The sequence below is a fragment of the uncultured Luteimonas sp. genome, from assembly GCF_947492465.1.
GTDB lineage: Bacteria > Pseudomonadota > Gammaproteobacteria > Xanthomonadales > Xanthomonadaceae > Luteimonas.
The window spans coordinates 1-53,874 of record NZ_CANLNF010000003.1 but is presented as its reverse complement, the minus strand read 5'-3'; the positions used below and the strand labels follow the sequence as shown (position 1 = coordinate 53,874).

60 protein-coding genes and 1 pseudogene (1 of these 61 only partly in view) are annotated in these 53,874 nt (G+C 72.0%); 19 read left to right on the top strand and 42 right to left on the bottom strand.

Annotated elements, in window-relative coordinates; all coding sequences use genetic code 11:
• The 4 genes from purH to prmA form a co-directional block, all read right to left on the bottom strand.
• Window positions 1-532, bottom strand: partial view of a bifunctional phosphoribosylaminoimidazolecarboxamide formyltransferase/IMP cyclohydrolase gene (gene purH, locus Q0863_RS08395; RefSeq protein WP_298577201.1) — the 5' portion only. It extends 1,055 nt beyond the left edge of the window; the window shows 532 of its 1,587 coding nt (coding positions 1-532); it begins with the start codon at window positions 530-532; the stop codon falls past the left edge of the window.
• Between the two features lie 57 nt (window positions 533-589).
• Entirely contained in the window at window positions 590-862 is a 273-nt protein-coding gene (gene fis / locus Q0863_RS08390; protein ID WP_298577200.1) for a DNA-binding transcriptional regulator Fis, read from the bottom strand.
• A 114-nt stretch (window positions 863-976) separates the two neighbouring features.
• The gene (locus tag Q0863_RS08385) at window positions 977-1,750 is read right to left on the bottom strand and encodes a DUF3426 domain-containing protein (RefSeq protein WP_298577198.1); all 774 of its coding nucleotides are present in this window, start codon (window positions 1,748-1,750) and stop codon (window positions 977-979) included.
• A gap of 478 nt (window positions 1,751-2,228) precedes the next feature.
• Entirely contained in the window at window positions 2,229-3,146 is a 918-nt protein-coding gene (gene prmA, locus Q0863_RS08380; protein WP_298577197.1) for a 50S ribosomal protein L11 methyltransferase, read from the bottom strand.
• Between the two features lie 137 nt (window positions 3,147-3,283).
• On the opposite strand from prmA, the gene Q0863_RS08375 reads away from it, so the two are divergent.
• A complete protein-coding gene (locus tag Q0863_RS08375; protein ID WP_298577196.1) occupies window positions 3,284-3,910 on the top strand; it encodes a superoxide dismutase in 627 nt (208 codons plus the stop codon).
• A 72-nt stretch (window positions 3,911-3,982) separates the two neighbouring features.
• Here the strand turns inward: Q0863_RS08375 and Q0863_RS08370 are convergent, their stop codons facing one another.
• Window positions 3,983-4,528: a DNA-3-methyladenine glycosylase I gene (locus Q0863_RS08370; RefSeq protein ID WP_298577195.1), complete on the bottom strand. Its 546-nt coding sequence runs from the start codon at window positions 4,526-4,528 to the stop codon at window positions 3,983-3,985.
• A 102-nt stretch (window positions 4,529-4,630) separates the two neighbouring features.
• Here Q0863_RS08370 and Q0863_RS08365 point away from each other — a divergent pair, with 102 nt between their 5' ends.
• From Q0863_RS08365 to Q0863_RS08350, 4 genes are all read left to right on the top strand, one after another.
• Window positions 4,631-5,089 carry a peptidylprolyl isomerase gene (locus Q0863_RS08365; RefSeq protein WP_298577193.1) on the top strand — a complete coding sequence of 153 codons (459 nt, stop codon included), beginning with the start codon at window positions 4,631-4,633 and terminating at the stop codon, window positions 5,087-5,089.
• 83 nt (window positions 5,090-5,172) lie between these two features.
• The gene (locus tag Q0863_RS08360; protein WP_298577192.1) at window positions 5,173-5,739 is read left to right on the top strand and encodes a YqgE/AlgH family protein; all 567 of its coding nucleotides are present in this window, start codon (window positions 5,173-5,175) and stop codon (window positions 5,737-5,739) included.
• Entirely contained in the window at window positions 5,736-6,194 is a 459-nt protein-coding gene (gene ruvX, locus Q0863_RS08355) for a Holliday junction resolvase RuvX (RefSeq protein WP_298577190.1), read from the top strand. The genes Q0863_RS08360 and ruvX overlap by 4 nt, the downstream gene beginning before the upstream one ends.
• A gap of 147 nt (window positions 6,195-6,341) precedes the next feature.
• The gene (locus tag Q0863_RS08350) at window positions 6,342-7,280 is read left to right on the top strand and encodes an aspartate carbamoyltransferase catalytic subunit (protein ID WP_298577189.1); all 939 of its coding nucleotides are present in this window, start codon (window positions 6,342-6,344) and stop codon (window positions 7,278-7,280) included.
• A gap of 21 nt (window positions 7,281-7,301) precedes the next feature.
• Here Q0863_RS08350 and Q0863_RS08345 read toward each other — a convergent pair whose 3' ends face one another.
• The 16 genes from Q0863_RS08345 to Q0863_RS08270 all read right to left on the bottom strand — a co-directional run bounded on the left by Q0863_RS08345 (window position 7,302) and on the right by Q0863_RS08270 (window position 20,690).
• On the bottom strand, window positions 7,302-7,787 hold the full coding sequence (locus tag Q0863_RS08345) for a hypothetical protein (protein ID WP_298577188.1): 486 nt from the start codon (window positions 7,785-7,787) through the stop codon (window positions 7,302-7,304).
• Between the two features lie 73 nt (window positions 7,788-7,860).
• Window positions 7,861-8,667 (bottom strand): phospholipase, encoded by an 807-nt coding sequence (locus Q0863_RS08340; RefSeq protein ID WP_298577186.1) that lies wholly within the window; start codon window positions 8,665-8,667, stop codon window positions 7,861-7,863.
• Between the two features lie 22 nt (window positions 8,668-8,689).
• On the bottom strand, window positions 8,690-10,051 hold the full coding sequence (mgtE, locus tag Q0863_RS08335; protein WP_298577185.1) for a magnesium transporter: 1,362 nt from the start codon (window positions 10,049-10,051) through the stop codon (window positions 8,690-8,692).
• 278 nt (window positions 10,052-10,329) lie between these two features.
• Window positions 10,330-12,051: a phosphoenolpyruvate--protein phosphotransferase gene (gene ptsP, locus Q0863_RS08330; protein ID WP_298577183.1), complete on the bottom strand. Its 1,722-nt coding sequence runs from the start codon at window positions 12,049-12,051 to the stop codon at window positions 10,330-10,332.
• A gap of 159 nt (window positions 12,052-12,210) precedes the next feature.
• On the bottom strand, window positions 12,211-12,480 hold the full coding sequence (locus tag Q0863_RS08325) for an HPr family phosphocarrier protein (RefSeq protein ID WP_298577182.1): 270 nt from the start codon (window positions 12,478-12,480) through the stop codon (window positions 12,211-12,213).
• Window positions 12,481-12,488: 8 nt separating this feature from the next.
• Window positions 12,489-12,884, bottom strand: coding sequence for a PTS sugar transporter subunit IIA (locus Q0863_RS08320; protein ID WP_298577180.1), 396 nt, complete (start codon window positions 12,882-12,884; stop codon window positions 12,489-12,491).
• A gap of 89 nt (window positions 12,885-12,973) precedes the next feature.
• The gene (rapZ, locus tag Q0863_RS08315; protein ID WP_298577179.1) at window positions 12,974-13,882 is read right to left on the bottom strand and encodes an RNase adapter RapZ; all 909 of its coding nucleotides are present in this window, start codon (window positions 13,880-13,882) and stop codon (window positions 12,974-12,976) included.
• Window positions 13,879-14,847, bottom strand: coding sequence for an HPr(Ser) kinase/phosphatase (gene hprK, locus Q0863_RS08310; RefSeq protein WP_298577177.1), 969 nt, complete (start codon window positions 14,845-14,847; stop codon window positions 13,879-13,881). The genes rapZ and hprK overlap by 4 nt, the downstream gene beginning before the upstream one ends.
• Window positions 14,848-14,855: 8 nt before the next feature.
• Window positions 14,856-15,320, bottom strand: coding sequence for a PTS sugar transporter subunit IIA (locus tag Q0863_RS08305; RefSeq protein WP_298577175.1), 465 nt, complete (start codon window positions 15,318-15,320; stop codon window positions 14,856-14,858).
• Window positions 15,321-15,338: 18 nt separating this feature from the next.
• A complete protein-coding gene (gene raiA / locus Q0863_RS08300) occupies window positions 15,339-15,665 on the bottom strand; it encodes a ribosome-associated translation inhibitor RaiA (protein ID WP_298577173.1) in 327 nt (108 codons plus the stop codon).
• A 127-nt stretch (window positions 15,666-15,792) separates the two neighbouring features.
• Window positions 15,793-17,223: an RNA polymerase factor sigma-54 gene (locus tag Q0863_RS08295; RefSeq protein ID WP_298577171.1), complete on the bottom strand. Its 1,431-nt coding sequence runs from the start codon at window positions 17,221-17,223 to the stop codon at window positions 15,793-15,795.
• Window positions 17,224-17,255: 32 nt separating this feature from the next.
• On the bottom strand, window positions 17,256-17,975 hold the full coding sequence (gene lptB, locus Q0863_RS08290; protein ID WP_298577169.1) for an LPS export ABC transporter ATP-binding protein: 720 nt from the start codon (window positions 17,973-17,975) through the stop codon (window positions 17,256-17,258).
• The gene (lptA, locus tag Q0863_RS08285; RefSeq protein WP_298577166.1) at window positions 17,975-18,523 is read right to left on the bottom strand and encodes a lipopolysaccharide transport periplasmic protein LptA; all 549 of its coding nucleotides are present in this window, start codon (window positions 18,521-18,523) and stop codon (window positions 17,975-17,977) included. Before lptA ends, lptB begins: the two co-directional genes overlap by 1 nt.
• Window positions 18,504-19,067: an LPS export ABC transporter periplasmic protein LptC gene (gene lptC / locus Q0863_RS08280; protein WP_298577164.1), complete on the bottom strand. Its 564-nt coding sequence runs from the start codon at window positions 19,065-19,067 to the stop codon at window positions 18,504-18,506. The genes lptA and lptC overlap by 20 nt, the downstream gene beginning before the upstream one ends.
• The gene (locus Q0863_RS08275; RefSeq protein ID WP_298577163.1) at window positions 19,064-19,609 is read right to left on the bottom strand and encodes an HAD hydrolase family protein; all 546 of its coding nucleotides are present in this window, start codon (window positions 19,607-19,609) and stop codon (window positions 19,064-19,066) included. Before Q0863_RS08275 ends, lptC begins: the two co-directional genes overlap by 4 nt.
• Window positions 19,610-19,691: 82 nt before the next feature.
• Window positions 19,692-20,690, bottom strand: a complete 999-nt coding sequence (locus Q0863_RS08270; protein ID WP_298577161.1) for a KpsF/GutQ family sugar-phosphate isomerase — start codon at window positions 20,688-20,690, stop codon at window positions 19,692-19,694.
• Window positions 20,691-20,812: 122 nt separating this feature from the next.
• On the opposite strand from Q0863_RS08270, the gene Q0863_RS08265 reads away from it, so the two are divergent.
• The 3 genes from Q0863_RS08265 to Q0863_RS08255 are packed head-to-tail and all read left to right on the top strand — an operon-like array spanning window position 20,813 to window position 22,628.
• Entirely contained in the window at window positions 20,813-21,049 is a 237-nt protein-coding gene (locus Q0863_RS08265; RefSeq protein ID WP_298577159.1) for a BolA/IbaG family iron-sulfur metabolism protein, read from the top strand.
• A complete protein-coding gene (gene murA, locus Q0863_RS08260; RefSeq protein ID WP_298577157.1) occupies window positions 21,049-22,308 on the top strand; it encodes a UDP-N-acetylglucosamine 1-carboxyvinyltransferase in 1,260 nt (419 codons plus the stop codon). The genes Q0863_RS08265 and murA overlap by 1 nt, the downstream gene beginning before the upstream one ends.
• A gap of 2 nt (window positions 22,309-22,310) precedes the next feature.
• A complete protein-coding gene (locus Q0863_RS08255; RefSeq protein ID WP_298577155.1) occupies window positions 22,311-22,628 on the top strand; it encodes an EF-hand domain-containing protein in 318 nt (105 codons plus the stop codon).
• A gap of 49 nt (window positions 22,629-22,677) precedes the next feature.
• Here Q0863_RS08255 and Q0863_RS08250 read toward each other — a convergent pair whose 3' ends face one another.
• The 4 genes from Q0863_RS08250 to purM are packed head-to-tail and all read right to left on the bottom strand — an operon-like array spanning window position 22,678 to window position 25,994.
• Complete coding sequence (locus tag Q0863_RS08250; RefSeq protein ID WP_298577153.1) at window positions 22,678-23,394, bottom strand: DUF3108 domain-containing protein; 717 nt, start codon at window positions 23,392-23,394, stop codon at window positions 22,678-22,680.
• 11 nt (window positions 23,395-23,405) lie between these two features.
• Complete coding sequence (locus tag Q0863_RS08245; protein WP_298577151.1) at window positions 23,406-24,191, bottom strand: DUF3108 domain-containing protein; 786 nt, start codon at window positions 24,189-24,191, stop codon at window positions 23,406-23,408.
• A 10-nt stretch (window positions 24,192-24,201) separates the two neighbouring features.
• A complete protein-coding gene (gene purN / locus Q0863_RS08240) occupies window positions 24,202-24,927 on the bottom strand; it encodes a phosphoribosylglycinamide formyltransferase (protein WP_298577149.1) in 726 nt (241 codons plus the stop codon).
• A gap of 8 nt (window positions 24,928-24,935) precedes the next feature.
• Window positions 24,936-25,994 carry a phosphoribosylformylglycinamidine cyclo-ligase gene (gene purM / locus Q0863_RS08235; RefSeq protein WP_298577793.1) on the bottom strand — a complete coding sequence of 353 codons (1,059 nt, stop codon included), beginning with the start codon at window positions 25,992-25,994 and terminating at the stop codon, window positions 24,936-24,938.
• A 163-nt stretch (window positions 25,995-26,157) separates the two neighbouring features.
• Between purM and Q0863_RS08230 the strand changes: the two genes are divergently transcribed.
• Genes Q0863_RS08230 through hda form a run of 3 tightly spaced genes read left to right on the top strand, consistent with a single transcriptional unit; the run spans window position 26,158 to window position 29,146 of the window.
• Window positions 26,158-27,213, top strand: coding sequence for a DUF2066 domain-containing protein (locus Q0863_RS08230; RefSeq protein ID WP_298577147.1), 1,056 nt, complete (start codon window positions 26,158-26,160; stop codon window positions 27,211-27,213).
• 17 nt (window positions 27,214-27,230) lie between these two features.
• The gene (locus Q0863_RS08225; protein ID WP_298577145.1) at window positions 27,231-28,427 is read left to right on the top strand and encodes an AI-2E family transporter; all 1,197 of its coding nucleotides are present in this window, start codon (window positions 27,231-27,233) and stop codon (window positions 28,425-28,427) included.
• Between the two features lie 8 nt (window positions 28,428-28,435).
• On the top strand, window positions 28,436-29,146 hold the full coding sequence (hda, locus tag Q0863_RS08220; protein WP_298577144.1) for a DnaA regulatory inactivator Hda: 711 nt from the start codon (window positions 28,436-28,438) through the stop codon (window positions 29,144-29,146).
• Between the two features lie 71 nt (window positions 29,147-29,217).
• On the opposite strand, the gene murU is transcribed toward hda, so the two are convergent.
• Together murU and Q0863_RS08210 are read right to left on the bottom strand one after the other, a co-directional pair.
• Window positions 29,218-29,916, bottom strand: a complete 699-nt coding sequence (murU, locus tag Q0863_RS08215; RefSeq protein ID WP_298577142.1) for an N-acetylmuramate alpha-1-phosphate uridylyltransferase MurU — start codon at window positions 29,914-29,916, stop codon at window positions 29,218-29,220.
• Window positions 29,917-29,925: 9 nt separating this feature from the next.
• A complete protein-coding gene (locus Q0863_RS08210; protein ID WP_298577140.1) occupies window positions 29,926-30,942 on the bottom strand; it encodes a phosphotransferase in 1,017 nt (338 codons plus the stop codon).
• Between the two features lie 75 nt (window positions 30,943-31,017).
• Here Q0863_RS08210 and Q0863_RS08205 point away from each other — a divergent pair, with 75 nt between their 5' ends.
• Both Q0863_RS08205 and Q0863_RS08200 read left to right on the top strand, forming a co-directional pair.
• Entirely contained in the window at window positions 31,018-32,421 is a 1,404-nt protein-coding gene (locus Q0863_RS08205) for a mannose-1-phosphate guanylyltransferase/mannose-6-phosphate isomerase (RefSeq protein WP_298577138.1), read from the top strand.
• A 222-nt stretch (window positions 32,422-32,643) separates the two neighbouring features.
• Window positions 32,644-34,053: an FAD/NAD(P)-binding protein gene (locus Q0863_RS08200; protein ID WP_298577136.1), complete on the top strand. Its 1,410-nt coding sequence runs from the start codon at window positions 32,644-32,646 to the stop codon at window positions 34,051-34,053.
• Window positions 34,054-34,329: 276 nt separating this feature from the next.
• On the opposite strand, the pseudogene cysA reads toward Q0863_RS08200, so the two are convergent.
• The 8 genes and pseudogenes from cysA to cysG all read right to left on the bottom strand — a co-directional run.
• A pseudogene (cysA, locus tag Q0863_RS08195) lies at window positions 34,330-35,193 on the bottom strand (sulfate ABC transporter ATP-binding protein); the annotation flags it as partial.
• 166 nt (window positions 35,194-35,359) lie between these two features.
• Window positions 35,360-36,220, bottom strand: a complete 861-nt coding sequence (cysW, locus tag Q0863_RS08190) for a sulfate ABC transporter permease subunit CysW (RefSeq protein WP_298577133.1) — start codon at window positions 36,218-36,220, stop codon at window positions 35,360-35,362.
• A complete protein-coding gene (cysT, locus tag Q0863_RS08185; protein WP_298577131.1) occupies window positions 36,213-37,079 on the bottom strand; it encodes a sulfate ABC transporter permease subunit CysT in 867 nt (288 codons plus the stop codon). Before cysT ends, cysW begins: the two co-directional genes overlap by 8 nt.
• A gap of 103 nt (window positions 37,080-37,182) precedes the next feature.
• Window positions 37,183-38,202, bottom strand: coding sequence for a sulfate ABC transporter substrate-binding protein (locus Q0863_RS08180; protein WP_298577130.1), 1,020 nt, complete (start codon window positions 38,200-38,202; stop codon window positions 37,183-37,185).
• Between the two features lie 26 nt (window positions 38,203-38,228).
• A complete protein-coding gene (locus tag Q0863_RS08175; RefSeq protein ID WP_298577128.1) occupies window positions 38,229-39,716 on the bottom strand; it encodes a porin in 1,488 nt (495 codons plus the stop codon).
• A 91-nt stretch (window positions 39,717-39,807) separates the two neighbouring features.
• Complete coding sequence (locus Q0863_RS08170) at window positions 39,808-40,008, bottom strand: YezD family protein (RefSeq protein WP_298577126.1); 201 nt, start codon at window positions 40,006-40,008, stop codon at window positions 39,808-39,810.
• 31 nt (window positions 40,009-40,039) lie between these two features.
• Window positions 40,040-41,017, bottom strand: a complete 978-nt coding sequence (gene cysK, locus Q0863_RS08165) for a cysteine synthase A (RefSeq protein WP_298577124.1) — start codon at window positions 41,015-41,017, stop codon at window positions 40,040-40,042.
• A gap of 27 nt (window positions 41,018-41,044) precedes the next feature.
• On the bottom strand, window positions 41,045-42,493 hold the full coding sequence (gene cysG, locus Q0863_RS08160; protein WP_298577122.1) for a siroheme synthase CysG: 1,449 nt from the start codon (window positions 42,491-42,493) through the stop codon (window positions 41,045-41,047).
• Between the two features lie 215 nt (window positions 42,494-42,708).
• Between cysG and Q0863_RS08155 the strand changes: the two genes are divergently transcribed.
• On the top strand, window positions 42,709-43,692 hold the full coding sequence (locus tag Q0863_RS08155; RefSeq protein ID WP_298577120.1) for a LysR family transcriptional regulator: 984 nt from the start codon (window positions 42,709-42,711) through the stop codon (window positions 43,690-43,692).
• A 67-nt stretch (window positions 43,693-43,759) separates the two neighbouring features.
• Here the strand turns inward: Q0863_RS08155 and Q0863_RS08150 are convergent, their stop codons facing one another.
• The 3 genes from Q0863_RS08150 to Q0863_RS08140 form a co-directional block, all read right to left on the bottom strand.
• Window positions 43,760-43,972 (bottom strand): hypothetical protein, encoded by a 213-nt coding sequence (locus Q0863_RS08150; protein ID WP_298577118.1) that lies wholly within the window; start codon window positions 43,970-43,972, stop codon window positions 43,760-43,762.
• A 176-nt stretch (window positions 43,973-44,148) separates the two neighbouring features.
• Window positions 44,149-44,598: a GFA family protein gene (locus Q0863_RS08145; RefSeq protein WP_298577116.1), complete on the bottom strand. Its 450-nt coding sequence runs from the start codon at window positions 44,596-44,598 to the stop codon at window positions 44,149-44,151.
• Between the two features lie 85 nt (window positions 44,599-44,683).
• A complete protein-coding gene (locus tag Q0863_RS08140) occupies window positions 44,684-46,003 on the bottom strand; it encodes a serine hydrolase domain-containing protein (RefSeq protein ID WP_298577114.1) in 1,320 nt (439 codons plus the stop codon).
• 194 nt (window positions 46,004-46,197) lie between these two features.
• Between Q0863_RS08140 and Q0863_RS08135 the strand changes: the two genes are divergently transcribed.
• Window positions 46,198-47,229 (top strand): NAD(P)-dependent alcohol dehydrogenase, encoded by a 1,032-nt coding sequence (locus tag Q0863_RS08135; protein WP_298577113.1) that lies wholly within the window; start codon window positions 46,198-46,200, stop codon window positions 47,227-47,229.
• A 19-nt stretch (window positions 47,230-47,248) separates the two neighbouring features.
• Here Q0863_RS08135 and Q0863_RS08130 read toward each other — a convergent pair whose 3' ends face one another.
• A complete protein-coding gene (locus Q0863_RS08130; RefSeq protein ID WP_298577112.1) occupies window positions 47,249-48,367 on the bottom strand; it encodes a GGDEF domain-containing protein in 1,119 nt (372 codons plus the stop codon).
• 165 nt (window positions 48,368-48,532) lie between these two features.
• Here Q0863_RS08130 and Q0863_RS08125 point away from each other — a divergent pair, with 165 nt between their 5' ends.
• The gene (locus Q0863_RS08125) at window positions 48,533-49,582 is read left to right on the top strand and encodes a sensor domain-containing diguanylate cyclase (protein ID WP_298577111.1); all 1,050 of its coding nucleotides are present in this window, start codon (window positions 48,533-48,535) and stop codon (window positions 49,580-49,582) included.
• Window positions 49,583-49,589: 7 nt separating this feature from the next.
• On the opposite strand, the gene Q0863_RS08120 is transcribed toward Q0863_RS08125, so the two are convergent.
• Entirely contained in the window at window positions 49,590-49,964 is a 375-nt protein-coding gene (locus tag Q0863_RS08120; protein WP_298577110.1) for a hypothetical protein, read from the bottom strand.
• 71 nt (window positions 49,965-50,035) lie between these two features.
• Window positions 50,036-50,869, bottom strand: a complete 834-nt coding sequence (locus Q0863_RS08115) for a polysaccharide deacetylase family protein (RefSeq protein WP_298577108.1) — start codon at window positions 50,867-50,869, stop codon at window positions 50,036-50,038.
• 169 nt (window positions 50,870-51,038) lie between these two features.
• On the opposite strand from Q0863_RS08115, the gene Q0863_RS08110 reads away from it, so the two are divergent.
• Together Q0863_RS08110 and Q0863_RS08105 are read left to right on the top strand one after the other, a co-directional pair.
• Entirely contained in the window at window positions 51,039-52,187 is a 1,149-nt protein-coding gene (locus Q0863_RS08110; protein WP_345780520.1) for an MFS transporter, read from the top strand.
• Window positions 52,188-52,305: 118 nt separating this feature from the next.
• The gene (locus tag Q0863_RS08105; protein ID WP_298577105.1) at window positions 52,306-52,527 is read left to right on the top strand and encodes a hypothetical protein; all 222 of its coding nucleotides are present in this window, start codon (window positions 52,306-52,308) and stop codon (window positions 52,525-52,527) included.
• A gap of 62 nt (window positions 52,528-52,589) precedes the next feature.
• On the opposite strand, the gene Q0863_RS08100 is transcribed toward Q0863_RS08105, so the two are convergent.
• A complete protein-coding gene (locus Q0863_RS08100) occupies window positions 52,590-53,201 on the bottom strand; it encodes a DUF2242 domain-containing protein (protein ID WP_298577103.1) in 612 nt (203 codons plus the stop codon).
• Between the two features lie 211 nt (window positions 53,202-53,412).
• On the opposite strand from Q0863_RS08100, the gene Q0863_RS08095 reads away from it, so the two are divergent.
• A partial coding sequence (locus Q0863_RS08095; RefSeq protein WP_298577102.1) for a HupB occupies window positions 53,413-53,874 on the top strand: 462 nt, incomplete at its 3' end.

Sequence of the window (53,874 nt, the reverse complement as noted above, 5' to 3'; positions counted from 1 at the left end):
CCGACAGCGCGAAGCGCGTCGCGGCCGACAGCCGGCCGTCGCTGGCCTCGAGTTCGGCGAGCAGGCCGGCGTACTGGTCGGGCGAGGTCGCCACCGCCACGCGCGCGAAGTTCTTCGCCGCCGAACGCAGCATCGCCGGGCCGCCGATGTCGATGTTCTCCACCGCATCGGCCAGGGTGCAACCGGCCTTCGTCGTCACCGTCTCGAACGGATAGAGGTTGAGCACCAGCAGGTCGATCGGGGCGATGCCGTGTTCGGCCATCACCGCGTCGTCGGTGCCGGCGCGACCGAGCAGGCCGCCGTGCACCATCGGGTGCAGGGTCTTGACCCGGCCATCCATCATCTCGGGGAAGCCGGTGAGCTCGGCGACGTCCTGCACCGGCAGGCCGGCCTCGCGGATCGCCTTCGCGGTGCCGCCGGTGGACAGCAGCGCCACGCCGCGGCCGGACAGAGCGGTGGCGAGCTCGATCAGCCCGGTCTTGTCGGACACGGACAACAGTGCCCGGCGCAGGGGCAGGAGATCGTGGGTCATGGGGGCACGGCGCGGAAAAGAGGCGGAATTATAGCCAGCTGCGCGCGTGGCCGCGGATCAGCCGATGCCGTACTCGCGCAGTTTCTTGCGCAACGTTGCGCGATGGATGCCGAGCATGGTCGCCGCGCGGCTCTGGTTGCCGTCGCAGTGGCCCAGCACTTCCAGGAACAGCGGGATTTCCAGTTCGCGCAGCGCGATCTGGTAGAGGTTGTCGGCATCGCTGCCGTTGAGGTCGCCCAGGTAGCGTCGCACCGAATTGGCGACGTGTTCGCGCAGCGGTGCGCGCGGCGCGCTGCGGATGGCGGAGTCGGTGTGTTCTGCGGTGTTCAATGGGGCGCTCGGTGCGGCCGGGCGACGCGGCGCACGGGGCGGCGGTCATCGCGGGGCGATCGAGTCTAGCGCCTCGCGGTCGCAGTCGACAATGCGAACGCCTGCGTCGTTGGTCTAGTACAGGTCCCAGGCGTAGGACACCGTCTCGGTCGACGGCTCGCCGATGTCCAGCGCGATGTCCACCGACTGTCCGGCCGCGAGCAGGGGCGTATCCGGCGCGCCACCGAGATACTCCTCGGGGGCGAATGCGCGTGCCGCGACCGCGCGTCCGTCCACGTCGGACAGCGTGAGCAGCACTTGCGGCCAGGGTTGCGGCCAGCGTGCGTCGTTGCGGAACGAGGCGCTCGCGCGCAGCGCACCGGCCTGCTGCGGATGCGGGCGCACGTCGCGCGCGAGCAGGACGAAGGCGTCGGGTTCGCGCCACGGCGGCAGGCTGCAGCCCAGGACGCCGCACACGCCGGCGACCAGCGGACGCCATTGCGCGTCGGCGGCGAGGCGGTCGCGGTCGGCAAGCACGATCTGCAGGCCGAGCAGCACCAGCAGTCCAGCGACCGCCGCGGGCTGTCGCCAGGCCGCGCGGGCGCGGGCTTGGGCCGGGGCGCGGCGTCCGTCGAGGAAGCCCGGCGAGCCTGCGCCGGGCGAGCCTGCCGCGGCATCGTTCGCGGCGGCGGGCTGTCGCGGCGGCGTGTCCGCGGCGGGCGGGGCGGACGGCGTGGCGGCGGCCGGTGGCGCGACCTCGCCGGGATCCGGCGCGGCGGACCGGGTTTCGGAGGAGGACGGCGCCTGCGCAGGCGCGGGCACGGCGGCCGCCACCGGCGTGGTGTCCGGACCTTGCGCCGGCCCTTGGGCGGATGCGGGCGGCGCCTCCACGAGCGGGACGCTCGTCATCGGCGTCGCCGCGGACGGGATCGCCGTTCCGGCACCGGCACCGGTGGCTGCGGGTGCGGCAGTCGTCGGCGATGCCGTCGATGGCCCGGCAACGGGCGCCGCTGGCATGGCCGTCGCCGTGGAGTCCGCCGCAGGCGATGCCGGGTCGGAGGTCGGCGTCGCGCCGCGCACCGGAGCCGGCCCCGGCGCGTCCACCGGCGCGGCAGGGGTTGCCGCGACGTCGGCGCCGCGTCCCTGTCCGCGCGCTGGAGCCGCCGGCGCCGCGGCGTGGGCACCAGGCGCCCGTGGACTGGCTGGTCCACCGTCCGCGACATCCGCCGCGGCGGCCGCAGCCGCCGGCCGTCGCAGCACGCCGGCACAGCGCGGGCAGCGCTCGGGCGGCAGGTCGGTGGCCGGGTCGGTGGCGACCAGCGTGTTGCAGTGCCGGCAGTTGATGAACATGCGGCTATTCAACCATGCAGCCGGGCCGCGGCGGGACTCACCGGCGGATGCCGTCGATGCGGATCCAGTCCCCTTCGCCGGCCACCGACAGCGCCTCGAACCATGCGCCGAAGCGCGCGAGCAGCGCGTCCTGCTGGCCGTCGAGGATGCCCGACAGGGCGATGCGTCCGCCCGGCGCCGTGCGCGCGGCCAGTTCCGGCGCCAGCGCGTCGAGCGCCGAGGCCAGGATGTTGGCCACCACCACCGGGAACGCGCCGTCCGGCGCCTCGCCCGGTTCGAACACTTCCAGCGCCGGCTCCACGCCGTTGCGCGCGGCGTTGTCGCGGGTGGCGACCAGCGCCTGCGGATCGTTGTCGATGCCGACCGCGCGCGCGGCGCCGAGCTTGAGCGCGGCGAGCGCGAGGATGCCGCTGCCGCAGCCGAAGTCGAGCACGGCCGCGTCGCGCAGCCGGCCTTCGGTCGCCAGCGCGTCCAGCCACTGCAGGCACAGCGACGTGGTCGGGTGCGTGCCCGAGCCGAAGGCCAGTCCCGGATCCAGCCGCACCACGGCCGCATCGTCCCGGCGCGCCGCCTCGGGCAGCTCGTGGTTCCACGGCACGATGAAGGTGCGCGTGCCGAACTGCAGCGGGGCGTACTGGTCCATCCACGCGCGCTCCCAGTCCTGATCCTCGACCCTGCGGAAGCTGGCGCCGCTCCAGTCCAGGCCCGGATCGAAGGCTTCCAGCGCGGCGAGCAGCAGCAGGCCGTCGGCATCGTGCGGGAACAGCGCGCTCAGCGAGATCGCGTCCCACAGCGGGGTTTCGCCCACGCCCGGCTCCAGGATCGCGTGCTCGTCCGGCGTTTCCGCGTCGGCGTCGAGCATGGTCACGGCCAGCGCGCCGACGTCGTCCAGCGCGTGCTCGTAGCGCGGCTGCTCGGACTCGCGGCAGCGCAGGGTCAGTTCGAGGAATGGCATGGCGACAGTGTAGCCGCGGGCCTGCGCGTCACGGCGGTGGCATGGTTGCGACGGAAAGCAGCGTGCCGGCGCGGGTCATCGAGTTTTTACCCCCGCCACGGCACAATGACCGACCCCCGACCCGAATGGAGATCGCCGTGGCCTTTACCCTCCCCAAGCTGCCGTATGCCTACGACGCGCTCGAACCGCATATCGACGCGCAGACGATGGAAATCCATCACACCAAGCATCACCAGACCTACATCAACAACGCCAACGCGGCGCTGGAAGGCACCGAGTGGGCCGACAAGTCGGCCGAGGAGCTCATCGCCAACCTCGACGCACTGCCGGAAGACAAGCGCACGCCGCTGCGCAACAACGCCGGTGGCCACGCCAACCATTCGCTGTTCTGGACGGTGATGTCGCCCAAGGGCGGCGGCAACCCGGTGGGCGAAGTGGCCAAGCGCATCGACAGCGACCTGGGCGGCTTCGAAGCGTTCAAGGAAGCGTTCACCAAGGCCGCGCTGACGCGCTTCGGCTCGGGCTGGGCATGGCTGTCGACCGACAAGGCCGGCAAGCTCTCGATCGAGAGCAGCGCCAACCAGGACAGCCCGCTCATGAAGGGTATCGGCTCGGGCAATACCCCGGTCCTGGGCCTGGACGTGTGGGAGCACGCCTATTACCTGAAGTACCAGAACCGCCGTCCCGAGTACATCGGCGCGTTCTACAACGTCATCGACTGGAACGAGGTCGAGCGTCGCTACCAGGAAGCGCTGAAGGGCTGATCGCCACGCCGCAGCTGGCACCAGCCGGGCCGCGCAAGCGGCCCGGTCCGTGTCCGGCACCGCGTCGCCGGCTCAGCCGTCGCCGCGCACGCGCGCGATCTCGGCCACGACCGGGCAGTCGGCGCGGTGCGCGCCGGGCAGGTAGCCCAGGCTCATCAGGAACTCGCCGGTGATCTCGCCGCCGGTGAAGCGGAAGGTGCGCTTGAACAGCTTCACCCACGCGGCCTTGTCGCGCGGATGGCCGTCGGCCTCGTGCACGTGCGCATCCAGCCAGGCCGCGAACCCGCCATGCGAGGCGCGCATCGCGCGCACCACCCCGGCGTTGTGGATCGCGGCGGCCACCTTGAGGCGGTTGCGGATGATGCCCGGGTCGGCCAGCAGGCGCGCCACGTCGGCCTCGCCGTAGCCGGCGACCGTATCGACATCGAAGCCGTGGTAGGCGCGGCGGAACCCCTCGCGCTTCTTCAGGATGGTCTCCCAGCTCAGCCCGGCCTGGTTGATCTCCAGCAGCAGGCGCTCGAACAGCGCCGCCTCACCGCGCTGCGGAAAGCCGTACTCGCCGTCGTGGTAGGGGCCGTGGACCGGATGGCCGGGCGCGACATCGCAATAGCTGGACATGGCCGCAGCATAGCGCCGGCCGGGACGGGCCTGGCGCTGGCCCCGGGTTGCCGGCGGCGGTGGCCCCGCGCCACCATGGGGCATCTCCCCAGGAAGGGCGCCATGGACATCGCCGACCGTCGCATCGCCACCGTGCACTTCAGCCTGCACGACGAGCAGGGCCAGCCGATCACCTCCACCCACGGGCATGCCCCGCTGGTCTACATGCACGGTACCGGCAGCATCATGCCGGGCCTGGAACAGGCCCTGGCGGGGCGCTCGGCCGGCGATGCATTCAGCGTCACCATCGCCCCCGACGCCGGCTTCGGCCCGCGTCACGAAGCGCTGCTGCAGACCCTGCCACGCGCGCGGCTGCAGGCCGGAGGCGAGGTGCGGGTGGGCGCGAAGCTGTCGGCGCAGACCGCGAAAGGGCCGCTGGAGGTGACCGTGGTCGCGATCGACGGCGACAACGTCACGGTCGATGGCAACCACCCGCTGGCCGGACGCACGGTCGAGGCGCGGGTGGAGGTGGTCGACGTGCGCCTGGCGACGCCGCACGAGCAGCAGTTCGGACTGGGCTGAACGGCGCGGGCGGCGCGGCGATCGCCGCGGCCAGGCCGCCGTCCCAAAGGGCATCGTCACGGCGATCGGCCTAGAATGCGGGCATGTCCACGCCGCCCTCCACGTTCGCGAACCAGCTGCTGATCGCGCTGCCCACGCTGGACGATCCGCACTTCGCGCGCAGCGTCACGCTGATCTGCCAGCACGATCCCGACGGTGCGATGGGGGTGGTGGTCAACCGCGCCTCGGACTACACCCTGGGCGAAGTGCTGCGGCAGATGCACATCGAGACCGAGGACCAGGCGCTGCTGGAGCAGCGCGTGCTGGCCGGCGGCCCGGTGCATCCCGAACGCGGCTTCGTCCTGCACGATGGCGAACGGGGCTGGGATTCGACCCTGGGCGTGGCCGAAGGCCTGTCGGTCACGACCTCGCGCGACATCCTCGAGGCGATCGCCCGCGGCGAAGGGCCGGCGCACGCCATGGTCGCGCTCGGCTGCGCCGGCTGGGGCGCGGGCCAGCTCGAGCAGGAGCTGGCCGAGAACAGCTGGCTGACCGCGCCGGCGGATCCGGGAATCCTGTTCACCCTGCCGCTGGACCAGCGCTGGCAGGCCGCCGCCGGCCAGATCGGCGTGGACCTGATGCGCATGGCGGGGCACGTGGGCCACGCATGAGCGGCGCGATCCGCGCCGACGGCACGGTGCTCGGCTTCGACGTGGGGGCACGCCGCATCGGCGTGGCGATCGGCAGCGCCTTCGGCCACGGTGCGCGCGCGCTGGCGGTGATCGACGTGCACGGCGGCCAGGTCGACTGGGCCGCGGTGGACCGGGTGCACAGGGAGTGGCGTCCGGATGGCTTCGTGGTCGGCGACCCGATGACGCTCGACGGCGGCGACCAGCCGATCCGCGTGCGCGCCCGCGCCTTCGCCACCGAACTCAAGGCGCGCTACGGGCTGCCGGTGGTGATGGTGGACGAACGCGCCAGCTCGATCGAGGCCGCCCAGCGCTTCGCCGTGGACCGCTCCGCCGGCCGCCGCCGCCGGCGCGACGCGGCGGCGCTGGACGCCGTGGCCGCCGCGGTGATCGTCGAGCGCTGGTTCGCCGCGCCGGGCGACGCCACCGAGCTGTAGACGGGAGCTGCGGCGCCGGGGGTGGGGGCAGGGGTCAGAGTCACTTTCCCCCCAAAGTCAGCAAGACCGGAGAGAGACACAGGGGAAAGTGACTCTGACCCCGGTTCCGCCCCCAACTCGCGGCCGCGATTGCGGGACAATGGCGGCATGACCGCACAGATCGACGCCGAAGGCCGCCTCGTCCACCTGCTCACCCTGGAGGGCCTGCCGCGGCAGGCGCTGCTCGCCCTGCTCGGGCGCGCGCAGCGCTACGCCGATGGCGAGGACGCCCGCCAGGCCCTGGCCGGGACCGCCATCTGCACCCTGTTCTTCGAACCGTCCACGCGCACCCGCCTGAGCTTCCAGCGCGCCGCGCAGCGGCTGGGCGCGGACGTGCTCGGCTTCGATGCCGCCACCTCGTCCACCACCAAGGGCGAGACCGCGCGCGACACGCTGCAGAACATCGAGGCGATGGGCGTGCGCGGATTCGTCGTGCGCCACTCGGGCGACGGCGCGGTCGCGGAACTGGCCTCGGTGGCCGGCCCCGGCACCGCGCTGGTCAATGCCGGCGATGGCCGCAGCGCGCATCCCACCCAGGGCCTGCTCGACATGCTGACGCTGCGCCAGGCGCTGGGCGAGGAGTTCGGCGCGCGACGCTTCCTGATCGTCGGCGACGTGAAGCATTCGCGGGTCGCCCGCTCCGACCTGCACGCGCTGCGTACCCTCGGCGCGGGATCGATCCGGGTCTGCGGGCCGGCGGCGCTGCTGCCCGGCGACGACACCCTGGCCGGCTGCGAGGTCACGCAGGATTTCGATGCGGCGCTCGAAGGCGTGGACGCGGTGATGATGCTGCGCCTGCAGCGCGAACGCATGGAAGAGGGCCTGGTCGATTCGCTCGACGACTACCACCGCGACTACGGACTGACCCCGGCGCGCCTGCGCCGCGCCGCGGCCGATGCGGTGGTGCTGCATCCCGGACCGCTCAATCGCGGCGTGGAAATCAGCGACGCGGTGGCCGACGGGCCGCAGTCGCTGATCCTGCGCCAGGTCGCCAATGGCGTGGCGGTGCGCATGGCCGTGCTCGAGGCATTGCTCGGCCCGCGGTGACCGGTGCCCGGGTGGGGCCGTCTAGCGTTCGATGAAGTGCCGGCGGACGAAACCCACCGCCTCGGCCTCGTCGACGCAGGCCGTGCAGGCCGTGCCGCGGCCTTCGACCGGGCCTTCGTACTTCCATTCGAAGACCTTGTCATAGGTCCCGTTGCGGTCGCGCAAGCGCAGCGCTTCGCCCTGCGGGATGGCATCGAGCACGAGGCCATTGGGGAACCCGAGGGCGAAACCGTCGCCGCCCGCGCTGCGCCCCAGCACCTGCAGCGTTAGCTCCTTCGCATCCGGCCCCCAGGCATAGCGCGCGCGCCTGGCGCCGCCCGCGTCCGCCCACAGCTGCAGCGCTTCATAGTCGGCGGCGGGGAACCGGGTGCCGCGCGCCGAGAAATTGGCGACCTGCGCACGCTGGTAGAACGCCGTGTCGGCCTCGCCGGCGCGGGCGGCCGGAACCGCAAGCGCCAGGCCTGCCGCCAGCACGGCGCCGCTCATCCACATGGGGTTTCGCATCATCGGGTCTCCTTTACCGGACGCAGCCTGCATCCTCCCCGGCCATGGGTGAACCGGGCTTCACCGCCCGCAGGCTTCAGCGCTGGCGAAAGGCGTCGACCTGGCGTTGCGCGAACAGCCAGTCCCACAGTTCCGGCATCGCATAGGCCGGATCCCAGCTGTTGTGGTCGGCTTCGGGAAACTCGGTGTAGCGTGCGTCGCGTGCATCGGCAGCCACGAACGCGGCGTGCAGCCGGCGGGAGTAGTCGACCGGTACCGAGGCATCCTGTGCGCCATGGAACATCCAGACCGGCGTGGTGCGAAGTCGGGCCGCTGCCGCGGCATAGGGATCGGCTTCGTCCACCAGGCCGGTCACCGCCATCGACGGCCGCCGCGGATGCAGCAGTCCGCCGCAGACCGGGACCAGGGCGGCGAAGCGGTAGCCCTGGCGCAGCGCGAGCTCCCACACGCCGTAGCCGCCCATCGACAGGCCGGTGAGATAGGTGCGATCCGGATCGCCGCCGAACTCGCGCGTGGCCGCGTCGAGCTGGGCGAACACCACCTCGCCGAGCTGGTTCCATTCGCTGTCGGCCGGCGCCTGCGGGAACACCACGATGGCGGGGAAATCGCCGGCATGCGCGCGCACGTGCGGACCGAGGCCGACCGCGAGCTGGCTGCGGTTGTCGTCGCCGCGCTCGCCCGAGCCGTGCAGGAACACGATCACGGGCGGCTTGTCGCGCGTGGCGTCGCGCGAGGGAACGAACACCTGATAGCGATGCACGGCGCCCTCGACCGACAGCTCGCGCTCGACGAACCTGCCGGGCGCATCGCGCTGCGCGCCACTGGCGCAGGCAGCCAGCAGCGTGGCCATCAGCAGGGCCGCCCCGAGGTTGCGCAGGCGCATGGCCGTCCTCCCGTCATCGCGATCAGTGCAGGAGGATAACCGTCGCCAGGCCGAGGAAGCTGAAGAAGCCCATCACGTCGGTGACCGCGGTCACCACCACCGTGCCCGCCACGGCCGGGTCCACGCGCATGCGCTTGAGCAGCAGCGGCAGCAGCACGCCGGCCAGGGCGGCCGAGCAGAAGTTGATCACCAGCGCCGCGGCGATCACCAGCGACAGCGGCCACGAACCGAACCACAGCAAGGCCACCGTGCCGACCAGGGCGCCGATCAGCAGGCCGTTGATCAGGGCCACCCGCAGCTCCTTCCACAGCAGGATGGTGGCGTTGCTCTGGCCGACCTGGCCCAGCGCGATGCCGCGCACCATCAGGGTCAGCACCTGCACGGCGGCGTTGCCGCCGATGCCGGCGACGATCGGCATCAGCACCGCCAGCGCCACGATCTGCTCGATGGTCGCGTCGAACTGGCCGATCACCGCCGCGGCCAGGAACGCGGTAAGCAGGTTGATGCCCAGCCACACCACGCGCCCGCGCACCGCGCGCCGGATCGGCGAGAACAGGTCCTCGTCCTCGTCCAGGCCGGCCGCGCCCAGCGCCTGGTGCTCGGCCTGCTCGCGGATGATGTCGACCACGTCGTCGACGGTGATGCGGCCCAGCAGCACGTTGCCGTCGTCCACCACGGGCGCGGACACCCAGTCGTTGTCGGAGAACTGGCGCGCGACCTGCTCGGCCGAGGCGTCCACGTGCAGCGACTCGAGTTCGTCGTCGATCAGCTGGTTGATCGGCGTGCCCGGGTCGCGGGTGACCAGGTCCTGCAGCGCCACCCAGCCGATCAGCTGGTGGCGGCGGTTGACCACGTACAGGTGGTCGGTGTGGTCGGGCAGTTCGCCGCGCAGGCGCAGGAAGCGCAGCACCACGTCGACCGTGGTGTCGGCGCGCACCGTCACCACGTCCGGGTTCATCAGGCGGCCCGCGGTGTCCTCCGGATACGACAGCACCTGCTCCAGGCGCTCGCGGTTGTCGCGGTCCATCGAGCGCAGCAGCTGGTCGATCACCGCGCCGGGCAGGTCCTCGACCAGGTCGGCGAGGTCGTCGATGTCGAGGTCCTCGACCGCGGCGACCAGTTCGTCCTGGTCCATGTCCGCGATCAGGCTCTCGCGCACCTCGTCGCCGACGTGCACCAGCACCTCGCCGTCGTCGCCGGGATCGACCAGGCCCCAGACCACCATGCGCTTGTCGGGCGGCAGCGATTCGAGCAGGTTGCCGATCTCGGCCGGCGCCAGGGTGTTGACCATGCGCCGCACGGGACCGAGGCGGCCGCTGTCGAGCGCGTCCGAGAGCAGTCGCAGCTGGCGCGCGGTCTTGTCGTGGCGGACGGCTTCTGCCATGCGCGGCGGCTCCGTGGTGCGAGGGCGTTGCCGCGCCGGAAGACGCGGCCGATCAGGCGTTCATGCGCGCATTATCGCCCGCGCGCCGCGGACTGCACACCCTGCGTTGCGCGACGCGATGGTCATGTCCCGCCACGGCGCGCGACGCCGGCCGATCCGGTCCGGCGCCGCGCCGGCTAGCGGCCGGGCATGCGGCGCGTGCCGGCATCGCGGCTGCGATCACCGGGTTGGCGTTGCGCATGGACCACGCGCAGGGCGGCGTCCCCGCCTTGCCTGGCTCAGGCCGCCGGTACCTTCGCCAGCCAGCGCTCGATCGCATCGCGGTCGCGGCAGCGCAGCAGCGTCGGCGCCGACGCGCGCAGCGCGGCAAGCTCCTGCGCGCGGATCGCGCGGCGCACCTCCAGCAGGGTCGCCGGATGCAGGCTGAACTCCTCCAGCCCCAGCGCGAGCAGCAGCGGCGTGAGCGCGGGATCGCCGGCCATCTCGCCGCACACCGCCACCGGCTTTCCGCGCGCGCGCGCGGTGCGGATCACGCCATGCAGCAGCTTGAGCACCGCCGGATGCAGCGGCGAATAGAGGTCGCCGAGGGCGTCGTTGCCGCGATCGGCGGCGAGCAGGTACTGGGTCAGGTCGTTGGTGCCGATCGAGACGAAGTCGACCGTGTCGATGAAGCACGACAGCGCGATCGCCGCGGCCGGCACTTCGATCATCGCGCCCAGCGGCACGTGCTCGGCCACCTCGTGGCCTTCCTCGCGCAGGTCGCGCGACACGCGCCGGATCGTGCCGGCCACCGCCAGCATCTCCTCGCGGCCGCTGACCATCGGCACCAGGATCCGCACCGGCCCGTAGCCGGAGGCGCGCAGGATCGCGCGCAGCTGGGTCTCGAACACCGGGGTGCGCGCCAGCGACAGGCGCACGCCGCGCAGGCCCAGCGCCGGGTTCGGCTCGTCGGCCAGCGCCAGCCCGGTGCGGTCGGCCTTGTCGGCGCCGATGTCCATGGTGCGGATGGTCACGGTGCGGCCGGTCATGGCCAGCGCCACGTCGCGGTAGGCGCGGAACTGTTCGTTCTCGTCGGGCAGTTCGCTGCGCTGCAGGAACAGGAACTCGGTGCGGTACAGCCCCACGCCGGCCGCGCCCAGCGCATGGGCGCCGGTCACGTCCTCGCGCGATTCGGCGTTGGCCCACAGCCGGATGTCGACCCCGTCGAGCGTGCGCGAGGGCTCGCGCCGCAGCCGGTGCAGCTGCTTGCGCTCGCGCTTTTCGTCGCGCAGGCGCGTGCGGTATTCGCGCAGGTCCGGCGCCTTGGGCTCGATGATGATCGTGCCGCTGCTGCCGTCCACCAGCAGCACGTCGCCGTCGTTGACCTGCTGCAGGGCCTGCGGCACGCCCACCACCAGCGGCAGGTGCAGGCTGCGCGCCAGGATCGCGCTGTGCGCGAGCGCGCTGCCGCCGGCGGTGACCACCGCCAGGACGCCCTGCGACTGCAGCTGGCTCAGCTCGGCGGGGGCGACGGAATCGGCGACCAGGATCTCGCCGGCGACGCCCTTGAGGTCGGCGTCGCGCTTGTGCAGCATCGCGTGCACGCGGCCGATGACGTGGTCGATATCCTCCACGCGGCTGCGGAAATAGGCGTCGTCCATGGCCTCGAACACCGCCGCCAGCCGGTCGCGCTGCAGGCGCAGGGCGTAGTCGGCGGCGTACAGGCCCTTGGCCACCAGGTCGTCCAGGCCCTGCAGAAGTTCCGGATCGTCGAGCAGCAGGCTGTGCAGGTCCAGGAACTCGCCGACCTCGTGCGCGAGCGCGCCGTGCAGGCGATCGCGCATGTTGCGCATCTCCACCCGCACCGCGTCGATGGCGGTGTGCAGGCGACGCAGCTCGGCCGGCACCGCCGAAGGCGCGATGTGTTCCTCGGCCACCTCCAGCGCATGCGGCAGGCGTACCCGTGCACGGCCGAGCGCGCTGCCCCTGGACGCCCCATGCCCGGTCAGGACCTGGCGCATCAGCCGCCGCCGGCGCGAAGGCGCGTACGCGCGCCGCTGGGCGCGGGCGCGCCGTGGCCGCGGCTGCGCGCCGCCTGCAGCGTCATGGGTCGGACCGCACCGCGCATACCGCTCCTCGTTGCGCCAGGCCACGCCCGTCGCGGCGCGACCGGGCGGTCGTCATCCGGCCTCGTCGAATTTCCGTTCGAACAGCGCCGCCGCGGCCTCTGCCGCAGCGTCCTCGTCCTCGCCGTCGAGCCGCAGCACCACCTTCGTGCCGTAGCCGGCGGCAAGCAGCATCACGCCCATGATGCTCTTGGCATTGACCTCGCGGCCCTTGGCGGTGAGCGTGGCGTTGCTGCGGTAGCCCGACAGCACCTGCACCAGCTTGGCGGTGGCGCGCGCATGCAGGCCGAGCTTGTTGGCGATGAGCAGTTCGCGTTCGATCATCGTCGGCCTCAGGCGTCGTCGAGGATCACCCCGTTGCGCGCGCCTGCGGCAGCGACGGCGGGGAGTTCCTCCAGGGGAAGTTCAGCATAATTCATCACCCGCAACAGCATCGGCAAGCTCAGCGCGGAAACGCGGCGTGACGGTGTCCCCAGTCTGGACAGCTGCGCTGCGAGATTGCTCGGGCTGGCGCCATAGAGGTCGCTCAGGATCAGCACGCCGTCGCCGCCGTCCACGCGTCGCATGGCCGCGCTCGCCTGCGGCAGCAAGGCGTCGGGATCGGCGTCGAAGGGCACCTCGAACGCGGCCAGCCGCAGCGGCAGGTTGCCGCGCAGCATGGCCTCGACAGCGGCAACCAGCGCGCTGCCGATGCCCGAATGGGTAAGGAGAAGGATGCCGACGGCCATCGCGCCAACTTAGCAGACGGCGATGACCGCGCGATAGCGCCGCGCGGCGCCACGCCGCGTACGGGAGCCGCTTCCGCGGCGCGCGCTGCTCAGTCGAGTTCCCGGTGGAAGGTGGCGACATCGGTCCAGCCGCCGTCGCGCGCATGCGCGGCCAGCGCCTCGGCCAGGTAGACCGAGCGATGGCGACCGCCGCTGCAGCCGACGGCCACGGTGACGTAGCTGCGCGTGTTGGACTGCATCCGCGGCAGCCACGTGTCGAGGAACCCGGCCACGTGCGCCAGGTATTCGCCGACCTGGGGCTGGGCGAGGAAGTAGTCGCGCACTTCCTGGTCGCGCCCCGACAGCGGCTTGAGCCGCGGTTCCCAGTGCGGGTTGGGCAGGCTGCGCGCGTCGAACACGAAATCGGCATCGGCCGGCAGGCCGCGCCGGTAGGCGAAGGACTCGAACAGCAGCGACAGCGACGAGTCCTGGCTGAGCCCCAGTTCGGTGATCACCCGATGGCGCAGCTGGTGGACGTTGAGCTCGCTGGTATCGACCACCAGGTCGGCCAGCGACCGCAGCGGCTTGAGCGCCTGGCGCTCGAGCGAGATCGCGTCGGCCAGCGCCAGTCCCAGGTGGGTGAGTGGATGCCGGCGGCGAGTTTCGGAGTAGCGGCGCAGCAGGGCCGGGTCGGCGGCGTCGAAGAACACCAGCTGCGGCTCGAGTCCCATGGCGCCGACCGCCGACAGCCACTCGGGCAGGTTGCCCAGGTCGCCGCGGTTGCGCATGTCGATGCCCACCGCGAGCTTCTGCTCGGCGCGCTCGGGATGCGCGGCGGCGCGCACGAACTCGGGCAGCAGTTCGGCCGGCAGGTTGTCCACGCAGTAGAAGCCCAGGTCCTCCAGGGTCTTGAGCGCGACCGACTTGCCCCCGCCGGACATCCCGGTGACGATCAGCAGCGAGGCGCTGGTTCGCGCCGGCGGGTCGCCCTGCATCGCGGACGGGTCGATGTTGGTCATGGCACGGCCGGCTCTTCGCCGCTTTCCAGGAAATGCGAGTGCCGCGCAAGGAAGGCGGCGGCCGGGTCGATGCCCTTGGCGCGCAGGATGTGCGTGCGCGTCGCGGCCTCGGTCAGCACCGCGAGGTTGCGGCCGGGCATCACCGGCAGGGTGATCATCGGCACGTCCAGGTCGAGCACGCGGCGCAGGCCCAGGTCGCCGGTCAGGCGCACCATGCCGTCCTCGTGCACCTGCGGCTCGGCGTTGGGCCGGCTCAGGTGCACGATCAGGCGCAGGTACTTGTTCCGCTTCACCGCGGTGTCGCCGAACATCTGGCGGATGTTGAGCACGCCCAGCCCGCGCAGCTCCAGTAGGTCCTGCAGCAGTTCCGGGCAGGTGCCGTCGAGCACGTCCGGCGCGATCTGGGTGAATTCGGGCGCATCGTCGGCGACCAGCCGATGGCCGCGCGAGATCAGCTCCAGCGCGAGTTCGCTCTTGCCCGATCCCGATTCGCCGGTGATCAGCACGCCGATCGAATAGACCTCCATGAACACCCCGTGCAGGGTGACCCGCGGCGCCAGCGAACGCGCCATGTGGTACTGGAGATGGTTGAGCAGTTCGTGGCCGCGCCGCGGCGACAGCCACAGCGGCGTCTGCGATTCCTCCGCCGCCTCGCGCAGGTCTTCCGGACAGGGCTGGTTCTTGCTGATCACCAGCGCGAGAGGGCGGTACTGCATCACCCGTTCGATCGTCTCCCAGCGCAGCCGCGAGTCGAGGCCGTCCAGCCAGGCCAGCTCCTCGGTGCCGAGGATCTGGACCTTGTTGGGATAGATGATGTTGAGATAGCCGGCCAGCGACGGCCGGCGCGCGTTGGTCTCCACCGACTCGAGCACCCGCGACTGGCCCTGCTGCCCGGCCAGCCAGCGCATGCCCAGGCGTTCGTGCTGCTGGGCGAACAGTTCGGCGGCGGTGAGGCTCTGGTTCACGTCGCGATTCAGGCGGCGTTGGCCGCGACCGCGGGCGGCAGCAGCAGCCTGCGCAGCTGGGCCACGCCACGGACGCCGCGCAGGCGGTCGCGGAATTCGGGGTCGGACAGGCGCGCGGCCACGCCGGCCAGGTGTTCCAGGTGCAGTTCGGGACGATCGTCGCTGGCGGTCATTGCGAACACCAGGTCGACCGGCGCGCCGTCGCGCGCGTCGAAATCGACCGGCCGGCCCAGGCGCAGGAACGCGCCGCGCGCCTCCAGCCCCTGGTTGCGCGCGTGCGGGATCGCCACGCCGTGGCCGATCGCGGTGCTGGCCAGCCGCTCGCGCTGCTGCAGCGCATCGGACAGCGCGCGCGCCTGCGCCGGCGATCCGCCGGAAAGCAGGCGCGCGGCGTGGTCGAGCACCTGCGCACGGGTGCCGGGATCATCCAGCACCACGATGCGCCCCGCGTCGAGCAGGTCGGTCCAGGGCATGTCCGTCGGGGCCCGCGGTCAGCCGAAACTGCCGTCGCGCGCGGCGTTCTCGCCGCGGTGGTGGTCGGTCTGCTTCTTGTGGTGCTTGAGCAGCAGGCGGTCGAGCTTGTCGGCGAGCAGGTCGATCGCGGCGTACATGTCCACCGCGCTGGCGTCGGCGTGCAGGGCCTTGCCGGCCAGGGTGAGGTTGGCCTCGGCCTTGTGGTGGGGCTTGTCCATGCAGAGCTGCACGCGCACCTCGAACGGGCGCTCCACGTGGCGTCCGAGCCGCTCGAGCTTGGTTTCCACGTACTCGCGCAGGGCCGGGGTCACTTCGACGTCGTGGCCGTAGGTCTGGATCTGCATCGGCTGCCTCCTGTTCTGGGGACCCCAGCATCGCCCAAAGCGGGTTGCTGCGGGTTGAAGACAGGTTAACGCAGTGCCGGGCGCCCGGCACTGCGCCGGATCATGGACACGGTGCCGGGAACGCGCTTCAATTGATCCGGATACGCTCGTGCGAGGCGCCGATGTGCATGGCCTCGCGATACTTGGCCACGGTGCGGCGCGCCACCGGCACCCCGGACGCCTTGAGCGATTCGGCCAGGCGCGCGTCCGACAGCGGCTTGCGCGGATCCTCGGCCTCGATCAGGCCGCGGATCATCTGCTGGATGGCCACGCTCGAGGCCTCGCCGCCGCCGCCGGTCTCGATCCCCGAAGCGAAGAAGTCGCGCAGCGCGATGGTGCCGCGCGGGGTGTGCACGTACTTGCGCGCCACCGCGCGCGACACGGTCGATTCGTGCATGCCGATCTCGGCGGCGACCGCGCGCAGGGTCAGCGGCCGCAGCGCGCGGGCGCCGAACTCCAGGAAACCCGACTGCTCCCGGATCAGGCAGCGCACGACCTTGAGCAGGGTCTCGCCGCGCGCCTCGAGGTTCTTGAGCAGCCAGCGCGCCTCCTGCAGCCGCCCGCGCAGGTAGCCGGCGTCTTCGCCGCTGGCGTGCTGGATCATGCGCTGGTAGGCCTGGTGGATGGTCAGCCGCGGCAGCGAGCCGTTGGCCAGCATCGCCAGCCACACGCCGTTGCGGCGCACGATCACGCAGTCCGGGACCACGTAGTTGTCCGAGGGCACGTCGCCGATCTGCGAGCCGGGGCGCGGATCGAGCGAGCGCAGCAGCGCCAGCGCGGTCTCGGCCTCCGCGGTGCTGCAGCCGAGCTGTTCGCAGACCCCGGGCACGCCCAGGCGGGGCAGGCGGTCGATCAGTTCCGCGGCGATGCGCACGGCCAGCTCGCGGCCCGGCGTATCCGCGGCCACGGTGTCGAGCTGGATGGCCAGGCATTCGGCCAGGTCGCGCGCGCCCACGCCGACCGGATCGAAGCGCTGGATCTGGCGCAGCACCGCCAGGATCTCGTCGTCGCCCGGCGCGGGGTCCGGATGCAGGGCCGCGGCGATCTCGCTGAACGGCGCGCGCAGGTAGCCGTCGTCCTCGATCGCGTCGATCAGGGCCGCGCCGATCTGCAGGTCGCGCGGCGACAGATGGCTCAGGTGGAGCTGCCAGGCGAGGTGGTCGTGCAGGGTTTCGGACTGGGCCATGCGGCTGGCCGCGTCGCCCTCGTCGTCCTCGCCGCCGCGGCCGCTGCCGGCGGTGTACTCGAAGCCGCCGCTGTCGGGCCAGTCGCTGGCCGCCTCCCACTCGCGGCTGTCCGCGGGGGCTTCGGGCGCGACGGGTTCGGGGGCGTCTTCCTTGTCGTCGGTGGCCGCGGCCGGGGCATCCTCGGCCCAGTCCAGCAGCGGATTGCTTTCCACCGCCGCGGCGATCTCCGCCTCCAGCTCGATCACCGGCAGCTGCAGCAGGTGCAGCGCCTGGCGCAGCTGTGGCGTCAGGACCAGGTGTTGGCCCAGCGATGTCTGGAGGCGCGGCTTCATCGTCCGTGGATCCCCGGGGACGACATGCGCGGCTACAGGCGGAAGGATTCCCCGAGGTAGACCCGGCGCACGTCTGGATTGGCGAGGAGCATGTCCGGAGCCCCCTGCGCGAGCACACCCCCTTCGTTGAGGATATACGCCCGGTCGCAAATGCCCAAGGTCTCGCGCACGTTGTGGTCGGTGATCAGCACGCCGATGCCGCGGTGCTTGAGATGCTCGACGATGCGCTGGATCTCGCCGACCGAGATCGGGTCGACGCCGGCGAAGGGTTCGTCGAGCAGGATCAGGCGCGGGCGCGCCGCCAGCGCGCGCGCGATCTCGACGCGCCGGCGCTCGCCGCCCGACAGGCTGGCGCCGATCTGGTCGGCGACGTGGGTGATCTGCAGTTCGTCGAGCAGCTTCTCGAGCTCGCTGCGGCGGCCGGCGCGGTCGAGGTCCTCGCGCAGCTCCAGCACCAGCATGATGTTGTCGGCCACGCTGAGCTTGCGGAACACCGAGGGTTCCTGCGGCAGGTAGCCGACGCCGCGGCGGGCGCGCAGGTGCATGGGCTCGGCGGTGATGTCGCGCCCGTCGAGCACGATCCGGCCTTCGTCGGCCGGGACCAGGCCCACGATCATGTAGAAGCAGGTGGTCTTGCCGGCGCCGTTGGGGCCGAGCAGTCCGACCACCTCGCCGGCGTCCAGGGTCAGGCCGAAGTCGCGTACGACCTCGCGCTGCTTGTAGCGCTTGCGCAGTCCTTCGGCGACCAGCATCAGTCGTCGTTCCCGTCGCTGTCCGGGGCCGGCGTCCCGCGGGCCGGGGTGCGGTTGCGCGGCTCGAACTGCAGGGTCACGCGCCCGCCCTCGCTGCCGCCGCCGCCCTGCACCTGGCCGGTGCGCATGTTGTAGACGATGCGCTCGCCGGCGATGCTGCCGCGGCCGGGCTGCTGCACCGAGGCGCCGCCGGTGAACACCACCGTGTCCTGCTGCAGGTCGTAGTCGACCTGGGCGGCGGTGGCGTTCATGGTGCCGCCGTTGTCCATGGCCTGCTTGAGCCGGACCGGCGAGCCGGTCAGCTTGGCGGCGCGGATCTCGCCGTCGGCCTGGCGCAGGTCGGCGCGCGCGGCGTCGATCACCAGCGAACCCTGGACGATATGGACCGCGCCGGTCAGTACGCAGGGGCCGGAGTCGGTGACGGTGCAGTCGCTGCGGTTGGCCTGCACCTGCATGGTCTGCTGGCGGTCGGAGGACTTGCCCAGGGCGGCGCCGGCGCAGGCGACGGCAATCAGGCCAAGGACCAGCTTAGCGGCGTGTGGGGTCATTGTTGAGGCTCACCTTGGACAGGAGCTGGATGCGCTTGCTGGCCAGATCGGCCTCCATCCCGGTACCGCGCATTGTAGTGCCGGGGGTGGTGATGGTCACGACAGCCTCGGACGTGGCCCGGTTCTCTTCCGGATGCACGTCGAGCTGCTCGGTGCGGAGCACGGTGGGCCGGCTGGCGCCCATCGGGCTGTCGGCGACGACGTCGCCGCGCAGCTGGACCAGGGTGCTCTTCTCGTTGACCCAGCCGGTCCTGGCCCGGACTTCCCAGCGGCTGCCGTGCTGGTCTGGCATCAGGAACAGCGGGGTGGCCAGTTCCAGCGTGCGCGCGCCGGGGGTCTGGTGCAGTTCCGGCGCCCGCAGCGAGAACGATTCCTGGCCGGTGCTGTCCAGGGTGACGACCTCGAAGTCGCGCAGGATGTAGTCCGAGCGCAGGCCCTCGCCGCCCTCGGCCGGCGCGTCCGCGTCGTCGCCGCGCCAGGCGAACCAGCCGCTGAGCAGCGCGCCGGCGAGCAGGGCCAGGATGATCCAGAGCCGCCAGTTCATCCCTCGCGGTCCTCGAGCAGCGCCGCGACGCGGCCCTGCGCATGCAGGATCAGGTCGCACAGTTCGCGCGCGGCGCCTTCGCCGCCGCGCGAGGGCGTGACCCAGTGCACCTGGTCGCGGATCCAGTGGTGCACGCTGGCCGGGGCCACGGCGAAGCCGGCGATACGCAGCACGGTCAGGTCGGGCAGGTCGTCGCCCATGAACGCCACTTCCTCGCGCGCTAGGCCCAGCCGGGTGCGGATCTCCTCGACGCAGGCGACCTTGTCGTTGACGTCCACGTGCGGCTCGGCGCCCAGCTCGCGGGCGCGGTTGGCCGCCACCAGACTGTTGCGGGCGGTGATGAAGGCCACGGTGACGCCGGCCTTGCGCAGCTGGACCAGCCCCTGGCCGTCGAGCACGTTGAACGCCTTGGATTCGCGCCCGTCCTCGTCGAACCACAGCCGCCCGTCGGTCAGCGTGCCGTCCACGTCGAAGCAGGCCAGCCGGATCCGGGCGGCGCGTTCGACGAGTCCGGCGGGGTATTCGGGGCGGTGGTGCGGCACGTCTAACCTCGGTTGTCGGGATGGAGCCAGGACAGGAAACCGGTTGCGGCCTGTACCGGCCGCGAACCGCGAAGTACCACGATCACACCACGCGCGCCCGCAGCAGGTCGTGCACGTTGAGCGCACCGACCACGCGCCGCTGCGCGTCGAGCACCAGCAGGGCGTTGATCTTGCGCGTCTCCATCAGGCGCGCGGCCTCGACCGCGAGCGCCTCGCTGTCGATGGTGACCGGGTCGCGGGTCATCACTTCGGCGATCGGCGTGGCGTGCACGTCGACGCTGCGGTCGCCGAGAGTGCGGCGCAGATCGCCATCGGTGTACAGGCCCAGCAGCACGCCGTCGGCATCGACCACCGCGGTCACGCCCAGGCGCTTGCGGCTCATCTCCAGCAGTGCGTCGCCCAGCGAGGCTTCGCCGGGCACGCGCGGCACGGCGTCGCCGGTGTGCATGACATCGCCGATGTGCAGGAGCAGGCGGCGGCCCAGGGCGCCGGCCGGATGCGAGCGCGCGAAGTCGTCGGCGGTGAAGCCGCGCGCCTCGAGCAGGGCCACGGCCAGCGCGTCGCCCATCGCCATGGTCGCGGTGGTGCTGGTGGTCGGCGCCAGGTGCAGCGGGCAGGCCTCCTCCGGCACGCTCACGTCCAGGTGCACGTCGGCGGCCGTGGCGAGGGTGGAGCCGGGCCGGCCGGTCATCGCCAGCAGCCGGTTGCCCTGGCGCTTGAGCGCCGGGAGCAGCATCAGGATCTCGTCGGATTCGCCCGAGTACGACACCGCCAGCACGATGTCGGCGTCGGTGACCATGCCCAGGTCGCCGTGGCCGGCCTCGCCCGGATGCATGTAGAAAGCCGGGGTGCCGGTCGAGGCCAGGGTCGCGGCGATCTTGCGCGCCACGTGCCCGGACTTGCCCATGCCGGTGCAGACCACCCGCCCCGAGGCGGCCAGGACCAGCGCGCAGGCGCGGGAGAAGGCGCCGTCGACGCGCGCGGCCACCGCCTCCAGTCCGCGTGCCTCGACTGCGAACACGCGGCGGCCGGAGGCGGCGAAATCGATGGCTGGGGGCGTCGATGCAAAGGGCGTTGCCATATCCGGTGGCCGGTCTTTCCGATAACCTAAGCCGTTCATTTTAGGCGCTCGCCGGCGTGAAAGGTCCGTCGCCCCGCTGGCGCGGCTGTCCGGCTCATGCGCGCTTCAGCAGGAATCCCCCAGTGAACCCCGATTTCATCCGCGATCTGATCCAGCAGGGGCTGCCCGGTGCCCGCGTCGACGTCTCCGGCGACGACGGCGTGCACTTCGAGGCGGTTGTCGTGTCCGAGGCCTTCGCCGGCAAGCTGCCGCTGGCCCGCCACCGCATGGTCTACGCCACCCTGGGCGAGCGCATGGGCGGCGAGATCCATGCGCTGGCGCTCCGCACCCTGACCCCGGCCGAGGCCGAACGCGCCTGATGGACAAGATCATCGTCTCCGGCGGGGTCGCCCTCGACGGCGAGGTCCGCATCTCCGGGGCCAAGAACGCCGTCCTGCCGATCCTGTGCGCGACCCTGCTGGCCGACGAACCGGTCGAGATCGCCAACGTCCCGCACCTGCACGACGTGCGCACCACCGCGCGCCTGCTCGGCGGGCTGGGTGCGGGCATCGGCCACGACATCGCCGCGGGCATCGTGCGGGTCGACCCGTCCACCGTCGACAGCCACCTCGCGCCCTACGAACTGGTGCGCACCATGCGCGCCTCGGTGCTGGTGCTGGGTCCGCTGCTGGCGCGCCACGGCGCGGCCGAGGTGTCGCTGCCCGGCGGCTGCGCGATCGGCTCGCGCCCGGTGGACCTGCACATCAAGGCGCTGGAGGCGCTGGGCGCCGAGATCGTGGTCGAGCACGGCTTCATCAAGGCGCGCGCGGGGCGGTTGCGCGGCGGCCACGTCGACTTCGAGATGGTCAGCGTCGGCGCCACCGAGAACGTGCTGATGGCCGCGACCCTCGCCGACGGCACCACCACCATCGACAACGCCGCGTGCGAACCGGAGATCGTGGACCTGGCCGCCTGCCTGGTGGCGATGGGCGCGCGCATCGAGGGCGCGGGGACCTCGCGCATCACCGTGCGCGGCGTCGACCGGCTGCACGGCGCGCGCCACGAGGTGATCGCCGACCGGATCGAGACCGGCACCTTCCTCGTCGCCGGCGCGATCACCGGCGGCCGCGTCACCGCCACCCGTGCGCGCGCCGACACGCTGGGCGCGGTGCTGCACAAGCTGGGCGAGGCGGGCGCGGAAGTGACCGTGGAAGGCGACCGCGTCACGGTCGACATGCGCGGGCGCCGGCCGCGTGCGGTGGACATCGTCACCGAGCCGCACCCGGGCTTTCCCACCGACATGCAGGCGCAGTTCATGGCGCTGGACTGCGTGGCCGAAGGCACCGGCACGATCGACGAGCGGATCTTCGAGAACCGCTTCATGCACGTCAACGAGCTGATGCGCCTGGGTGCGGACATCCATATCGAAGGCAACCGCGCCACGGTGACGGGCGTGCCGCGGCTGAGCGGTGCGCCGGTGATGGCGACCGACCTGCGCGCCTCGGCCAGCCTGATCCTCGCCGGCCTGGTGGCCGAGGGCGACACCACGATCGACCGCATCTACCACCTCGACCGCGGCTACGAGTACATCGAGCGCAAGCTGTCGGGACTGGGTGCGCGCATCCGCCGGGTTTCCTGAGCATGGCCGCACGCGCCCGCTTTTCCCCACGTCGCAAGCTGCTGCTGGCGGCGATGCTGCTGCTGTTCGCGGCGATGCTGGTCCTGCGCCTGATGGGCGTCGCCGGCTTCAACGGCACCGAGCCGCGGCAGATGGACTGGAACGACGACGGCGTGGCGACCCGCGACGAGATCGTGCAGGGCTACACCGTCGTGGCCGTCAGCGAAACACGCGAAGGCGCGCGTACCTGCCGCCACTACACGCGCCTGCGCGAGCGCGGCGCGCCGTTCCGGGTGGAGTGCCGCGTCGAGTTCGCAGCAAGTCCGGACGCGGGACGCTAGCGCGCGGCCCGCGTCGTTGCAGCGCGTTGCGGGCGACGCGCGCCTGCCGTCAGCGGACGGATTTCAGCTGCAGGTCGATATGGTCGCGGCCGTCGCGCTGCTGCAGGATGCGGGCCGGGACCGGCAGGCCGTCGACGATCCAGGCGGTGATGCTGCGGTCGTCGTCCTTCCACGCGACCTTGGTCGCCTTGTGCTGCTTGCCGCCGACGGTGACCTGTTCGGTGCCTGCCGGCTCGAACACGCGGCGGCGCACGCGACCGTCCTCCACCAGCCGGTAGCTCAGCTCCTTGCCGGCCTTGAAGTCGCGCACCAGGGCGAGGTTGAGCAGCATGCCGTCGACGTCGCCGGGCTGCAGCTTCACCGGTCCGCGCCGGTCCTCCTTGACGTCGCCGTCCCAGGTGGCGCGGCCGCTGTCCCAGTCGTAGGTGGCGTTGATCGAACGCTTCTTCACCAGCATCGCCGCCAGGCCCGATTCGCCGCCCTGCGAGTCGTTGCCCGAGAGCGGGCGCCACTGGTCGCCCTCGGCCTCGAACACGGTGCTCTGTGCGAGCCGCGCCCCCGCGCCGCTGACCTCCAGGCTGTAATTCCAGCGGTCGTCGCCGGCGGGCGCCAGGGTCATGCGGCCGGCGGCCTGCATGCCCATGTAGTTGGCGTTGTAGTCGGCGGTGAACGGCTCCAGCGCCGAGGCGGATGCCGGTGCGCCGAACGCGGCCAGCAGGACGGCACAGGCCGCGGCGGCCTGGAGGGGGCGTCGGAGCGTCGTCATGGTCTTCATGGTCATTGCATTCCCTGGTATTCGATCAGGCGCAGGTCGACGGCGTCCTCGCCGTCTTCACGCTGGAGGATGCGTACCGGCGTCGGCACGCCGTCCGCGATCCAGAAGATGGTCTCGTCGTTGCCGCCGTTGGTGCGTTCCACCCGCATCGCCTCGTAGCTCAGTTCGGCGACGCTGACCGGTTCGGTCTGTCCGGCGACGCGGTATTCGTAGTCGCGCACCCGGCCGCCGTCGACGAAGCGGTAGGACAGCGCGCGGCCGGGTTCGGCATCGCGGATCACCGCGAGGTTGATCAGCAGCCCGCTCATGTCGCCGTAGCGGATCGGAACCGGCTCGCGCCGCTCCTGCTTGATGTCGCCGGTCCAGCGCGCGGTCTGGCTGTGCCAATCGTAGGTGCCGGTGATCCTGCGGTTGAACAGCACGGCCGCCTTGCGCACCGTGCTCTGCGACAGCGGGCGGTAGATGCCGTTGGCTTCGTCGAAGACGGTGCTCTGCTCGATGTTGAGTCCGAGCACGCCGGCAAAGCCGCGGTTGCCGCGGATGCCGAGGTCGATCCTCCAGCGCTGCGCGGCATCGTCGTGCGTCAGGCGCATGGTGGCGGTGCCGGCGGGTTCGCCGCCGTACCAGGCTTCGTAGCTGGCCACGAACGGCTGCAGCACGTGGCTGGCAGTCGCGGTCCCAGGCACTGTGGCGGGTGCCGGGTCCGTTGCGGCGCGCACGGTTCCGTGTACCGCGACGCAGAGCGCGGCGGTGGCGGCAAAGGCGGCAATGAAAGGGGTCAGGCGCATTGGCCCGTCATCATGCAAAGGCGTTATTGCACGACAGCTGAAGCGGAACGGCCCGTTCATCGCCGATCTGGACGCCATCTTCACGCAGTGCCACCGCGCCTCCGGCGAACAGCCGCAGGGTCGCGACCAGCAGCGGATGCTCGCGCGCCAGCACCCGGGCGCTGAGCGTTTCCTCGTCGTCGCCGGGCAGCACCGGCACGCGCGCCTGGGCGATCACCGGGCCGCCGTCGAGCTCGGCGGTCACGAAGTGCACGCTCGCACCGTGCTCTGCAACGCCCGCCGCCAGCGCCTGGCGGTGGGTGTGCAGGCCCTTGAACGCCGGCAGCAGCGAAGGATGGATGTTGATGATGCGGCCGGTGCGCGGCGCGATCGCGCTGGCGTCGATCAGGCGCATGTAGCCGGCGCAGACCACCAGGTCCGGTTGTGTCGCGTCGACGGCCGCGAACAGCGCGGCATCGAACGCCGCGCGCGAGGCGAAGTCGCGGGGCGACAGCGCCTGTGCCGGTATTCCCGCCTCGCGCGCGCGCTGCAGCGCCGGCGCGGAGGCGCGGTCGGAGAACACGCCCACGACCACGGCGTGCAGCGCGCCACGCGCGATCGCCTCGAGGATCGCCTGCAGGTTGCTGCCGCGGCCGGACACCAGTACCGCCAGCCGCAGCGGCGCCCGGGTTGCCGCATCCGCGGGCGCGCCGGCGGGCACGGCCGGCCGGCCGCCTTCGCGTGTCCGCGTCCCCATCCCGGTGCTCAGCCGATCCGTACGCGCCCGTCGTCGCGCGCGGCGACGACTTCGCCGATGCGCCAGTGCGCCAGGCCCAGCCGCGCCAGTTCGCCGCCCAGCCCCGCCACCGCGTCGCGGTCGACCAGCAGCACGAAGCCGATGCCGCAGTTGAAGGTGCGCCACATCTCCTCGCGGGCGACGCTGCCTTCTCGCTGCAGCCACTCGAACACCGGCGGCAGGGTCCAGGAGGACGCGTCGATGTCCACGCCCAGGCCTTCGGGCACGACCCGCACGATGTTCTCGGTCAGGCCGCCGCCGGTGACGTGGGCCATGGCATGGATGGACGGGCCGTGGGCGCCGCGCAGCAGTTCCAGGACCGGCTTGACGTACAGCCGGGTGGGCGCCATCAGCGCGTCGGCCAGGCTCACGCCGCCGACGTCGAGCGACCCGGGGCGACCGGCGCGGTCGTAGATGCGGCGGATCAGCGAATAGCCGTTGGAGTGCGGGCCGCTGGACGCGATGCCGACCAGCACGTCGCCCTCGCGCACCGAGGCGCCGTCGCGCAGTTCGGACTTCTCCACCGCGGCCACGCAGAAGCCGGCCAGGTCGTACTCGCCCGGCGGATACATGTCCGGCATTTCCGCGGTCTCGCCGCCGATCAGGGCGCAGCCCGACAGTTCGCAGCCCGTGGCGATGCCGCCGACCACGGCCACCGTCGTCTCGACGTCGAGCTTGCCGGTGGCGAAGTAGTCCAGGAAGAACAGCGGTTCGGCGCCCTGCACCAGCACGTCGTTCACGCACATGCCGACCAGGTCGATGCCGATGGTGTCGTGGCGGCCCAGCTGCTGGGCCAGCTTGAGCTTGGTGCCCACGCCGTCGGTGCCCGACACCAGCACCGGCTCGCGGTACTTGCCCGACAGGTCGAACAGCGCGCCGAAACCGCCCAGCCCGCCCATCACCTCGGGCCGGAAGCTGCGCTTGACCAGCGGCTTGATGCGTTCGACGACTTCGTTGCCCGCGTCGATGTCGACGCCGGCGTCGCGGTAGGTCAGGCCGGTGGGGGCGGAAGAGGGGGTAGTCACGATGCGCAGCTCAGCCGGGCGGTCCGCGATTCTAGCAGCCGCGCGGGCGGCGGCCCGGCCTGCGCGGCTGCGGCAGGCAGCCGGGGAGAGGGCTTTGTGGCACCATTTCCGCCACGACCGGAGCGGTGAAGGACGTCGGATGCGACTGGCTGTACGTGGTGCACGGATGATCGGATGGGCCCTGGCGGCGCTGCTGCTGGCGGCGCCCGCGGCTGCCCAGCGCGTGGAAGGCGATCGCGCCGAGGCGCAGGGGCTGTACGAAGCCGAGGTCCCGGTGCGCACCCAGGCCGAGGCCGAGCGCACGGCCGGCTATGCGCGTGCGCTGGCCCAGGTCTTCGCCAAGTTGTCCGGCGACCGCGGCATCGCCAGCCGTCCCGGCGTGGCCCAGGAGCTGCGCCGCGCGGCCGACTACGTCGACGGCTTCGACTATCGCCAGGACGAGAGCATCGGCAGCAGCGGCGCGCCGAGCTTCCGCACCATGCTGGTGGTGCGGTTCGTGCCCGAGGCCATCGATGCGCTCACCGCCGCGCTGGGCCTGCCGGTGTGGCCGCAGCCGCGGCCCAAGCCGGTGCTGTGGCTGGCGATCGACGACGGCAGGGGCCCGCGCCTGGTGGGCGTCCAGCAGAGCAACGCGGCGCGTCCGTTGCTGCAGCGGGCGGTCGAGCGCGGCTACCGCCTCGGCCTGCCCTCGGGCAACGCCGCCGAGCAGGCCGCGGCGGGCGCGATCTGGCGTGGCGACACCGCCGCCATCGCGCGCCTGTCCTCGCGCTACAACCCGCCGATGCAGCTGATCGGCAAGCTCTACCGCGACGCCGGGGGCTGGAAGGCGGACTGGATCTTCGTGGACGACGGCCGCGTGCTCTCGCGCTGGTCCGAGTCCGGCGGCGACGCGCGCCGGACCATGGCCACCGGCGCGGACGGCGCGGCCGACGCGCTCATCAAGCGCTACGCCAAGGCCACCGCGCCCGCCGACCCGGTGGTCCAGCGCATGGTCTTCACGGGCTTGCGCAGCGGCAGCGATTACCTGCGCCTGTCCGCGGCGCTGCAGCGCATGTCGGTGGTGCGCGCGATCCGTCCGCTGCGTGCCAGCCCGGACCGCCTCGAGGTCGAACTGGACCTGCTGACCGGGATGTCGGGCTTCCGCCGCATGGTCGACGAGGCGGTGCTGCTCGAGGTCGAAGGCACCGACGAACTGGCCCCGCCGGTCTACCTGCTGCACTGACCGACGGAGCCGAGCCGATGTCCGATACGCCCGCGACCCTCGACATCGCGCGCTTCCTGCGGCGCCTGCAATGGGGACTGCTCGCCTTCGCGGTGCTGTGGCTGATCGCCCTGCTGGGACCGATCCTCACCCCCTTCGTGCTGGCCGCGCTGCTGGGCTGGCTCGGCGATCCGCTGGTCGACCGCCTCGAGGCATCCGGCCGTTCGCGCCCGGTGGCGGTGACCCTGGTCTTCGTGCTGATGCTGATGCTGGTGGTGCTGGTGGTGCTGATCCTGGTGCCGATGATCGAGCGCCAGGTGGTGACCCTGATCGATGCGCTGCCGCAGTACCGCGAGTGGTTCATGGAAACCGCCCTGCCCTGGGTGGAGGCGCGCACCGGGATCGAGATCACGTCCTGGCTCGATCCGCAGCGCCTGTTCGAACTGGTGCGCTCGCACTGGGCGCAGGCGGGCGGGGTGGCCAGCACGTTGTTCGGCTACCTGTCGAGTTCGGGCTTCGCCTTCCTGGCCTGGGTCGCCAACATCGTGCTGCTGCCGATCCTGACCTTCTACTTCCTGCGCGACTGGGACCTGCTGGTCGAGCGCGTGGCGGCGATGATCCCGCGCGACCACATCGGCACCGTCACGCGGCTGGCGCGCGAGTCGGACGAAGTGCTGGGTGCGTTCCTGCGCGGCCAGTTCATCGTGATGCTCGCCCTGGGCGCGATCTATGCGATCGGCCTGTCGGTGGTGGGGCTCAACCTGGGCCTGCTGATCGGGATCATCGCCGGACTGATCAGCTTCGTGCCCTACCTGGGCGCGGCGACCGGGATCGTGCTGGCCGTGCTCGCGGCGCTGGTGCAGGCCCAGGGCTTCGACATCAAGCTGCTGGCGCTGGTGGGCGTGGTGTTCACCGTCGGCCAGCTGATCGAGAGCTACATCCTCACCCCGCGCATCGTCGGCGACCGCATCGGCCTGCATCCGGTAGCGGTGATCTTCGCGATCATGGCCGGCGGCCAGCTGTTCGGCTTCGTCGGCATGCTGATTGCGCTGCCGGTGGCGGCGGTGGGCAACGTGCTGCTGCGTTTCGCCCACGAGCGCTACACGCAAAGCCGCCTGTATGCGGGCGACGGGCCGAAGATCGTGCTGGAAGGGCAGCGCGCGCCCGGCGGCATCGTGCTCGAGGACGATATCGGCGAGGCCACCGGCGACGAACGCGGCAACCGCGACGCCTGATCGTGACGATGCAGGCCGCCCCGCCGCAGCTGCCGCTGGCGCTGCGCTATCCGCCCGACCAGCGTCTGGAGACCTTCCATGCGCGCGATGCGTCGCTGGTCGCGCAGCTGCGCGCGTTCGCGGCCGGTGGCGCGGGCGAGCGCGCGCTGCTGCTGGCCGGGCCGGCGGGCACTGGCAAGAGCCACCTGGCGCTGGCCGCCTGCGCCGAGGCCGACGCAGCGGGCGCGCGCGCCGGCTACCTGCCGCTGGCCAGTGCCGCCGGACGCGTGGGCGATGCGCTCGAGTCGCTGCACGCACTCGACCTGGTCGCGCTGGACGGGCTGGAGGCGGTGGCCGGCGAGCGCGACGACGAGGTCGCCCTGTTCCACTTCCACAACCGCATGCACGACGCCGGCCGGCGCGTGCTCTACACCGCCCAGGCGCTGCCCGACGCGCTCCCGCTGGTGCTGCCCGACCTGCGTTCGCGCCTGTCCCAGTGCACGCGGCTGGTGCTCGAGCGGCTCGACGACGCGGGCCGCGGCCAGGTGCTGCGCCTGCGTGCGCAGCGCCGCGGCCTGCAGGTCGACGCGGCCGCGATCGACTGGCTGCTGCGCCACGCAGGCCGCGACCTGTCCGGCCTGACCGCGCTGCTCGACCGCCTGGACCGCGCCTCGCTGGCGGCGCAGCGGCGCATCACCGTGCCGTTCCTGCGCGAGGTGCTGGGCGCCACGCAGGGCTGAGTCCAGCCGGTTCGGGTCGTTGTCGCCGGCTGCGGTGCCGGCGGGAAACGCGGCTTCCTGGTGCCCTGCGCTCAGGTCAGCGTCGCGTCCAGCTGGCGCAGCCGTTCGGGCGTGCCGACATCGGTCCATGCGCCGGCGTGGTGCTCGCCGCTGGCGGCGCCGCGGCGCATGGCCGCGCGCAGCAGCGGGGCGAGGCGGAAGCGCGGCGGAACGTCGCCGGCGCCGGGGGTGTCGCCGATCACCGCGCGCCAGTCGTCCAGCAGCGTCGGCCGGTAGAGGCCGATGCCGGAGAAGGTCAGGCGTTCGCCGCCGTCCTCGCGCAGCCGGCCGTCCGGCTGCAGCACGAAATCGCCCTGCGGATGGTGCGACGGGTTGTCGACCATCACCAGGTGCACGTCGCCGTCGGGTTCGCGCGGCAGGCGGGCGAAGTCGAAGTCGGTCCAGATGTCGCCGTTGACCGCGAGGAACGGCGCCTCGCCCAGCCAGTCGAGGGCCTGCAGCATGCCGCCGCCGGTCTCCAGCGGTACCGGGCCTTCGTCGGAGTACGCGATGCGCAGGCCGAACGCCGCGCCGTCGCCCAGCGCGGCGGGGAACTGCGCCGCCAGCCACGAGGTGTTGACCACCACCTCGCGCACGCCGATCGCGGCCAGGCGCTCGAGATGCCAGGCGATCAGCGGCTTGCCGCCGGCGCGCAACAGCGGCTTGGGCGTGCTGTCGGTGAGCGGGCGCATGCGCTCGCCCAGTCCGGCGGCGAAGATCAGGGCCTTCATGCCGCCGGGTCAGGCGATGGCGCCGGCGAGGCGTGCCATGGCCGGCCGCACGCGCGCGTCGATGAGGTCGGCCAGCGGCGCCAGTTGCGGATGTCGCGGCACGACCGCATCGAGGTAGGCGATGAAGCGCGGCGCGTCCTCGAGGTACTTGGGCTTGCCGTCGCGATGCTTCAGCCGCGCGAAGATGCCCAGCACCTTGAGGTGGCGGTGCACGCCGATCAGGTCCAGGTCGGTGCGCCACTGCGCGAGTGGCGGCACCGGCAATCCCGCGCGCGTGGCCAGGGCGTGGTAGCGCGCGTGCCAGTTGGCCACGCGCGGCTCGGGCCAGCTCAGGAAGGCGTCCTTGAACAGGCAGGCCGGGTCGTAGGCGATCGGCCCGCGCACCGCGTCCTGGAAATCGAGGATGGCGACGTCCTCGCCACAGGGCATCAGGTTGCGCGGCATGTAGTCGCGGTGCACCAGCACCTGCGGCTGGGCGAGCGCGGACTCGACCAGCGCGCGGTATACCCCGTGCAGGCGCGCGCGTTCGGCCTCGTCCAGTTCGATGCCCAGGTGCACGCCCAGGAACCACTCGTCGAACAGCCGCAGCTCGCGCAGCAGCAGCGCCTCGTCGTAGGCGGGGAAGTCCGCCGGCAGCGCGATCGACTGCAGTTCGACCAGGCGCGTCATCGCGGTGTCGAACAGCGCATCGGCGCAGTCTTCGTCGATCGCATGCAGGTAGGTCTGCACGCCCAGGTCCTCGAGCAGCAGGAAGCCCAGGGCGAGGTCCTGCGCCACCACCGCAGGCACGCGCAGGCCGCCGGCCTGCAGCAGGTCGCGGATCGCCAGCCAGGGGCGCACGTCCATCAGTTCGGGCGGCGCGTCCATCAGCACCAGGCTCGGCGTGCGGCCGGTGGTGCGCCAGTAGCTGCGGAAGTCCGCATCGAAGGATGCGCGCTCCAGGCAGACCTGCGGGTCGGACAACGCGGTCCGCACCCAGTCGATGCGTTGCTGGTCTCGGTCTGGCGTGGCGCTGGGCTGAATCATGCTCTCTCCTCCCGGCGGCTGCCGGGCGGGCAAAGGGTAAACTGCCCGTCATCTTCGGGCGAGAGAATCATCAGGATGAAGTTGCAGCCGGTGTTGTTGTCGGGCGGGTCCGGGACGCGCTTGTGGCCCCTGTCGCGCGAGGCCTATCCCAAGCAGTTCCTGGCCCTGGCCGGCGAGCACACCATGCTGCAGGAGACCTGGCGCCGCGTCGCGCCGTTGGCCTCGTCGGCGCCGATCGTGGTGGCCAACGAGGAACACCGCTTCCTGGCCGCCGAGCAGCTGCGGCTGGTCGGGGTGGACCGCGCCGACATCGTGCTCGAGCCGGTCGGACGCAATACCGCTCCGGCGATCGCCGCGGCCGCGCTGCAGGCGATGGCGGGCGGCGAGGATCCGCTGCTGCTGGTGCTGCCTTCGGACCACGTGGTCCGCGATGCGGAAGGCTTCCGTGCCGCGGTGCGCACAGCAATGGGCGCGGCCGAAAATGGCGCGCTGGTCACGTTCGGCATCGTGCCCGCCGCGCCGGAAACCGGTTTCGGCTACATCCAGGCCGCCGAAGGCGAGGGCGTGCGCGAGGTGCTGCGCTTCGTCGAGAAGCCCGACGCGGCCACCGCCCAGGCCTACCTGGAAAGCGGCGGCTACTTCTGGAACAGCGGCATGTTCCTGTTCCGCGCCTCGCGCTATCTCGCCGAGCTCGAACGCCTGCGTCCCGACATGTTGGCCGCCGTGCGCCAGGCCTTTTCGGCCGCCGCGCGCGACGGCGACTTCATCCGTCTCGACCGCGAGGCCTTTGCCGCCTGTCCCTCGGACTCGATCGACTATGCGGTGATGGAGCACACCGCCGGGGCGCGCGTGCTGCCGGTGGACATTGGCTGGAACGACGTGGGTTCCTGGTCGGCGCTGTGGGAGGTGAGCGAACACGATGGCGATGGCAACGCCCACCACGGCGACGTGATCGCGGTCGATTCGCGCAACAGCTATGCCTACGCCCGGCGCCTGGTGGCCCTGGTCGGGGTCGACGACCTGGTGGTGGTCGAGACCGACGATGCGGTGCTGGTCGCGCGCAAGGACCGGGTGCAGCAGGTTAAGGAGGTGGTCGCGCAGCTCAAGGCCGACCAGCGCAGCCACGCGGTGCTGCACCGCGAGGTGCACCGGCCCTGGGGCAGCTACGACTCGATCGACCAGGAGGACGGCTGCTTCCAGGTCAAGCGCATCAAGGTCAAGCCGGGCGCGCGGCTGTCGCTGCAGTCGCACAAGCACCGCGCCGAACACTGGATCGTGGTGCGCGGCACCGCGCGCATCACCCGCGACAACGACGTGTTCGAGCTGTACGCCAACCAGTCGACCTATATCCCGCTGGGCGCCAAGCACCGGCTGGAGAATCCCGGCAGCGAGATGCTGGAGCTGATCGAGGTGCAGTCGGGCGACTACCTGGGCGAGGACGACATCGTCCGCTACGAGGACGTGTACGGCCGTTCCTAGCCCCGCCGGCGGCGCTCCGCCGCCATCGGCGTCGATATCCGATCCGAATGCCGACATGCCGCGCCGTCATGTGTGGAGGGGCGGCGGAATTTTCCCGTTGGATCAACCGGTTGCGCGCTTCGACCGGGGCGCCGTGGCGATCGCGCGCGCGGCTTAACCGTTCGCTTGCAAACATGCGCGGGCGGGCTGCTAGAACTGGCGCGGACCATCCGGGAACGGCGCATGCGCATCACCATCATCGGCGCGGGCTTCAGCGGAAACGCGCTCGCGCAGCTCCTGGCCTCGACCCGCGACGACGCGCACGAGGTCTGCCTGGTCGGCGCGGCCGCCACCTTCGGCAGCGGCGTCGCCTACGGCGAGGCGCGGCCGGAGCACCTGCTCAACGTGCGCGCGCGCCATCTCGGCATCGACCCGGACAACCCGCAGGATTTCGCCGACTGGCTGAGCCTGGGCGAGCGCGGCCGCGACGGCTTCATGCCGCGGATCGCCTATGGCGAATACCTGCGCGAGCGGCTCCGGCAGGCGATGGAGGAGTCGGCCAACCTCACCTGCATCGACCAGGAGGCCGTCGCGCTCGAGCGCCTGCCCGCCGGCTTCCGCGTCCACCTCGGCGACGGCGGCCGGTTCGACAGCGACCGCGTGGTGCTGGCGCCGGGCGCGCTGCCGCCGCAGCGGCTGGGCGGCGTGGGCCCGCGCCTGGCGCGCAGCCCGCGCTACATCGGCTGGCCCTGGCAGGAAGACGGCATCGACCGCATTCCGGCGACGGCGCGCGTGCTGCTGGTGGGCACCGGCCTGACCATGGCGGACGTGGTGGTGAGCCTGCGTCGCCGCGGCCACCGCGGCGACATCGTCGCGATCTCGCGACGCGGGCTGCTGCCGCAATCGCAGCTGCCGCGTCCGTCCGATCCGGTGGAGCTGCCGCCGCGGGTGCTGTATGCGCTGCGCGCGGGCGACCTGCACGCGCTGGTCGCGGCGCTGCGCCCGCTGGCGGCGGCGGTCCCGGACTGGCGCGCCCTGGTTGACGCCCTGCGCCCGCACACGCAGGCGTTCTGGCGGCAGCTCTCGCCGGTGCAGCGGGGCCGGTTCGCGCGCCACCTGCGCTCGTACTGGGAAGTCCTGCGTCACCGGCTGGCGCCGCGGACCGCGGACAAACTGGAGGCCCTGCTGGCGTCCGGGCTGCTGCAGGTGCGGGCGGCGCGCCTGCTGCGCGCCGGCGTGGCCTCCGATGCCGATGCGATCGACGTGGTCCTGCGCGAGCGCGGCCAGCCGCAGGCGCAGGTGGAGCGCTTCGACTGCCTGATCCGCGCCACCGGCCTGGACACCGACGTCGAGCGCACCACGCATCCGCTCATGACCCAGCTGCGCGAGGCCGGCCTGGTCCGCGCCGATCCGCTGGGGCTGGGGGTGGAGGCGAGCGCCGATTTCGAAGTGGTCGACGCCAGCGGCAGCGCGGTGCGCGGGCTGTACTGCCTGGGCCCGCTGCTGCGCGGCCGGCTGTGGGAGATCACCGCGGTGCCCGAACTGCGGGCCGCGGCGGCCGTGCTGGCAGCGCGCCTGCTGTCGGAACCGCGGCCGGGCGCGCTTGCCGCGCCGCAGGTGGCGCCCGCCACCCGGCCGGTGCGGATGCGCTAGCCGAGGCCGGGCCCGTCGCCCGGCCGACCGCTCCTTGCAGCGGCGGGTGCGGCGCGCGCGGGCGCCGGGCAGGGCTTACGCCGGGTAGACGCGATACCGCAGCAGGCGCACGCCGACGGCGTCGCCCGGCGCGGGCACCTGCACGCCGGGAGTGGCGACCAGGTCCACTTCGAGCGCTCGCGGCTGTCCGGACAGTTCGAGTTCCACCGTGACCCGGTCGGCATTGCGGTGCACCGCCGCCACGCGCGCGTCCAGGCCCTCGCCCGGGGCGCCGATGAGGGCATCGTGCGGGCGCAGGTACAGGCTGGCCGGGCCGTCGGCGACGTCGCCGGCTTCGAAACCGGCCGCAAGCCCGGACGGGCCGAAGCGCCCGCCGGCCACCGCGCCTTCGAGCACGCTGGCCCGGCCGATGAAGTCGAACACGTAGGCCGAGGCCGGCGCATCGTAGATCTCGCGCGGCGTGCCGACCTGCTCGATGCGGCCGGCGCGCAGCACCACCACGCGGTCGGCCAGTTCCAGCGCCTCGTCCTGGTCGTGGGTGACGAACACCGTGGTCTGGCCGGTCTGGTCGTGCAGGCGGCGCAGCCAGCGGCGCAGCTCCACGCGCACCTTGGCATCGAGCGCGCCGAAGGGCTCGTCGAGCAGCAGCACGGTCGGGTCGATCGCCAGCGCGCGCGCCAGCGCCACGCGCTGCTTCTGCCCGCCCGAGAGCTGTTCGGGATAGCGCTGGCCGTGCTCGGGCAGCTGGATCAGCGCCAGCAGCTCGTCGACGCGGCGGCGGATCGCGGCCTTGTCGGGCCGCTTCGAGCGCGGCCGGCTGCGCAGGCCGAAGGCGATGTTCTCGGCCACGGTCATGTGCCGGAACAGCGCGTACTGCTGGAACACGAAGCCGACGTTGCGCTCGCGCAGGCTCAGTTCCGTGGCGTCGGTCTCGCCGAACAGCACCCGCCCGCTGTCGGCCGGCAGCAGGCCGGCGATCACGCGCAGCAGGGTGGTCTTGCCAGAGCCCGACGGGCCCAGCAGCGCGACAAGTTCACCGGCGCCGATGTGCAGGTCGACATGGTCGAGCGCGGCGGTCACGCCGTAGCGCTTGGCCACGCCTTCGATCCGCAGGTCGACGCCGTGGCCGTGGGACTTCATGGCCGGATCATCGCCGATTCGGGGGCCCGGCGCATCGACCGGCTCGGGCTCGGCGCCGCGGCGCGCGGATTGCAGGGTGTCGTCCTGGGTCAGCAGCACGTTCATGGTCTCCATCGACTGTGGTGCGGGTTGGCGCCGTCGCCACGGCCCGTGTGGATGAACAGGCTCATCCATGCCTCCGGTGCGCCTTGGCCAGCGCGTCGCCGTGGCGCGCCTCCAGCCAGAACTTCAGCACCAGCGTCACCAGCGCCAGCCCCGCCAGCAGCGAGGACACGGCGAACGCGCCGGTGCTGTCGAACTCGTTGTAGAGGATCTCGATGTGCAGCGGCAGGGTGTTGGTCAGTCCGCGGATGTGCCCGGACACCACCGACACCGCGCCGAACTCGCCCATCGCGCGCGCGCCGCACAGCAGCACGCCGTACAGCAGGCCCCACTTGATGTTGGGCAGGGTGACGCGGAAGAACATGGTCCAGGCATTGGCGCCCAGCGATCGCGCCACGACCTCCTCCTCGTGGCCCTGCTGCTGCATCAGCGGCACCAGTTCGCGGACCACGAACGGGAAGGTGATGAACAGCGTCGCCAGCACGATGCCCGGGCGCGCGAACAGGATCCTGATCTCGTGCTCGCGCAGGAAGTCGGCGAACCAGCCCTGGGAACCGAACAGCAGCACCAGGCACAGGCCCGCGACCACCGGCGAGACGGCGAACGGCAGGTCCACCAGCGCCAGCAGCACGCGCTTGCCGGCGAACTCGAAGCGGGTCAGCGCCCAGGCCGCGAACACGCCGAACACCGCGTTGACCGGGATCACGATCGCCGCGGTCAGTAGGGTCAGGTTGAGCGCGGAGATCGCGTCGGGCGTGGTCAGTGCGGCCCACCAGGTCGCAAAGCCCTTGCCGAAGGCCGACAGCAGCACCATCAGCAGCGGCAGCACCACCAGCAGCGCCATCACCGCGACCGCGCCGCCGATCAGCAGCCGGCGCAGCCAGGGCGGTGTCTCCAGCCCGTGTCCAGCGTGTGCGTCAGTCATCGCGGCGGCTCCTGCGCTCGTGGCGGAACAGCAGCGGGATCAGGTTGATCGCCAGCAGGCAGGCGAACGAGGCGGCCAGCATCAGCGCCGCCAGCGCGATCGCGCCGTTGTAGTCGTACTCCTCCAGCCGGATGGTGATCAGCAGCGGCGCGATCTCGGTCTCGTAGGGCTTGTTGCCGGCGATGAAGATCACCGAGCCGTACTCGCCCAGCGCCCTTGCGAAGGCCAGCGAGAACCCGGTCAGCAGCGCCGGCAGCAGCTCCGGCAGCACCACCCGGCGCAGCGTGGTCAGGCGCGAGGCGCCCAGCGAGGCGGCGGCCTGCTCCTGCTCATGGCCCAGCGATTCGAGGATCGGCTGTACCGTGCGCACCGCGAACGGCAGGCCGATGAACACCAGCGCGATCACGATGCCGGCCGGCTGGTAGGCGACCTGGATGCCCAGCGGCTCCAGGTACCGGCCGAGCCAGCCGTTGGGCGCGTAGATCGCGGTCAATGCGATGCCGGCGACCGCGGTCGGCAATGCGAACGGGAGGTCGACCAGCGCGTCGAGCAGGCGCCGGCCCGGGAACCGGTAGCGCACCAGCACCCAGGCCACCAGCGCGCCGGCCAGCGAGGCGATCAGCGCGGCGGCGAAGGCGGTGCCGAAGCTCACCTTCAGCGCCGCCTGCACGCGCTCGTCCTGGATCGCGCGCAGCCAGCCGTCGCCGCCCAGCCCCGCCGCGCGGAAGGTCAGCGCGGCCAGCGGCAGCAGCACCACCACGCCCAGCCAGGCCATGCCCAGCCCCAGGCTCAGGCCCAGGCCGGGCAACGGGCGGCGCCAGCGGGGTCGCGACAGGGAGGGAAGGGTCAGGGTGCTCATCGTGGGGAACGTCGTGGGGAAGGAGTCGCGATGCGGCGGGGCCTCCGGCACGGATGCGGCGGGGAGGTCCCCGCCGCATCATGTCCGGCCGGCGCGAACCGGCTCACGGGCGGGGGCGGTAGATCTGGTCGAAGAAGCCGCCGTCGGCGAAGTGCAGCTGCTGCGCCTTGGCCCAGCCGCCGAAGGCCTCGTCGATCGTCACCAGGGGGATCGGCTTGAAGTGCGCGATCGCGCTTGCCGGCACCGACTCCGGCCGCGACGGGCGGTAGTGGTGCTTGGCGGCCAGGCGCTGGCCCTCGGGCGAGTACAGGTGCTGCAGATAGGCCTCGGCCACCTCGCGGGTGCCGCGCCTGGCGACGTTGCCGTCGACCACGGCCACCGGCGGCTCGGCCTTGATGCTGAGACTGGGAAAGACGATCTCGAACTTCGCCGCGGTGTCGCCGTCGGCCAGGGTCAGCAGGGCCTCGTTCTCCCAGGCCAGCAGCACGTCGCCGATGCCGCGCTCGACGAAGGTGGTGGTGGAGCCCCGCGCGCCGGTGTCGAGCACCGGCACGTTGGCGAACAGCTTCTTCAGGTAGTCCACCACCAGGTCGCCCTTGCGGTACTCGCGCGAGGCCCAGGCCCAGGCGGCCAGGTAGTTCCAGCGCGCGCCGCCCGAGGTCTTGGGGTTGGGCGTAATCACGCCGATGCCGGGCTTGGCCAGGTCGCCCCAGTCCTGGATGTTCTTCGGATTGCCCTTGCGCACCAGGAACACGATGGTGGAGGTGTAGGGCGAGCTGTTGTTGGGCAGGCGCGACTGCCAGTCCTTCGCCAGCAGGCTGGTGTTCTGCGCGATCGCGTCGATGTCGCCGGACAGGGCGAGGGTGACGACGTCGGCCTCCAGGCCGTCGATCACCGAGCGCGCCTGCTTGCCCGAGCCGCCGTGCGAGGCGCGGACGGTCAGGGTCTGGCCGGTGTCCGCCTTCCACTTCCTGGCGAACGCGTCGTTGAACTCGGCGTACAGCTCGCGCGTGGGGTCGTAGGAGACGTTGAGCAGTTCGACGTCCTGCGCGGCAGCGCTGCCGGTGGCGGCGAGTCCGAGCAGCAGGGTGGCCAACAGCACGTTGCGGATCCTGGTGTTCATGGCGTGGGCTCTCGAATGGGGGAAGGTCAGAAGGAGAACTGGGCGCGCGTGAAGAAGGTCGTCTCGTCCTCGCGGTCGCCGCCGGCGGCGCCGCCGTCGAAGCTGGCGTGCGCATAGTTGGCCACCAGCTTGAGGTTGCCGGTCGGGTACCAGTTGAGGCCGAGGGTCCAGGCGGTGGCCTCCGAGGCGGAGGCCGAGGGCGACGCGAACAGCGGGAAGGCGGCGTCGTCCACGTCCAGCTCGCCGTAGCGGGCGACCAGCTCGAACGCGCCCCAGCCGCCCTTGCCGGGGGCGAACGGGTTGTCGGGCTTGACTCCGCGGTAGCCGGCCTTCTCGCCCGTCAGCACCCAGCTGCCGGTGAGCTGCCAGGCGCTGTGGTCGAGCGAGGCGCGACCGCCGGACGTGGTCTCCACCACTTCCTGCCCCGAGCGGATGTATTCGCCCAGCACGCCCACCGGGCCGGCGTACCAGTAGGCCTGCGGCGACCAGCGCGTGTGTTCGCCGTCGGCGGCGACGCTGGCCAGGTAGCTGAAGAACGTGGACTGGCCGGGCGAGCGGTAGCGCGGCAGGAAGCTGTTGCCGGCGCCGTGCTTGTCGCCGGCGCTGGCGGCGATGCCGAAGCCCAGGCTGGACAGCGCGCCGTCGCCGCCCTTCCACGGTTCGAAGAACACGCGCCCGGCGAATTCGAAGTCGTCGTCCGGATTCGTGGTCGGGCTGTCGCGGCCGTCCGGCGCGCCGTTGTACACGCCGACGACGTAATTGACCTTCGACGTCGCCAGCGCGCCCTGCAGCTGCAGGCCGATGTCGCGGTTGGGCGCCAGCTCGGTCGGGAAGCCGCGCTCGATGAAGGCGGTCGCGGAACCGCTCTGCAGGCGCTCGAGCGCCACCGGCCCCTTGACCTTGCCCACGCGCAACGTGGCGGCCGGGCTGAACTTCAGGTCGACGTAGGCGTCGACGATCGAGGCGCTGTCGCCGGCGAACTCCGGGGTGACGCGGAAGCCCACCAGCTCGCCCCAGCTGCCTTCCAGGGTCGGGCGGATGCGGCGCCACAGGAAGGTGTCGTTCTGCGGGCGCTGATCGTCGTCGATGAAGAGGCGGTGGTCGGCCTGGGCCAGCACGCCGAGCTTGAGCTGCACCGAGCCGTCGGCGCTGCGGATCGAGGCGCCCTTGTCGGCGGCCAGGGTGACGGTGGGCTGTGGCCTGGCCTCGGCGGCGGGCGCCGCAGGGGCGGCGGCGAGCGCGCCCTGGCGGTCGCGTTCGTCCAGGCCCAGCTCGATCGCGCGCAGGCGGCGGTCGAGTTCGGCCAAGTCGCCTGGTGCGACGCCGTCGGACGGAGCGATGCCCAGCCGGCGTTCGACGATGCGCAGGCGCTCGGCGACCTGTTCGGGAGTGGGGGCGGCGTCCTGCGCGGCGGCCGTGGCCGGGAGCAGGGCCAGCAGGGCCAGCGTGAGCAGGCCGCGGCGCGGAGGGCGGGGTCGCCGGGCGCCTAGGAAGGCGGGTTCGGACAGTTGCATGGCGTTTCCTCGTATGTCGCTTGGGAAGCGCCTCCGGTCGTCCGGTCGGCACCGTGGATGGGATGGGTGTGTGGAACGCAGGCGGCCGGCATCAGTCGGCCAGCCGCAGCTTCTGGCTGCGCGTGATCTGCACGATGCGCGAGGAGTGGACGATCACCTCGACCTGGCCATAGGCCAGGTCGCGGACCGCCTCGAGCACGGCGCGCTCGGCTTCGCTGATCCCGGGCCCGTCGCCGCGTTGCGCGGCGGCGGGCTCGGCGGGTGCCGGTGGGGACGTGGGGGATCGGCTCATGGCGACGATGCCCGTGGGTTGGGGGATGGCGTCAGGCCGCGCTGCGCTCGCCGTCGAGGCTGGCCAGCCACTCGTCGTCCGAGCCTTCGTTGACGCCGGCGAACAGCGGCGTGGAGAAGTAGCGCTCGCCGGTGTCGGGCATGGTCGCCAGCAGCACCGAACCTTCCGGCGCGGACTCGGCCACCTTGAGCGCGGCGGCCACGGTGGCGCCGGAGGAGATGCCGACGAACAGGCCTTCCTCGGCGGCCAGGCGGCGGGCGGTGCCGATCGCCTCGTCGTCGGTCACGTTCACCAGCTCGTCGTGCACGGTGCGGCTGAGCACCTCGGGCAGGAAGTCCGGGGTCCAGCCCTGGATCTTGTGCGGCGCCCAGTCCTTGCCGCCCAGCAGCGACGCGCCGACCGGCTCGGTGGCGATGATCCTGGTCTCCGGCCGCGCAACCTTGAGCACCTCGCCCACGCCGGTGAGCGTGCCGCCGGTGCCCCAGCCGCTGACGAAGTAGTCCAGCCGGCGGCCGGCGAAGTCGCGCAGGATCTCGGCGGCCGTGGTCTGGCGGTGGTAGGCGGGGTTGGCCGGGTTGGTGAACTGCGAGGCCAGGAACCAGCCGTGCTTGTCGGCCAGCTCCTTGGCCTTCTTCACCATGCCGGTGCCGCGCTCGGCGGCGGCGGTGAGGATCACCTTGGCGCCATAGGCGCGCATCAGCTTGCGGCGCTCGACCGAGAAGGTCTCGGTCATCACCGCCACGAAGCGGTAGCCGCGGGCCGCGGCCACCTGCGCCAGCGCCACGCCGGTATTGCCGGAGGTGGCCTCGACGATGGTGTCGCCGGGCTTGAGCAGGCCGCGCTGTTCGGCATCGAGCACGATCGCGATCGCCAGGCGGTCCTTGACCGAGCCACCGGGGTTGAACGACTCCGCCTTGGCGTAGACGGTGACGTGCTTGGGCGCGATGCGGTGCAGCTTGACGATCGGCGTGTTGCCGATGGTGTCGATGATGCTGTCGTAGATGGCCATGGTGCGGTCTCGATGCGGGGTGGACGATCAGGCGGCGTCCGCGAGCGGAACGTCGGAAGTGCCGAGCGGAGCGGCGCCGAACCAGTGCAGGGCGCCGGCCAGCGCGGCCACCTCGCCGACGATCAGCAGCGCAGGCGACTGTACGGCGTGGTGCCGCGCCAGGCGTGACAGATCGGTTAGGCGGCCGTTGACCACGCGCTGGTCGGCGCGCGTGCCGTTCTCGACCAGCGCAAACGGCGTGTCCGGCGCGCGCCCGTGCGCGATCAGCTGCGCCTGCACCGTGTCCAGCCGCGACACGCCCATGTAGAACGCCAGCGTCTGCCGCTCCTGCGCCAGCGCGGGCCAGTCCAGGGTGTCCGGACCCTCCTGGGCGTGCGCGGTGACCAGGCGCACCGACTGCGCGTGGTCGCGATGGGTCAGGGGGATCCCGGCATAGGCGGCGCAGGCGGCCGCGGCGGTGATGCCCGGGACGACCTCGTAGTCGATGCCGGCCGCGCGCAGCGCCTCGAGTTCCTCGCCGCCGCGGCCGAACACGAACGGATCGCCGCCCTTGAGCCGGACCACGCGCCTGCCGGCGGCGGCATGCTCGACCAGCAGGGCGTTGATGCCGTCCTGCGGCACCGCATGGTGGCCGGCACGCTTGCCGACCTCGATGCGCTCGGCGTCGCGTCGCGCGAGCGCCAGCACCTCGGCGCTGACCAGGCGGTCGTGCAGGATCACGTCGGCCTCGCCCAGCAGGCGCAGCGCGCGCAGGGTGAGCAGGCCGGCATCGCCGGGCCCGGCGCCGACCAGGGCCACCGAGCCGCGCACGCTGGCGGGATCCTTCGACGACGCCAGCGTCGCATCGAGCAGGCGCTCGGCCTCGATGTGGCGGCGCCTGCGCAGCAGGCCCTGCAGCGGGCCGGAGAGCAGGCGCCCGAACGCGCGCCGGCGCGCACCCGGCTCCGGCCAGCGCGCGACGATGCGGTGGCGATGGCGCGCCAGCAGGCCGGCGAGCGCGCCAAAGGATTCGTCGAACTGCGCCTCCAGCCGCTCGCGCACCAGCCGCGCCAGCATCGGCGCGCCGCCGCCGCTGGAAATCGCGATCTGCAGCGGGCCGCGCTCGACCCGGGCGGGCAGGTGCACGCGCGCCAGGTCCGCGTCGTCGACCACGTTGACCCAGATCCCGCGCGCTTCGCCGGCTTCGGCGACGGCCCGGTTCACCTGCGCATCGTCGGTGGCGGCGATCGCCAGCCAGGCGCCGTCCAGCCAGTCCGGATGGAAGCGGCCGGGGAGGTGTTCGATCGCGCCCTCGGCGGCCAGGGTCGCCAGTGTAGGTACCAGCGCCGGCGCGGCGACCCGGACGCGCGCGCCGGTGCCGGCCAGCGCCTCGACCTTGCGGGCCGCCACCGCGCCGCCGCCCACGACCAGCACGGCGCGGCCGCGCAGGTCCGCGAACAGGGGGAACAGCCGGGTGGTGGCAGGGGCGTCGGGCATCGGGACGGGCGCGTGGCGATGGGGCGACGCTAGCGACTGCGGGGGCGCAGGAGGAAATGGCGACGCGTGCTGCGCTTATTCCCGTAAGGCATAAGCCTGTGCCGGCGCCGCGTGGACAGCCCGGCCAGGCGCGACTATGATCCAGCGCTCCATCTTTCCATCATGATGAAAGGATGGAGGTTGCGGCCGAAACCAGCGCCGCGCGGACTGGAGCCATGACCCTCACCCAACTGCGCTACCTGGTCGCGATCGCCGATTCGGGACTCAACATCACCCTGGCGGCCGAGCGCGTGCACGCCACCCAGCCCGGCCTCTCCAAGCAGCTCAAGCAGCTGGAGGACGAGCTGGGCTTCCAGCTGTTCGTCCGCAAGGGCCGCAGCCTGGATGCGATCGCCCCGGCCGGCGAGCGCGTGCTGGAGCATGCGCGGCGGATCCTGGCCGAGGCCGCCAACATCCGCAGCTATGCCGCCAACGAGCGCGGCGAGTACAGCGGCCGCCTGCTGCTGGCCACCACCCACACCCAGGCGCGCTACGTGCTGCCGCCGGTGATCGCCGCGATCCGGCGCGAGTTCCCGCGGGTGGACGTCGACCTGCAGGCCGCGAGCGATGCCGAGGTGCTGCAGCAGCTCCACGACGGGGCGGACGTGGCGCTGATCAGCACCGCCGGCGCCACGCCCTCGGGCGGGCTGCCGGTGCCGCTGTACCGCTGGCGGCGCGTGCTGCTGGTCCCGCTTTCGCACCCGCTGGCAGGGCTGCAGCGCGCGCCCACGCTGGCCGAACTCGCGCGCCATCCGCTGATCAGCTACGAGTCGTCCACGCGCGGCGATTCCTCGATGCGGCGCGCCTTCGCCGCGGCCGGGGTCGAGCCGCAGATCGCGATGACCGCGCGCGACGCCAACCTGATCAAGACCTACGTGCGCGCCGGCCTCGGCGCCGGCCTGCTGGCGGAAATGGCGGTGGGTCCGCGCGAGGACGACGACCTGCGGATCCTGGAAGCGCCGGCGGAAATCCCCGAGTGCATCACCTGGGCGGTGATCCCGCGCGGGCGGGTGCTGCGCGACTACGCGCTGGCGCTGCTGCATGGGGTGGCCCCCCAGCTCGACCGCCGCGACCTGCGCCGCGTGATCGAAGGCAACCTCGATGCCGACTGGCCCCATCCGCCGAGCTGGCGCGAGCTGAGCCAGGCGATCACGATCTAGCGGACCCCGCTGCACGCGACGCGCACTGCATCTGCCGCCGGGCGAGCCGGGGCGGGAGGGGACGTCCTCAGTCCTGCACCGCCGTGATGTAGGCGCCGGTGCCCACGATCTGGAAGGTGTCGTTGTCCACGCGCCGCACCGGGGTGCCGTCCGAGAGGGTGTACACGAAGCGGGCCGCGCCGTGGTCCGGAGAGTCCTTGCCTTCCTCCGGTGCTTCCAGCCGCTGGATCACCTTGTGGCGGTTGCCTGCTTCGTCCTGGGCGTAGAGCGTCTGCGTCATGCGCGATCCTCCATCCGGCGGGGGGAACCCCACGCTAGCGTCGTGCCGGAAGAACCCCGTGAAGAAAATACCGCGCGCGCGTTAAGTCCGCCGTGCGAGATGCACGCGCGCGCTGGATCGCCATGCCGGGCACCGGGCGACGAGGCAGGCCGTTGCAGGCCCCGGCCAACAGGCGGCTAGAGATGCGCCGTGACCGCCGGTGGCGAATCCCAGTCGTCGCCGGCGCCGTCCTCGTAGCGCAGCGGCGCCGCGGCCAGTTCGGCCGGCGTGGCGTCGTCGAGACAGGCCAGGTTGACGCAGACGAAGGGTCCGCCCATCACCTCGAAGTCGGCGCGGCTGAAGGTGTTCACCCCGCATTGCGGACAGAAGCAGTGCTCGATCGCGCACGCGCCGAACCGATAGCGGCCCAGCGTGGCCTCGTCGCTGCGCAGCGCGAACGCCTCTGCCGGCACGTGCGCCTTCCAGATGCGCGTCTTGCGGCAGTAGCTGCAGTTGCAGCGCAGGGTCGACGCGTACCACGGGCCGGGGCGCGGCTGCGGCGAGCGCTCCCCGTGCGGCGCCAGGTCGACCTGGCAGCGGAAGCGGACGCTGCCGCAATGGCAGCTGCCCGAGCGTGGCTGGATCATGCGATGCCTCGTGTGCGGGGTCACTCCGCGACGACGAACGGGCGCATCGAGGATCGACGCCGGGCACCTCCGTGCACCGGCGCGGCTATGGCGTCGCCGCTGCCCGGGTCGCCGCCGAGGCGTCGGGGTGGCCGTGGTAGACCGCGTCGCGGAAGCGCTTGTGCAGGTCGGTGCCGCCCGGCGGGATCGACTGCGTGAACAACACCGCGACGATGTCGTTGGCCGGATCCACCCAGAACAGCGTGTTGGCGTAGCCGTCCCAGAAGAACTCGCCCACAGCGCCGGACGCCTCCTCCGCGTTGGCCGGCGGCGAGTGGCGCACCGCGAAATCGATGCCGAAGCCGACCTGGCCCTTGCCGGGAAGCCAGGAGCGGTCGGTGACCCCGGCCGGCAGCATGTCGGTGGCCATCAGCCGCACCGTGTCGGCATGGAGCACGCGCGCGCCGTCGAAGCTGCCGCCGTCGAGCAGCATGCGGCCGAAGCGCATGTAGTCGTCCAGGGTCGAGACCAGGCCGTAGCCGCCGGGCGCAGCCAGGGTCCACTCGCGATAGGCGTTGTCGAGCGCCGGCGAGTCGGGCAGCCGGGTGAACGCGCCGTCGGCGTACTCGTACATCGCCGCCATGCGTCCGCGCCGGTCTTCCGCGACGTGGTAGCTGGTGTCGGCCATGCGCAGCGGCTCGAGCACGCGTTCGCGCACCAGCTGTTCGAAAGGCCTGCCGGCCAGCACCTCGGCCAGCCGCGCCTGCACGTCCACCGAGATGCCGTACAGCCAGCGCGTGCCGGGCTGGTAGGCCAGCGGCAGCGCGGCCAGGCGTTCGGACATCTGCGCCAGGGTGATCGCGCGCGAGTCCACGTCGGCCTCGCGATACAGCGCCGCCGCCGGATTGTCCTCGAACGCCGCGGCGAAGCCGGCGGTGTGGCGCAGGATGTCGCGCACCAGAATCGGCCGTTCGGGCGCGACCAGGATCGGCTCGCCGTCGGCATCCTCGCCCGCATGCACGCGCACGTTGGCGTACTCGGGCAGGTAGGTCGCCAGCGGCTCGTCGAGTTCGAACAGGCCTTGCTCGTACAGCGACATCAGCACCACGCCGGTGACCGGCTTGGTCATCGAATAGACCTGGGCGAGCGTGTCGCGCGCCATCGGCCGGGCGGCCTCCCGGTCGGCCATGCCGAACGCGCCGAAGTAGGCTTCGCGGCCGCGCTCGTGGACCAGGGCCGACACGCCCACGGCGCGACCTTCGTCGACGATGCCCTGCAGCACCTGGTCGATGTGCGCGGCATCGACGACGGTCGGCTGCGGCGCGGCGCCGGCCGGGACATCGCCGGGCGCGGCGAGGCCGGTGTTCGAAGCAGGCTGGCAGGCGGCCAGCAGCAGGCCGAGGACGGCCGCCAGGCGGATTCTCATGTGGGCTCCCGGACAGGACGTGGCGAACGCACGCGGCGATCGACGCGCGAGTATGCCGTCGCGCGGGATCGGGCTCCCGCTGCAGCGCAGCGTCGATGCAGCTGCAACCTTTGCGCGATGCAGGCCGGCGCCGTTGCGCCGGCGTCCCGTGCACTGGCGCATAGTGGGACACCTTTCCTGCGCCGGGAGTCCCCATGAAAGCCGTCCGCTTCATCGCCGCCGGCAGGCCTGCCGAAGTGGTCGATCTGCCCGAGCCGCGGCCGGGTCCGGGCGAGGTGCTGCTGAAGATCGGCGGCGCCGGCGTCTGCCATTCCGACCTGCACGTACTCGAGCAGGGCCTGGGTTTCGAGGGGCCGTTCACCCTGGGCCACGAGAACGCCGGCTGGATCGCCGCCCTGGGCAGCGGCGTACAAGGCTGGAAGGAAGGCGATGCGGTCGCCGTGTACGGCCCCTGGGGCTGCGGCCGCTGCCGCACCTGCCAGGGCTCGGCGGAAAACTACTGCGAGAACCACGTGTCGATCCCGGGCTACGGCGGCGGGCTGGGGTCCGATGGCGGCATGGCCGAGTACATGCTGGTGCCCTCGCCGCGGCTGCTGGTGCCGCTGGGCGGACTGGACCCGGCCGAAGCCGCCCCGCTGAGCGACGCCGCGCTCACGCCCTACCATGCGATCAAGCAGGCGCTGCCGATGCTCACGCCGGGCGCGCACGTGGTGGTGATCGGCATCGGCGGCCTCGGCCACATGGCGGTGCAACTGCTGCAGGCCACCTGTGCGGCCGAGGTGATCGCCTGCGACCTGGATGCGGACAAGCTCGAGCATGCCCGCGCCCTGGGCGTGCGCCATACCGTCGACACGCGCGACGCCGATGCGGCCTTCGAACGGATCCGCGAAATCACCGGCGCCCGCGGCGCGCGCGTGGTGCTGGACATCGTCGGCGCGCAGCCGACCGTGGACCTGGCCGCGCGCGTGGTCGGCCGCGACAGCCGCATCAGCATCATCGGCCTGGGCGGGGGCGTGCTGCACTACGCGGCCAACCAGCCGCCCTACGGCTGCCAGGTGAGCGTGCCGTACTGGGGCACGCGCACCGAACTGATGGAGGTGATCGCGCTGGCCCAGCAGGGCGCGATCCGCGCGCTGGTCGAACGCCATCGGCTGGAGGACGCGCCGCAGGTCTACGAGCGCCTGCACGCGGGCAAGGTCAAGGGACGCGCGGTGCTGGTGCCCTGAGCCGCGCCGCCCGCGCGGCTCAGGCCGGGTCGGCGAGCGCGCGCGTGGGTGCGCGCGCGTCGCTTGCGCGCACCACGCGGTTGCGGCCGCGCAGCTTGGCTTCGTACAGCGCCTGGTCGGCGCGCAGCACCAGCGGCTGCGCGTCCAGTCCATGCTCGGGGCAGCCGGCCACGCCGATCGAGAGCGTGGTGCGCATCACCTGTCCGGCCGAGACCACCTGCAGCGATTCGAAGGTCGCGCGCAGGTCCTCGGCCATGTCGATGGCCTCGGCCACCGGCGTGCCGGGCAGCATCATCAGGAATTCCTCGCCGCCGTAGCGGCAGGCGATCAGGCCGGCGTCGCGCACGCGGTCGCGCAGCAGGTCGGCCAGGCGACGGATCATCTCGTCGCCGGCCGGATGGCCATAGGTGTCGTTGATGCGCTTGAAGCGGTCGATGTCGATCAGCACCAGGGTCAGCGGCAGCCCCGACTGCATGCACTGGGCCAGTTCGCGCTCCAGCGCCTCGTCCAGGAAGCGGCGGTTGTGCAGGCCGGTGAGCGGGTCGCGTTGCGCCTGTTCCTGCAGCTGCGACTGCAGCGCGGTGATCTGCTCCAGCCGCTCGCCCAGCTCGCGCCGGCTGTCGCGCAGTTTGACGCCGCGACGATAGGCGGCGTTGGCGAAAAACAGCAGGTAGGCGGTGAGCAGCACGATGCACAGCAGCGAGGTGTGCAGTTCGGTGTGCGGGCGCAACTCCAGCCCGTGCACCGCGGCGACCGCCGCCACGCCCGCCGCCAGCGAGGCCACGCCCTTCCACAGCCCGGGCATGCCCATGAAGATCACCACGTTCAGGCAGACCCCGACGAACAGCACGAAGCTGATCCACAGCGGCAGGCCCATCACCGCGATCCAGGCGCCCAGCAGCACGCCATCGATCAGCAGGTTCTGCAGTTCGGCACGCAGCGGATCGGGGGAGCGCGCGGCACGCCAGTACACCAGCTGCGGATACACCAGCAGATGCAGCGCCAGCAGCGTCCACATCAGAGGGCCGGCCTGCAGGTAGGCAAGATGCGTGCCCAGCACGAACAGGCCCAGCGCGAAGAACAGCGACCTGTTGCGCCGGTTGAGCGTGACCACCCAATGGACCTTGCCCGCGTTCACTGCATTCCCCCTGTGTGCGGCACCTTCGACCACCGCCGCGCACGCTTGTTCCATGCGGATCGGTATTGTAACGGCGAGCCGGGCGGGATCCGGACGCCACCGGCCTGCACGCGGCCTGCCGCCGCACTGCCGTAGGCTGTCCACGTGACCCGTGAGGGAAGGCGCATGCAGCGACCGGCCATACCGCAGAACGAGCAGCAGCGGCTCGCGGCCGTGCAGGCCCTTGGCATCCTCGATACCGGCCCGGAATCCACCTTCGACGACCTGGTCGCGATCGCGGCGGCGGTGTGCGGAGTGCCGATGGGGGCGGTCTCCCTCATCGATGCCGAACGCCAGTGGTTCAAGGCGCACCATGGGCTGGAGGTCGCCGAGACCCCGCGTGAGCTGTCCTTCTGCGGCCATGCGATCCTCGGAGGTGGCGTGTTCGTGGTGCCCGACGCGCTCGAGGACGCCCGGTTCCGCGACAATCCCTTCGTCACCGGCGAGCCCGGCGTGCGCTTCTACGCCGGGGCGCCCCTGCTCGATGCCGACGGCTTGGCGGTGGGCGCGCTGTGCGTGATGGACCGGGTCCCGCGACGGCTGGCGGTCTACCAGCTGCAGGCGCTCGAAGCGCTTTCGCGCCAGGTGTCGGCGCAACTCGAGCTGCGCCGGGTGACGCGCGAACTGCAGCTCCAGCTGCAGGAGCGCCACTGGTACGAAGCGCAGCTGCGCAGCCTCAACGCCGAGCTGGCGCTGCGCAACGCCGACCTGGGCGAACAGGTCCTGCAGGACGCGCTGACCGGGTTGGCCAACCGGCGCGCGCTGGGCGCGGCGCTCGAACGCGCGATCGCCGATGGTGGCCGGTATTGCCTGGCCCTGCTGGACATCGACCACTTCAAGGCGGTCAACGACACCCATGGCCATGTCGCCGGCGACGAGGTGCTGGTCGCGGTCGCGCGCGCACTCGCCTCTTCGGCCGACGGCGACGGCGTGCTGGCGCGCTACGGTGGCGAGGAGTTCGCGTGGCTGCTCGACGGCGGCATCGAGGCGGCGCGACTGCGCTGCGAGGACATGCGTCGCGCCGCCGCCATGGCCTCGCCGCAGATGCCGGTGACGGCGAGCATCGGACTCACCGCGGTACGGCCGGGCGATGGCCTGGCCGGGGTGATGCAACGGGCCGATCGCGCGCTGTACGCCGCCAAGCGCGGCGGCCGTGATCGCGTCGAGATCGCCTGAGGCAGGATCAGCGCAGGCGCCGGGCGTTGGCCACCACCCGGCGATGCACCGGCGCCAGGCCCTTCGCGGCGATCCGCCGCACGCCGCTGTCGACCATGCGTGCGGCCTGCCCCGCCGTCGGCGCGGTCGTCATCCAGGCCAGGCCCAGGCGCATCTGCTGCCGCCAGGCTTCGGCCCACATCGCAGACCAGGCCTGGGCGAAGGCCACCTGCTTTTCCAGCACCATGGCAACCATGTCGCTGCGGCCCCGTGTGGAGGGCGCGGCACCCTCCAGCGCCATCCGCGCGAGCCGCGCGCCGGCCACGGCCGGTGCGAGCGTGGCCAGTTCGAGGAGCCGGGTGGAGGTGCCAGTGGCGGCGTGGCGCCGGCGGGGACGGGTCATGGGGATGGGCCGGGCAGGGCGCATGATCATGGCAGCGCCGTGCGAAGACGCCGCGAAGACCCGCCGTCGCGTCAGGGCGCCTGGCCGACCCGCGCCGCCTGGCGTTCCCTGATCCAGCGCATCTGGTTGCGGAAGGTGTCGGTCCAGTACACGTCGCGGTGCTCGGCAAGGAAGGCGAGCAGCTGTTCGTGCGCCTCGCGGCCGACCGACAGGTGGTCGCCGCCGATGCCGTGGAAGGTGAAGTTGACCATGGTCCCGCGGCGTCCGGCGTCCTCGACCAGCGCGATGAGTTCGGCGCCGCTGGCATCGACCGGCACAGTGACCGGTACCGCGGCCGGATCCAGCGTCCACATGTCCGGCACCACCGTGCCGCCGACCAGCTTGACGCCGAGGAACAGGCCGGCCACCTCGCCGATGTAGTCGCCGTCGCGCGCCATGCGGTCGCCGCAGGGCGCGGTGAAGGTGAACTCGCTGCTGCCGTCGATGGCGTGCAGCATGGTGTTGGCCACCTCCACCTGGGCACGCATCTGCGCCACGCTGGTGGCGTCCAGGTCCTGCGCCGGCTGCACCCATTCGCGTCCCGCGCCGCGGGCCGAGCACTGGTGGAACAGGCTGTGGTTGCCGAGCTCATGGCCATTGCGCGCCGCGGCGCGCCATTCCGGCAGCCGCGCGCGGACCGGCTCGGCGGCGAGGATGAGGTAGAAGCTGCCCTTGAGCCCATGCCGGTCCAGCGCCGGAATCGCGACGTCCAGATGGGTGGGCACCGCGTCGTCGTAGGCCAGGCTCACCGCCGCGCGCTGGCCCTGCGGCCACGGGAAGGCCTCATCGGCCGCCATCGCGTCGCTGCCGGCCAGCGCCAGCGCCAGGGCCGCGCAGGCCACGCCCATTCCGGCTGCTGGATGCATCACCTTCCCCTTTTCCGTCCCGAAGGGCGCATGGTGCCGCAGATGGCCGCAGGCTGCGCGCCGGGTTCGCCGGCCGCCGTCCGGAAGCGCGGGCGGACCACTGCGTCGCGCGCGCAGGCGTTCCGCGCGCCGGGACGCGCGGTTATCGTGGCCGGTTCCCCCTCATCCGGTGCCCCGCTTGCCCGCCGATCCACGCTCCGCGCAGCAGCGCGCAACCCGCGCCGCGTTCTTCATTCCCGGCTTCGTCATCGCCACCTGGGCGCCGATCGTGCCCTTCGCCAAGCTGCGCGCCGGCCTGGACGATGCGCAACTGGGCCTGGTGCTGCTGTGCCTGGGGTTGGGCTCTCTGGTGGCGATGCCGCTGGCCGGGGCGCTGGCCGCGCGCCAGGGCTGCCGGCGGGTGATGCTGGCCGCGGCGCTGCTGATGCTGGTCCTGCTGCCGCTGCTGGCGGTCGTCTCCGATGCCTGGCTGCTGGGCGGCGTGCTGCTGCTGCTCGGCGCGGCGATGGGCGCGATGGACTGCACCATGAACATCCAGGCGGTGCTGGTCGAACGCGAGGCGGGACGGCCGATGATGTCCGGCTTCCACGCCTACTACAGCATCGGCAGCCTTGCCGGCGCGGTGGTGGTCACCCTGATGCTGGGCGTCGGCGTGCCGGTGCTGGCGGCAACGGTGGCCGTGTCTGCGGTGGTACTGCTGTTGGCCGCGGTTTCGGCCCGCGCCTGGCGCGCGGAGCGCGCGGCCGGTGGCGCGGCGGCGTTTGCCCTGCCGCGCGGCGTGGTGCTGGGCATCGGCCTGGTGTGCTTCGTGAGCTTCCTGGCCGAAGGCGCCATGCTCGACTGGAGCGCGGTGTTCCTGCACGAGGTCAAGGGGGTCGAGCTCGAGCGCGCCGGCTGGGCCTTCGTCGTGTTCAACCTGGCGATGACCGCCACGCGCCTGGCCGGCGACCGGGTGGTGGCGGGCGTCGGCCGTGCCCGCACCGTGCTGGCCGGCGGACTGGTGGGCGCCTCGGGCCTGGCGCTGGCGATGCTGGCGCCCGGTCTGGGCATGGGCCTGGCCGGCTATGCGCTGCTGGGGGTGGGCTGCGCCAATATCGTGCCGGTGATGTTCACGCTGGCCGGCGGGCAGACGCGCATGCCCGAGCACCTCGCAATCCCGGCCGTCACCACGATGGGCTATGCCGGTGTGCTGGCCGGCCCGGCCCTGATCGGCTTCGTGGCGCAGGGCGCCTCGCTCACCGCGGCGCTGCTGCTGGTGGCCTGCGCGCTGGCGGCCGCGGCCGGCCTGGGGGCGCGCATCGGTCGCCGCCCCGCCTGATCCGTGCGCGCCGGCACGTTGTCACCCGATGTACGCGAATCGGCAACGCGATGTTGACGTTGCGCTGCCTACGATGCGCCGCCCGCAAACGGCGGAAGCATCCGTGAGAGGTGTGCCGATGAGTGCTGCAAGCACCGCGCCTGCAAGCATCAGGATCGAAGTGAAGCCCGACATCGAGGGCGGCTGGGCGGTGACCCGCGACTGCATCATCGACGGCTATTTCGTCGATGTCGGCGCGGCCAACGACTACGCCAGCGCCTGCGCCCAGCGCGCACGCCGCGCGGGCATCGCGGTCAGCCTGCAGGTCGCGCCGCCGCCGCCATCGATCGAGGCCGCGTAGGAGCGCACCGGTCCAGTGCTGCGCGGTGCCGCGGACACAGCAGCGCTTTCGCCGGCGGCAGCTCAGTTCGATTCGGGCGGGAGGGGGTCCGGCGGGCTGTCGGGTTCCGGCGGCGGCGGAACTGCGGCCGGCAATCCGGTCGGGGTGCCCGGCAGGTAGAAGCCCACGCGGTCGAACAGGCGGGTGTAGAACTCCTGGTTCTGCACGGTGTTGCTGCCGACCCGCACCAGGTTGGCATTGCCGCCGCCGATCGGCACCGGTACCGACACCGACCCGATCATGCTCACGCCGACGCTGGCCGAACTGGACTGGCTCTTGAGCGCGTAGCGCTCCTGTACCGCGTTGATGAACACGATGGCGCTGCCGCCGACCTGCGGCACGCAGGTCGCGCGCACGTCGAGCTGGGTGTGGATGTCCGACTCGGGCTGGAAGTGCTTGGCCGCCTCCAGCGAATCGGCGGCCATCCGCTTGATGATGTATCCCTGCCCGAGCAGCGCGCGCCGCGTCGCCTCGCAGGCCACGTCCGGCGCCACCGGATAGCTGCGCGAATACGTGTCCTCGGCGCCGAAGACTTCGCCCAGCGGCGGGGCCTGCGTGCGCGATCGGTTCGTGCCGCAGGCAGCCAGCGCAAGGACGGCGATCGCGACGAGGATGTGTCGGCTGCAGCGGGGCATCGGCGGGAACGGCGGGATCGGTTGAGCGGCGGAGTGTAGTGGCGCGGCGATGCAGGCGAACTGAATATCGCGCGACAGGCGCGGGTGATGCTGGCGCCGCAACCGGTCCGGAACCGCTGCGTGCGGCTGCCTCTGGCAGCATGGAACGTTGGCATGCGTTTCACGCAGTGGGTGGGACAGTCGCGCGGGTTGGATCACTGGAGACGAGGCAATGCCACGCGGAGACAAGTCCAGCTATACCGACAAGCAGAAGCGCCAGGCCGAACACATCGAGGACAGCGAGAAGGAGCGCGGCCGCTCGAGCGAGACGGCCGAACGGATCGCCTGGGCAACCGTCAACAAGCAGGATGGCGGCGGGAAGAAGGGCGGGCGCAAGTCGACGAAGAAGGCTGCGAAGAAGGCGACCAAGAAGGCTGCCAACAAGTCGACGAAGAAGCCAACGAAGAAGGCCACAAGGAAGTCGACCAAGAAGGCTACGAAGAAGGCCACCAAGAAGGCGACCAAGAAGGCGACCAAGAAGGCCACCAAGAAGGCCACCAAGAAGGCCACCAAGAAGGCCACCAAGAAGGCCACCAAGAAGGCCACCAAGAAGCCCGCCAAGAAGCCCGCCAAGAAGCCCGCCAAGAAGCCCGCCAAGAAGCCCGCCAAGAAGCCCGCCAAGAAGCCCGCCAAG

Coding starts and splice junctions, on each gene's coding strand:
- Q0863_RS08200 (WP_298577136.1), top strand. CDS start 32,644: ATGCGCATCACCATCATCGGCGCGGGCTTCAGCGGAAACGCGCTCGCG.
- Q0863_RS08145 (WP_298577116.1), bottom strand. CDS start 44,598: ATGATCCAGCCACGCTCGGGCAGCTGCCATTGCGGCAGCGTCCGCTTC.
- Q0863_RS08125 (WP_298577111.1), top strand. CDS start 48,533: ATGCAGCGACCGGCCATACCGCAGAACGAGCAGCAGCGGCTCGCGGCC.
- Q0863_RS08155 (WP_298577120.1), top strand. CDS start 42,709: ATGACCCTCACCCAACTGCGCTACCTGGTCGCGATCGCCGATTCGGGA.
- Q0863_RS08350 (WP_298577189.1), top strand. CDS start 6,342: ATGACCGCACAGATCGACGCCGAAGGCCGCCTCGTCCACCTGCTCACC.
- cysG (WP_298577122.1), bottom strand. CDS start 42,493: ATGCCCGACGCCCCTGCCACCACCCGGCTGTTCCCCCTGTTCGCGGAC.
- Q0863_RS08120 (WP_298577110.1), bottom strand. CDS start 49,964: ATGACCCGTCCCCGCCGGCGCCACGCCGCCACTGGCACCTCCACCCGG.
- Q0863_RS08295 (WP_298577171.1), bottom strand. CDS start 17,223: ATGAAGCCGCGCCTCCAGACATCGCTGGGCCAACACCTGGTCCTGACG.
- cysT (WP_298577131.1), bottom strand. CDS start 37,079: ATGAGCACCCTGACCCTTCCCTCCCTGTCGCGACCCCGCTGGCGCCGC.
- Q0863_RS08340 (WP_298577186.1), bottom strand. CDS start 8,667: ATGCGCCTGCGCAACCTCGGGGCGGCCCTGCTGATGGCCACGCTGCTG.
- Q0863_RS08135 (WP_298577113.1), top strand. CDS start 46,198: ATGAAAGCCGTCCGCTTCATCGCCGCCGGCAGGCCTGCCGAAGTGGTC.
- murA (WP_298577157.1), top strand. CDS start 21,049: ATGGACAAGATCATCGTCTCCGGCGGGGTCGCCCTCGACGGCGAGGTC.
- prmA (WP_298577197.1), bottom strand. CDS start 3,146: ATGCCATTCCTCGAACTGACCCTGCGCTGCCGCGAGTCCGAGCAGCCG.
- Q0863_RS08345 (WP_298577188.1), bottom strand. CDS start 7,787: ATGATGCGAAACCCCATGTGGATGAGCGGCGCCGTGCTGGCGGCAGGC.
- Q0863_RS08150 (WP_298577118.1), bottom strand. CDS start 43,972: ATGACGCAGACGCTCTACGCCCAGGACGAAGCAGGCAACCGCCACAAG.
- hda (WP_298577144.1), top strand. CDS start 28,436: ATGCAGGCCGCCCCGCCGCAGCTGCCGCTGGCGCTGCGCTATCCGCCC.
- ruvX (WP_298577190.1), top strand. CDS start 5,736: ATGAGCGGCGCGATCCGCGCCGACGGCACGGTGCTCGGCTTCGACGTG.
- cysK (WP_298577124.1), bottom strand. CDS start 41,017: ATGGCCATCTACGACAGCATCATCGACACCATCGGCAACACGCCGATC.
- Q0863_RS08320 (WP_298577180.1), bottom strand. CDS start 12,884: ATGGCCGTCGGCATCCTTCTCCTTACCCATTCGGGCATCGGCAGCGCG.
- Q0863_RS08250 (WP_298577153.1), bottom strand. CDS start 23,394: ATGACGACGCTCCGACGCCCCCTCCAGGCCGCCGCGGCCTGTGCCGTC.
- Q0863_RS08385 (WP_298577198.1), bottom strand. CDS start 1,750: ATGACGAGCGTCCCGCTCGTGGAGGCGCCGCCCGCATCCGCCCAAGGG.
- Q0863_RS08100 (WP_298577103.1), bottom strand. CDS start 53,201: ATGCCCCGCTGCAGCCGACACATCCTCGTCGCGATCGCCGTCCTTGCG.
- Q0863_RS08115 (WP_298577108.1), bottom strand. CDS start 50,869: ATGCATCCAGCAGCCGGAATGGGCGTGGCCTGCGCGGCCCTGGCGCTG.
- Q0863_RS08180 (WP_298577130.1), bottom strand. CDS start 38,202: ATGAACACCAGGATCCGCAACGTGCTGTTGGCCACCCTGCTGCTCGGA.
- ptsP (WP_298577183.1), bottom strand. CDS start 12,051: ATGCGCCAGGTCCTGACCGGGCATGGGGCGTCCAGGGGCAGCGCGCTC.
- mgtE (WP_298577185.1), bottom strand. CDS start 10,051: ATGGCAGAAGCCGTCCGCCACGACAAGACCGCGCGCCAGCTGCGACTG.
- rapZ (WP_298577179.1), bottom strand. CDS start 13,882: ATGACCAACATCGACCCGTCCGCGATGCAGGGCGACCCGCCGGCGCGA.
- Q0863_RS08230 (WP_298577147.1), top strand. CDS start 26,158: ATGATCGGATGGGCCCTGGCGGCGCTGCTGCTGGCGGCGCCCGCGGCT.
- Q0863_RS08170 (WP_298577126.1), bottom strand. CDS start 40,008: ATGAGCCGATCCCCCACGTCCCCACCGGCACCCGCCGAGCCCGCCGCC.
- Q0863_RS08105 (WP_298577105.1), top strand. CDS start 52,306: ATGAGTGCTGCAAGCACCGCGCCTGCAAGCATCAGGATCGAAGTGAAG.
- cysW (WP_298577133.1), bottom strand. CDS start 36,220: ATGACTGACGCACACGCTGGACACGGGCTGGAGACACCGCCCTGGCTG.
- Q0863_RS08270 (WP_298577161.1), bottom strand. CDS start 20,690: ATGGCAACGCCCTTTGCATCGACGCCCCCAGCCATCGATTTCGCCGCC.
- purN (WP_298577149.1), bottom strand. CDS start 24,927: ATGGGGACGCGGACACGCGAAGGCGGCCGGCCGGCCGTGCCCGCCGGC.
- Q0863_RS08175 (WP_298577128.1), bottom strand. CDS start 39,716: ATGCAACTGTCCGAACCCGCCTTCCTAGGCGCCCGGCGACCCCGCCCT.
- Q0863_RS08140 (WP_298577114.1), bottom strand. CDS start 46,003: ATGAGAATCCGCCTGGCGGCCGTCCTCGGCCTGCTGCTGGCCGCCTGC.
- Q0863_RS08245 (WP_298577151.1), bottom strand. CDS start 24,191: ATGCGCCTGACCCCTTTCATTGCCGCCTTTGCCGCCACCGCCGCGCTC.
- Q0863_RS08210 (WP_298577140.1), bottom strand. CDS start 30,942: ATGATTCAGCCCAGCGCCACGCCAGACCGAGACCAGCAACGCATCGAC.
- lptB (WP_298577169.1), bottom strand. CDS start 17,975: ATGCTGGTCGCCGAAGGACTGCGCAAGCGCTACAAGCAGCGCGAGGTC.
- Q0863_RS08360 (WP_298577192.1), top strand. CDS start 5,173: ATGTCCACGCCGCCCTCCACGTTCGCGAACCAGCTGCTGATCGCGCTG.
- murU (WP_298577142.1), bottom strand. CDS start 29,916: ATGAAGGCCCTGATCTTCGCCGCCGGACTGGGCGAGCGCATGCGCCCG.
- lptA (WP_298577166.1), bottom strand. CDS start 18,523: ATGACCCCACACGCCGCTAAGCTGGTCCTTGGCCTGATTGCCGTCGCC.
- Q0863_RS08305 (WP_298577175.1), bottom strand. CDS start 15,320: ATGCCCTGGACCGACCTGCTCGACGCGGGGCGCATCGTGGTGCTGGAT.
- Q0863_RS08225 (WP_298577145.1), top strand. CDS start 27,231: ATGTCCGATACGCCCGCGACCCTCGACATCGCGCGCTTCCTGCGGCGC.
- Q0863_RS08325 (WP_298577182.1), bottom strand. CDS start 12,480: ATGATCGAACGCGAACTGCTCATCGCCAACAAGCTCGGCCTGCATGCG.
- Q0863_RS08365 (WP_298577193.1), top strand. CDS start 4,631: ATGGACATCGCCGACCGTCGCATCGCCACCGTGCACTTCAGCCTGCAC.
- Q0863_RS08255 (WP_298577155.1), top strand. CDS start 22,311: ATGGCCGCACGCGCCCGCTTTTCCCCACGTCGCAAGCTGCTGCTGGCG.
- lptC (WP_298577164.1), bottom strand. CDS start 19,067: ATGAACTGGCGGCTCTGGATCATCCTGGCCCTGCTCGCCGGCGCGCTG.
- Q0863_RS08205 (WP_298577138.1), top strand. CDS start 31,018: ATGAAGTTGCAGCCGGTGTTGTTGTCGGGCGGGTCCGGGACGCGCTTG.
- raiA (WP_298577173.1), bottom strand. CDS start 15,665: ATGCAGATCCAGACCTACGGCCACGACGTCGAAGTGACCCCGGCCCTG.
- Q0863_RS08370 (WP_298577195.1), bottom strand. CDS start 4,528: ATGTCCAGCTATTGCGATGTCGCGCCCGGCCATCCGGTCCACGGCCCC.